Source organism: Belliella calami, from assembly GCF_022549695.1.
Taxonomy (GTDB): domain Bacteria; phylum Bacteroidota; class Bacteroidia; order Cytophagales; family Cyclobacteriaceae; genus Belliella; species Belliella calami.
The window spans coordinates 1-56225 of the sequence record NZ_JAKZGS010000021.1 but is presented as its reverse complement, the minus strand read 5'-3'; the positions used below and the strand labels follow the sequence as shown (position 1 = coordinate 56225).

At 37.4% G+C, this 56225-nt stretch carries 59 protein-coding genes; 24 read left to right on the top strand and 35 right to left on the bottom strand.

What is annotated here, in order from left to right:
• The 5 genes from MM236_RS17800 to MM236_RS17780 all read right to left on the bottom strand — a co-directional run.
• Positions 1–429 (bottom strand): hypothetical protein (locus tag MM236_RS17800; RefSeq protein ID WP_241276347.1); only part of this gene is annotated, 429 nt, incomplete at its 3' end.
• A 48-nt stretch (positions 430–477) separates the two neighbouring features.
• Positions 478–1701 (bottom strand): ABC transporter permease, encoded by a 1224-nt coding sequence (locus tag MM236_RS17795; protein WP_241276346.1) that lies wholly within the window; start codon positions 1699–1701, stop codon positions 478–480.
• Positions 1698–2330, bottom strand: a complete 633-nt coding sequence (locus MM236_RS17790) for an ABC transporter ATP-binding protein (protein ID WP_241276345.1) — start codon at positions 2328–2330, stop codon at positions 1698–1700. Before MM236_RS17790 ends, MM236_RS17795 begins: the two co-directional genes overlap by 4 nt.
• A 2-nt stretch (positions 2331–2332) precedes the next feature.
• Positions 2333–3511 carry a hybrid sensor histidine kinase/response regulator gene (locus tag MM236_RS17785; RefSeq protein WP_241276344.1) on the bottom strand — a complete coding sequence of 393 codons (1179 nt, stop codon included), beginning with the start codon at positions 3509–3511 and terminating at the stop codon, positions 2333–2335.
• 52 nt (positions 3512–3563) lie between these two features.
• Positions 3564–6998: an ATP-binding protein gene (locus tag MM236_RS17780; RefSeq protein ID WP_241276343.1), complete on the bottom strand. Its 3435-nt coding sequence runs from the start codon at positions 6996–6998 to the stop codon at positions 3564–3566.
• A gap of 130 nt (positions 6999–7128) precedes the next feature.
• Between MM236_RS17780 and sucD the strand changes: the two genes are divergently transcribed.
• The gene (sucD, locus tag MM236_RS17775; RefSeq protein WP_241276342.1) at positions 7129–8010 is read left to right on the top strand and encodes a succinate--CoA ligase subunit alpha; all 882 of its coding nucleotides are present in this window, start codon (positions 7129–7131) and stop codon (positions 8008–8010) included.
• A gap of 67 nt (positions 8011–8077) precedes the next feature.
• On the opposite strand, the gene MM236_RS17770 is transcribed toward sucD, so the two are convergent.
• Positions 8078–8347 carry a hypothetical protein gene (locus tag MM236_RS17770; protein ID WP_241276341.1) on the bottom strand — a complete coding sequence of 90 codons (270 nt, stop codon included), beginning with the start codon at positions 8345–8347 and terminating at the stop codon, positions 8078–8080.
• 589 nt (positions 8348–8936) lie between these two features.
• On the opposite strand from MM236_RS17770, the gene MM236_RS17765 reads away from it, so the two are divergent.
• Positions 8937–10571: an ABC-F family ATP-binding cassette domain-containing protein gene (locus tag MM236_RS17765; RefSeq protein ID WP_241276340.1), complete on the top strand. Its 1635-nt coding sequence runs from the start codon at positions 8937–8939 to the stop codon at positions 10569–10571.
• 130 nt (positions 10572–10701) lie between these two features.
• On the opposite strand, the gene MM236_RS17760 is transcribed toward MM236_RS17765, so the two are convergent.
• The 5 genes from MM236_RS17760 to MM236_RS17740 form a co-directional block, all read right to left on the bottom strand.
• Positions 10702–11982, bottom strand: a complete 1281-nt coding sequence (locus MM236_RS17760) for a M20/M25/M40 family metallo-hydrolase (RefSeq protein WP_241276339.1) — start codon at positions 11980–11982, stop codon at positions 10702–10704.
• 73 nt (positions 11983–12055) lie between these two features.
• Positions 12056–12835, bottom strand: coding sequence for a zinc-dependent peptidase (locus MM236_RS17755; protein WP_241276338.1), 780 nt, complete (start codon positions 12833–12835; stop codon positions 12056–12058).
• A gap of 321 nt (positions 12836–13156) precedes the next feature.
• The gene (locus MM236_RS17750; RefSeq protein ID WP_241276337.1) at positions 13157–13501 is read right to left on the bottom strand and encodes a hypothetical protein; all 345 of its coding nucleotides are present in this window, start codon (positions 13499–13501) and stop codon (positions 13157–13159) included.
• A gap of 187 nt (positions 13502–13688) precedes the next feature.
• Positions 13689–14018 carry a hypothetical protein gene (locus tag MM236_RS17745; protein WP_241276336.1) on the bottom strand — a complete coding sequence of 110 codons (330 nt, stop codon included), beginning with the start codon at positions 14016–14018 and terminating at the stop codon, positions 13689–13691.
• A 250-nt stretch (positions 14019–14268) separates the two neighbouring features.
• Complete coding sequence (locus MM236_RS17740; RefSeq protein ID WP_241276335.1) at positions 14269–14625, bottom strand: hypothetical protein; 357 nt, start codon at positions 14623–14625, stop codon at positions 14269–14271.
• Positions 14626–15031: 406 nt separating this feature from the next.
• Between MM236_RS17740 and MM236_RS17735 the strand changes: the two genes are divergently transcribed.
• Positions 15032–15253, top strand: a complete 222-nt coding sequence (locus tag MM236_RS17735; RefSeq protein WP_241276334.1) for a hypothetical protein — start codon at positions 15032–15034, stop codon at positions 15251–15253.
• Positions 15254–15309: 56 nt separating this feature from the next.
• Here MM236_RS17735 and rny read toward each other — a convergent pair whose 3' ends face one another.
• From rny to rpsT, 7 genes are all read right to left on the bottom strand, one after another.
• The gene (gene rny / locus MM236_RS17730) at positions 15310–16875 is read right to left on the bottom strand and encodes a ribonuclease Y (protein WP_241276333.1); all 1566 of its coding nucleotides are present in this window, start codon (positions 16873–16875) and stop codon (positions 15310–15312) included.
• 67 nt (positions 16876–16942) lie between these two features.
• A complete protein-coding gene (locus tag MM236_RS17725) occupies positions 16943–17227 on the bottom strand; it encodes a cell division protein ZapA (RefSeq protein WP_241276332.1) in 285 nt (94 codons plus the stop codon).
• A 1-nt stretch (position 17228) separates the two neighbouring features.
• Positions 17229–17513 carry a hypothetical protein gene (locus MM236_RS17720; RefSeq protein WP_241276331.1) on the bottom strand — a complete coding sequence of 95 codons (285 nt, stop codon included), beginning with the start codon at positions 17511–17513 and terminating at the stop codon, positions 17229–17231.
• Between the two features lie 3 nt (positions 17514–17516).
• The gene (pheT, locus tag MM236_RS17715) at positions 17517–19928 is read right to left on the bottom strand and encodes a phenylalanine--tRNA ligase subunit beta (RefSeq protein WP_241276330.1); all 2412 of its coding nucleotides are present in this window, start codon (positions 19926–19928) and stop codon (positions 17517–17519) included.
• 115 nt (positions 19929–20043) lie between these two features.
• Positions 20044–20670: a DUF1684 domain-containing protein gene (locus MM236_RS17710; RefSeq protein ID WP_241276329.1), complete on the bottom strand. Its 627-nt coding sequence runs from the start codon at positions 20668–20670 to the stop codon at positions 20044–20046.
• Between the two features lie 4 nt (positions 20671–20674).
• Positions 20675–21370, bottom strand: coding sequence for a RadC family protein (gene radC / locus MM236_RS17705; protein ID WP_241276328.1), 696 nt, complete (start codon positions 21368–21370; stop codon positions 20675–20677).
• A 242-nt stretch (positions 21371–21612) separates the two neighbouring features.
• Entirely contained in the window at positions 21613–21867 is a 255-nt protein-coding gene (gene rpsT / locus MM236_RS17700; protein ID WP_241276327.1) for a 30S ribosomal protein S20, read from the bottom strand.
• A 210-nt stretch (positions 21868–22077) separates the two neighbouring features.
• Between rpsT and MM236_RS17695 the strand changes: the two genes are divergently transcribed.
• A complete protein-coding gene (locus MM236_RS17695) occupies positions 22078–23097 on the top strand; it encodes a zinc dependent phospholipase C family protein (RefSeq protein ID WP_241276326.1) in 1020 nt (339 codons plus the stop codon).
• A gap of 113 nt (positions 23098–23210) precedes the next feature.
• Here MM236_RS17695 and MM236_RS17690 read toward each other — a convergent pair whose 3' ends face one another.
• The 3 genes from MM236_RS17690 to MM236_RS17680 all read right to left on the bottom strand — a co-directional run bounded on the left by MM236_RS17690 (position 23211) and on the right by MM236_RS17680 (position 25119).
• Positions 23211–23516, bottom strand: coding sequence for a type II toxin-antitoxin system RelE/ParE family toxin (locus tag MM236_RS17690; protein WP_241276325.1), 306 nt, complete (start codon positions 23514–23516; stop codon positions 23211–23213).
• The gene (locus MM236_RS17685) at positions 23513–23740 is read right to left on the bottom strand and encodes a hypothetical protein (RefSeq protein WP_241276324.1); all 228 of its coding nucleotides are present in this window, start codon (positions 23738–23740) and stop codon (positions 23513–23515) included. The genes MM236_RS17690 and MM236_RS17685 overlap by 4 nt, the downstream gene beginning before the upstream one ends.
• 74 nt (positions 23741–23814) lie before the next feature.
• Complete coding sequence (locus MM236_RS17680) at positions 23815–25119, bottom strand: pyridoxal phosphate-dependent aminotransferase (protein ID WP_241276323.1); 1305 nt, start codon at positions 25117–25119, stop codon at positions 23815–23817.
• A gap of 415 nt (positions 25120–25534) precedes the next feature.
• Between MM236_RS17680 and MM236_RS17675 the strand changes: the two genes are divergently transcribed.
• The 3 genes from MM236_RS17675 to MM236_RS17665 all read left to right on the top strand — a co-directional run bounded on the left by MM236_RS17675 (position 25535) and on the right by MM236_RS17665 (position 27443).
• Positions 25535–25768: an addiction module protein gene (locus tag MM236_RS17675; protein ID WP_241276322.1), complete on the top strand. Its 234-nt coding sequence runs from the start codon at positions 25535–25537 to the stop codon at positions 25766–25768.
• On the top strand, positions 25768–26064 hold the full coding sequence (locus MM236_RS17670) for a type II toxin-antitoxin system RelE/ParE family toxin (RefSeq protein WP_241276321.1): 297 nt from the start codon (positions 25768–25770) through the stop codon (positions 26062–26064). The genes MM236_RS17675 and MM236_RS17670 overlap by 1 nt, the downstream gene beginning before the upstream one ends.
• A gap of 146 nt (positions 26065–26210) precedes the next feature.
• On the top strand, positions 26211–27443 hold the full coding sequence (locus MM236_RS17665) for a Bcr/CflA family multidrug efflux MFS transporter (protein WP_241276320.1): 1233 nt from the start codon (positions 26211–26213) through the stop codon (positions 27441–27443).
• A 144-nt stretch (positions 27444–27587) separates the two neighbouring features.
• Here the strand turns inward: MM236_RS17665 and ettA are convergent, their stop codons facing one another.
• Positions 27588–29267 (bottom strand): energy-dependent translational throttle protein EttA, encoded by a 1680-nt coding sequence (ettA, locus tag MM236_RS17660; RefSeq protein ID WP_241276319.1) that lies wholly within the window; start codon positions 29265–29267, stop codon positions 27588–27590.
• Positions 29268–29399: 132 nt separating this feature from the next.
• On the opposite strand from ettA, the gene MM236_RS17655 reads away from it, so the two are divergent.
• Positions 29400–30647, top strand: a complete 1248-nt coding sequence (locus MM236_RS17655; protein WP_241276318.1) for a DUF349 domain-containing protein — start codon at positions 29400–29402, stop codon at positions 30645–30647.
• A gap of 78 nt (positions 30648–30725) precedes the next feature.
• Complete coding sequence (locus MM236_RS17650; RefSeq protein WP_008625540.1) at positions 30726–30947, top strand: DUF2795 domain-containing protein; 222 nt, start codon at positions 30726–30728, stop codon at positions 30945–30947.
• Positions 30948–30980: 33 nt separating this feature from the next.
• Here MM236_RS17650 and MM236_RS17645 read toward each other — a convergent pair whose 3' ends face one another.
• The 4 genes from MM236_RS17645 to MM236_RS17630 all read right to left on the bottom strand — a co-directional run bounded on the left by MM236_RS17645 (position 30981) and on the right by MM236_RS17630 (position 34379).
• Positions 30981–31715 carry a LytR/AlgR family response regulator transcription factor gene (locus tag MM236_RS17645; protein WP_241276317.1) on the bottom strand — a complete coding sequence of 245 codons (735 nt, stop codon included), beginning with the start codon at positions 31713–31715 and terminating at the stop codon, positions 30981–30983.
• Positions 31693–32751: a sensor histidine kinase gene (locus tag MM236_RS17640; protein ID WP_241276316.1), complete on the bottom strand. Its 1059-nt coding sequence runs from the start codon at positions 32749–32751 to the stop codon at positions 31693–31695. The genes MM236_RS17645 and MM236_RS17640 overlap by 23 nt, the downstream gene beginning before the upstream one ends.
• A gap of 14 nt (positions 32752–32765) precedes the next feature.
• The gene (locus MM236_RS17635; RefSeq protein WP_241276315.1) at positions 32766–33557 is read right to left on the bottom strand and encodes a LiaF transmembrane domain-containing protein; all 792 of its coding nucleotides are present in this window, start codon (positions 33555–33557) and stop codon (positions 32766–32768) included.
• Positions 33558–33899: 342 nt separating this feature from the next.
• On the bottom strand, positions 33900–34379 hold the full coding sequence (locus MM236_RS17630) for a DUF4293 domain-containing protein (protein WP_241276314.1): 480 nt from the start codon (positions 34377–34379) through the stop codon (positions 33900–33902).
• 75 nt (positions 34380–34454) lie between these two features.
• Between MM236_RS17630 and truA the strand changes: the two genes are divergently transcribed.
• The 9 genes from truA to MM236_RS17585 all read left to right on the top strand — a co-directional run bounded on the left by truA (position 34455) and on the right by MM236_RS17585 (position 41642).
• Positions 34455–35240: a tRNA pseudouridine(38-40) synthase TruA gene (gene truA, locus MM236_RS17625; RefSeq protein ID WP_241276313.1), complete on the top strand. Its 786-nt coding sequence runs from the start codon at positions 34455–34457 to the stop codon at positions 35238–35240.
• 11 nt (positions 35241–35251) lie between these two features.
• Positions 35252–37024: an ABC transporter ATP-binding protein gene (locus MM236_RS17620; protein ID WP_241276312.1), complete on the top strand. Its 1773-nt coding sequence runs from the start codon at positions 35252–35254 to the stop codon at positions 37022–37024.
• Between the two features lie 181 nt (positions 37025–37205).
• Complete coding sequence (locus tag MM236_RS17615; protein ID WP_241276311.1) at positions 37206–37784, top strand: hypothetical protein; 579 nt, start codon at positions 37206–37208, stop codon at positions 37782–37784.
• A 1-nt stretch (position 37785) separates the two neighbouring features.
• The gene (locus MM236_RS17610) at positions 37786–38295 is read left to right on the top strand and encodes a hypothetical protein (protein ID WP_241276310.1); all 510 of its coding nucleotides are present in this window, start codon (positions 37786–37788) and stop codon (positions 38293–38295) included.
• 121 nt (positions 38296–38416) lie between these two features.
• A complete protein-coding gene (locus tag MM236_RS17605; protein WP_241276309.1) occupies positions 38417–38959 on the top strand; it encodes a hypothetical protein in 543 nt (180 codons plus the stop codon).
• A gap of 376 nt (positions 38960–39335) precedes the next feature.
• Positions 39336–40364, top strand: coding sequence for a uroporphyrinogen decarboxylase (gene hemE / locus MM236_RS17600; protein WP_241276308.1), 1029 nt, complete (start codon positions 39336–39338; stop codon positions 40362–40364).
• A gap of 510 nt (positions 40365–40874) precedes the next feature.
• The gene (locus MM236_RS17595; RefSeq protein ID WP_241276307.1) at positions 40875–41102 is read left to right on the top strand and encodes a hypothetical protein; all 228 of its coding nucleotides are present in this window, start codon (positions 40875–40877) and stop codon (positions 41100–41102) included.
• On the top strand, positions 41103–41279 hold the full coding sequence (locus MM236_RS17590; RefSeq protein ID WP_241276306.1) for a type II toxin-antitoxin system HigB family toxin: 177 nt from the start codon (positions 41103–41105) through the stop codon (positions 41277–41279). It begins immediately after the preceding gene.
• 3 nt (positions 41280–41282) lie between these two features.
• Positions 41283–41642, top strand: coding sequence for a helix-turn-helix domain-containing protein (locus tag MM236_RS17585; protein WP_241276305.1), 360 nt, complete (start codon positions 41283–41285; stop codon positions 41640–41642).
• A gap of 183 nt (positions 41643–41825) precedes the next feature.
• On the opposite strand, the gene tsf is transcribed toward MM236_RS17585, so the two are convergent.
• The 5 genes from tsf to MM236_RS17560 form a co-directional block, all read right to left on the bottom strand.
• Entirely contained in the window at positions 41826–42656 is an 831-nt protein-coding gene (gene tsf, locus MM236_RS17580; RefSeq protein WP_241276304.1) for a translation elongation factor Ts, read from the bottom strand.
• A 214-nt stretch (positions 42657–42870) separates the two neighbouring features.
• Positions 42871–43632, bottom strand: a complete 762-nt coding sequence (rpsB, locus tag MM236_RS17575) for a 30S ribosomal protein S2 (protein WP_241276303.1) — start codon at positions 43630–43632, stop codon at positions 42871–42873.
• Positions 43633–43677: 45 nt separating this feature from the next.
• On the bottom strand, positions 43678–44064 hold the full coding sequence (gene rpsI, locus MM236_RS17570) for a 30S ribosomal protein S9 (protein WP_241276302.1): 387 nt from the start codon (positions 44062–44064) through the stop codon (positions 43678–43680).
• Positions 44065–44076: 12 nt separating this feature from the next.
• Positions 44077–44520, bottom strand: a complete 444-nt coding sequence (gene rplM / locus MM236_RS17565) for a 50S ribosomal protein L13 (protein ID WP_241276301.1) — start codon at positions 44518–44520, stop codon at positions 44077–44079.
• Between the two features lie 203 nt (positions 44521–44723).
• Entirely contained in the window at positions 44724–45434 is a 711-nt protein-coding gene (locus MM236_RS17560; protein ID WP_241276300.1) for an RluA family pseudouridine synthase, read from the bottom strand.
• 581 nt (positions 45435–46015) lie between these two features.
• Here MM236_RS17560 and MM236_RS17555 point away from each other — a divergent pair.
• Both MM236_RS17555 and MM236_RS17550 read left to right on the top strand, forming a co-directional pair.
• Positions 46016–46807, top strand: coding sequence for a HipA family kinase (locus MM236_RS17555; protein ID WP_241276299.1), 792 nt, complete (start codon positions 46016–46018; stop codon positions 46805–46807).
• The gene (locus tag MM236_RS17550) at positions 46797–47180 is read left to right on the top strand and encodes a DUF3037 domain-containing protein (protein ID WP_241276298.1); all 384 of its coding nucleotides are present in this window, start codon (positions 46797–46799) and stop codon (positions 47178–47180) included. The genes MM236_RS17555 and MM236_RS17550 overlap by 11 nt, the downstream gene beginning before the upstream one ends.
• 58 nt (positions 47181–47238) lie before the next feature.
• Here the strand turns inward: MM236_RS17550 and MM236_RS17545 are convergent, their stop codons facing one another.
• From MM236_RS17545 to MM236_RS17535, 3 genes are all read right to left on the bottom strand, one after another.
• Positions 47239–48297: a sensor histidine kinase gene (locus MM236_RS17545; RefSeq protein WP_241276297.1), complete on the bottom strand. Its 1059-nt coding sequence runs from the start codon at positions 48295–48297 to the stop codon at positions 47239–47241.
• A gap of 9 nt (positions 48298–48306) precedes the next feature.
• Entirely contained in the window at positions 48307–48996 is a 690-nt protein-coding gene (locus tag MM236_RS17540) for a response regulator transcription factor (RefSeq protein WP_241276296.1), read from the bottom strand.
• 149 nt (positions 48997–49145) lie between these two features.
• Positions 49146–49937 carry a DUF3108 domain-containing protein gene (locus tag MM236_RS17535; RefSeq protein ID WP_241276295.1) on the bottom strand — a complete coding sequence of 264 codons (792 nt, stop codon included), beginning with the start codon at positions 49935–49937 and terminating at the stop codon, positions 49146–49148.
• Between the two features lie 186 nt (positions 49938–50123).
• On the opposite strand from MM236_RS17535, the gene recA reads away from it, so the two are divergent.
• Complete coding sequence (recA, locus tag MM236_RS17530; RefSeq protein ID WP_241276294.1) at positions 50124–51155, top strand: recombinase RecA; 1032 nt, start codon at positions 50124–50126, stop codon at positions 51153–51155.
• A 94-nt stretch (positions 51156–51249) separates the two neighbouring features.
• Here the strand turns inward: recA and MM236_RS17525 are convergent, their stop codons facing one another.
• Complete coding sequence (locus MM236_RS17525) at positions 51250–52497, bottom strand: ABC transporter permease (RefSeq protein WP_241276293.1); 1248 nt, start codon at positions 52495–52497, stop codon at positions 51250–51252.
• 123 nt (positions 52498–52620) lie between these two features.
• Here MM236_RS17525 and queA point away from each other — a divergent pair, with 123 nt between their 5' ends.
• The 3 genes from queA (at position 52621) to MM236_RS17510 (ending at position 56075) form a co-directional block, all read left to right on the top strand.
• Positions 52621–53670, top strand: coding sequence for a tRNA preQ1(34) S-adenosylmethionine ribosyltransferase-isomerase QueA (queA, locus tag MM236_RS17520; protein ID WP_241276292.1), 1050 nt, complete (start codon positions 52621–52623; stop codon positions 53668–53670).
• Positions 53671–53758: 88 nt separating this feature from the next.
• The gene (locus MM236_RS17515) at positions 53759–54430 is read left to right on the top strand and encodes a 2-C-methyl-D-erythritol 4-phosphate cytidylyltransferase (protein WP_241276291.1); all 672 of its coding nucleotides are present in this window, start codon (positions 53759–53761) and stop codon (positions 54428–54430) included.
• Positions 54431–54977: 547 nt separating this feature from the next.
• Entirely contained in the window at positions 54978–56075 is a 1098-nt protein-coding gene (locus MM236_RS17510; RefSeq protein WP_241276290.1) for a trans-sulfuration enzyme family protein, read from the top strand.
• The last annotated feature ends 150 nt before the right edge of the window (positions 56076–56225 follow it).

The following is a 56225-nucleotide window of genomic DNA, read 5'->3' as shown; positions in this document are numbered from 1 at the left end:
TAGCTCCGCATCAACAAGGATGTACATTAATTTTTCTGGATCTTTGTCATTTAATGTCAGTTTACCTCTTACCTTCACTCTCTTTGAGGTGTATTTTATGGGGTTTTTCAGCATCACTTCCATTACAGTCTCAGGCCCGCCTGATCCACAGAAAAAGCATTCGGCCAAAGGCAAAGAAGATAGAATGATATGCTCTGGCTTGAACATCCCCTCAAAAGGAATGATGTAACCGTCTGCTTCCACTACTTTTCCTTCTATACCTTTGATCTTGGAACTGAATACTGGGATGTACAATTCCCCGAAATCATCTTCTCCAATCTTATATGTCACTTCTGACAAATCTCTCCACACATTGGGTGAAGATTGTGCCCATGCAATGGAAGTGCTGAACACCAATGCCAATATTATAAATGTCTGTTTTAATTTCATTGTATCTCTAGTTGTTCTCTTTGGGTTGACAAATTTACACTATTTTGTTTAAGACTTTGTAAGCTGTTTGGCTATATCGGTCTGATAAGCTGTCCAAGCAGGAATCAATGAAGCAACAAAGCCTACTATCACTGCAAAAGCAATTATCCACAATTCTTCTTGCAAGAATACTGCCGCACTCAATCCACTGATGGCACCTTGTTCATTCTGCATTACGAGTACAGCCAAAAAGCCATGGCCAATCACAATTCCGAGGATAGCTCCCAACAATGTCAGGATCACTCCTTCCAAGACGATATGTACAAACAATTGAATACTTGAAGCTCCTAAAGTCCTCATCACTGCAAGGTCATATTTTCTTTCCTTCAGGGAATTGAACAAGGCTATAAATATACCCAAGCCAGCAATAATGATAATCGCTACTGCCAAACCTTGAATCAATTTGACACCAACTCCGAGAAGCTCAAATAATCTCGAAATCTCAAATGATGGAGAAGCTGCTTGAAGAGCACTTTTGCTGTTGATAAATCTTGGCAACTGGACAGCAGCGATAGGATTTCTATACTGCAAAAGCAAGGAAGTAACTTCTCTGTCTTCTTCTGTATCCGGAAAGCCGGAGATGCTTACATCTGCTTCAAACTTATCATGATCATGACCTTCGTCATGCGAATACCATACGGACTCTATACTTGTCAAAATCAACTTATCCAAAACATTGTCTTTTTGGGAAAGAATACCTGTGACAATATAAGGATGTTCATCATGCTCATGGCTACTACTTCCTATGCCATGGGAACCGACAAAAGAATCTCCAACCTTTAGATTCAATTTTTTAGCAACTTCGAAGCCTAAAGCAACTTCAAAAGGCTTCATCCATTCTTTTCCAGTATCAAAACCTGCATCGTAAAGCTGCAAATAATCATGATTGGTACCTACAATCCTGTATCCTTGATAATTGTCTCCCATTCCCAGCGGGATAATTTTCTTTACAAGCCTATTTTTTTCAAGCGCTTTTGCGTCTTTCATATCAATATTTCCTGTAGGATAATCAATATGATAAACACTTGAAAGAATCAATTGGAGCGGACTCCCTTTTGCACCCACTACCAAGTCTATGCCTTCTGCATCTTTTGTCATCTTATTCTCAAACTGATCTTGGATCAAAATCAGAACAGTAATAATAGATAATCCAAGCGCCAACAAAAGTATATTCAAACCCGTGTTCAAAGGCTTAGCGATCAAATATTTCCAACTTAATTTCAACATATTCATGATAGACCTCCCATGATTAAATGGTTCGAAATATGATCTTTCACGCGCTGATCATGTGTGACAATGATCAGAGCAGCATTGTGTTTTTTTGCTTGCTCTTGCAGAAGTCTGATGACAGCTTGAGCATTTTCGTCATCAAGGCTCGCTGTAGGCTCATCTGCCAATATCAATTTTGGATGATTGGCAAGTGCCCTTGCAATGGACACCCGCTGGGCTTCCCCTTCGCTCAATGTATTTACCTTGGCTTTTCTTTTGTCAAAGATCCCGAGCTCTTTGAGCAAATTCAGGTTTTGATCACCTTTTTCACCTACAAAGAAATTAGCCAATTTGAGGTTTTCTTCTACAGTCAATGGGGCTAGGATATGTGGTTTTTGAAAAACAATACCAATATTTTTCCCTCTAAATTTATCCAATTCAGCCCCCTTAAGAAGATTAAGCTTTGTATTATTTAGTAGAATTTCCCCTGACTGAGGCTTTAGAAGGCCCCCAAGAATATTTAGTATGGTGGTCTTTCCGCTCCCTGATTTGCCCAAGATCAAAAGTTCATCTCCAGCAGACATAGAAATGTCTGGAACTTGAAACTTTAAATCTGGATTGTATTGGAATTGAATGTTTTTTACTGATAACATAGTTATTTTTTTACTGGAATAGTGACTATAAACTTTGTCCCCTTTCCCGGGTTACTTTCAAATTTGATTTCTCCTTTTAACACATCGATACATTTTTTTACAATAGAAAGACCGAGTCCCGAGCCTTCAATTATCCCTACGTTTTTAGCTCTAAAGAACCTATCAAACAATTGATCTTGCTCTTTGTGAGGAATTCCGATCCCGTAATCTTTAATTTCAGATTTGAGCATATCATCCTCTTCCCATATAGAAAAGTCCACTTCTTGTCCGTCTTTTGAATACTTTACGGCATTTGAAAGCAAATTCTCAAAAATCTGATAAAGTAGCTCAACATCCGAAGTGATGGTTTTGGGAATTTTTCCAATTTTCAAGTTAATCTTTACATCATTTTCAGAACCTGCTTTTACTACATCCACCACTTCATTGATGAATGCCGCCATAAACATTTTCTTCGGGTTAAAATCAATCTTGTTGGCATCCGCCTTTCCGAAGAACAAGACTGAGGTGAGGAGGTTATTCAAACTTCTAACGGAATTTTCAATTTTTTGGGCATGTTTACCGATTTTTTGCTTGAAGGGATGTTCTTTTTCCGCATACAATTGAAGTAATTGGGCAGAACTCAATATTGAAGTCAATGGGGTTTTGAAACCATGAGATACGTTTAACACTATTCTTGATTTAAGCTCACCAATTTCCCGTTCTTTCTCCAAAGCTCTTGTGAGCTCTTTATTTGCTTCATGAAGATCAGCCGTTCTTTGCCTGACCTTCTCTTCTAATTCATTATTGAGTTTCTGAAGTTCTTTCTCTTTCCTGTCTTTGAAAATCGCCAATTCGATGACCATATTCAACTCTCGGATATTGAAAGGCTTGATGACATAAGCACTTGGGTTGGTCCCTACTACTTTGGTAAGTGTTTCGGAATCCGAACTTGCACTCAGATAGACTACAGGTATATCATACTTTTCATTGATAATCTCTGTAGTTTTGATTCCATCGAGCTCTCCTGACAGATTGATATCCATCATCACGATATCTGCTTGATGCTCAGCTAAAATCTCCAAAGCTTTTTCACCAGAGTCAGAAATACCAATGATTTCATGATTGTTTTTCTCAAGTGCCTTTTTTAGAAGAAGTGCAGACACATGATCGTCTTCAGTAATTAATATCCTTAATGGAAACATAAGTGGCTTTTAAATCTGGATGCAAATTACAAGATTAAATCGTTTACTAAAATCAAATTTTACCTAAAGGCAATTCGACCTTTACATAAGTCCCCTTCCCTTTTGTACTTTCTATATGTATCGTACCGTTGAGAATGTCTACGAGGTTTTTTGTGATTGTAAGCCCAAGTCCTGTTCCTTCATATTTACGGTCATACCCTCCACTTTCCTGCTCAAAGGGCCTAAAAAGTTTTTTCATAAAATCTTCTGTCATTCCAATTCCATTATCAAAAACCTCAAAAACAAGACTTTCATTGAATTTCCTGACTTTTATAGAAATCAGTCCTTCATCTGTATATTTGATTGCATTGCCCACCAAGTTATTGATGATCATCCCCAAATATCGCTGGTCTATAATACCCACAAATGACTTTGTTTCAAACTTTGTAGAAAGCAATAAACCTTTTTTGATTGCAAGTGTCTTTAGTGGCAATAGAACTTTTCCTACAAAGTCATTGACATTCGCTTCTTTGTAAATGACTTCAAACTTATTAGCCTCTATCTTTGCCATGTCCAAAATACTATTAATAGTACTTAGCAGCCTCTCACCAGATTCATAAATTATCTCTAGCTGTGAGACTAATTCTGGATCGCCACCCCACTTATCCATTATATTTTCGGTACTTCCCAGTATGCCGTTCAGTGGTGTGCGTACTTCATGGCTCATGTTGGATAAGATATTGGACTTTAGCTTATTTGCTTCTTCAGCTTTTACTTTTGCCTGTTCCAACCCTTTTTCGTAGTTCTTCTTGTCTGTTACATCTCTAAATACTGACAGCATTATTTGTCTTTCTTCAAATTCTGTATTCAGGCGCGTTATGTAAATTTCAACATACCTTGTCCCATTTTTCAATGGCATTTCCATCTCAAAAGTAACTCCTTGATCTTGATTTCGGTCCAAAAACTCAATTATACTATCTTTTTGATTTTTGTAATAATCAGGGTCAGTATAAATATCTTTGACATACATCTCACTTAATTCTTCCATAGAAAACCCAACTAATTTCGCAAAACTTGGATTTACTGTGATTATTTTCCCTCCTTCTACCGAAAGCAACAAACCATCCGCTGAACTGTTCCATACATTCCTAAATTGATTCTCACTTACTACAACTTGCTTGGTTTTTTCATCGATGGTTTGCTTTAGGATACTCTGCTTTCTCCATTGCGTCATAAAAGCATTCAACAAAAAACCTATACCAAAAAACAACAAGAGTAAAGAAATAACAAACCAAATCTGAAGGTAGATCGGCTTTTGGATGGTAAATGGTTCACTTGATATATATCCATCATCAAACACTCCCCTTAAACTTGCCTGCAACTTAAACTGGTAATCACCTGGTGGCAGATTATTGAATACAAGCGTATTAGATCGTGGATTTATTATTTCTTGCCAATTTGCATGGTATCCTTCCAACTTGTATCTAACTGTCAAATTGGAGTTTTGAAGAAAGCTGACCGCTCTATATTTGATTTCTATGGAATTGTTTTCATATTGGATCTTGTTGGAATCTGGAAATGGTTTTTCTTTGTTCAAGAGATTTATCCCCAATATCTCTGTAATTGGTTTGATCACCCTCCGATCCTCTTCATCTTCGTAATAAATCGAAAGACCGCGTTGGGTTCCAATGAATATCTCTCCTTTGTCACCATCTACCAAAGCCCCTCTGTTAATCTCTGATCCAGCCAAACCGCTTTTTTCATCATAATTCACAATATTGTCTTCGCTTACCACAAACACACCTTGGTCTGTCCCCGCCCAGATATTTTGGTTTTTGTCAATATGCAATGCATAGACAGGCCTCAAAATTGACTGTCCATTCAATTCGAAAAGTTTCATTTCCCCATCTTCATAAATTTTCAGTCCAGTCTCAGTACCAAGGTATATCTTATTGTCAATCTCTAAATAATCAAAGCCGATGACATTTAAAAAGTTTGCTGTCTCCATAAATGCTGCCTGGACAAAGGTGTTTCCGCCCTGCATAAATATCAACCTACCATCTTTAAGTTTCCCTATTTTTCTAAGGAAAATCTCATCTTGATTGAACCCATCCAAAATTGAGTCTGTGATGTCATTTGAAAAATGACCTGAGTTGCTATTGCTAATATGAGAAAGGTAAACTTTATCTCTGCTTACCACGACCAAACTATCCTCAATTATACTTACTGCGGTAACAAATTTACCCAAAGGACTTTCTTCATACTTGAGTGAATTTGTTTTTGGATCAAATCTACCAACCCCCGCAAGGTTCGATGAAAACCAGATTATTCCATTTTTATCTTGAGCAAAATTTGTTATCCTGTTTCTTGGCTGTTGTGCAAAACCTTCATTTTGAAGCAGTGTTTTTAATGACCCATTATCAAAAAGTTGTATCCCGCTATTAAAACCTATCAAATACTTGTTATCATCTAATTTTTTGATCGCTGTAACTTCATCGTCCAAAAGGATTTTGGAATCATAATTCAGGAACTTTAGTGAATTGATATTTACGAGACCTCTATGCGTACCAATCCAGACAATCCCCTCCCTATCGACAAGTGCAGAATAAATACTGATTGATTTTATTGCATCCGCTGCACTTATTTCCTGAATTTGCTTAGAAATAGGAGAATATTTATGCAATTGGGAATTGAAAAAGTAATAAACCTTCCCTTCTCTTATTTGTAAGGAACTATAATCAACAGCACTGAAAATATCATTCAAAAACCCTTTATGAATGATTTCATCGACTTGCATAAACTCAGAACCTGAAGCCAGAAAATCCTTCCCCAAGTAATAATAAGACCTACTTTCTTCACAATAAGCAATATTTGTTATTTTTGAAGGTAGTTCTATCCCTTTAGGTTTGACATCCACCAAATCACCATCTTCCAACAAGAAGGTAGACAAATCAAAATACAAATAGACTTTGCCTTTATCCTCATACACCGATCTGAGCCAACCTTCTTTGAAAAAATCAATTTCCAACCGATCCCAGTTTTGGGAATTGAAATCGGAGTAAAAAGCTTCTTTGGAAAAAATCAGGAATAATTTCTTGCCACTACCCTTTCCCACTACTGCAAATTCGATGTATGGAACTCCATCTTTATTCCTGATTTTTTCAGGCAAAAGCTGTTCGTGCCATTTATCTCCATCAAAGAAAAACGCTTTTGCTTCTTTAATTTGATTTGCTATCCAAATGTACCCATCATCATCCTTGAGCAGCTTTACCTTATTGGTAAGTTGATTGGAAATTCCCTCAGGAATAGGGTAAGTAGCGATCCCATCTGAATAAAACACGCCATCATTAGTATTGAACCACACCATTCCTTTGTCATCCTGAATAATCCCATGAACGTTATCAGTTGTCAATTCGACACCTTTGATCTGTCTATTGAACTGAAATGATTGTGAAATAACAACACCGTAGGTGATAAAGCAGATAATAAACAGGGTGATTTTTTTCATAATAGCCTTTAAGCACCCTCTAAATTATAAAAAGTTATGCAGAGTGTAAATTAAATGGATATTGTTTCCATTTTCTTTTTAAGTAAGGGCATATTCCTTTATTTTTGTGGCAAACTTTAAATATCGCAACATGAGTGTATTAGTCAATAAGAATTCAAAAGTGATTGTGCAGGGTTTTACAGGATCTGAAGGATCTTTCCATGCACAGCAAATGATAGAATACGGAACAAACGTAGTGGGAGGAGTGACGCCAGGTAAAGGTGGCTCTAAGCACTTGGAGAAGCCTGTGTTCAATTCAGTTGAAGAAGCAGTTACCAAGACTGGTGCAGACACTTCAATCATTTTCGTTCCACCGGCATTCGCCGCTGATGCGATCATGGAAGCTGCCGACGCTGGCATCAAAGTAATCATTGCTATCACAGAAGGTATTCCTGTGGCTGATATGATGAAAGCAAAACCATATATTAAAGAACGAGGAGCTACTTTGATCGGCCCTAACTGTCCAGGTGTAATCACTCCTGGAGAAGCCAAAGTAGGTATCATGCCTGGTTTTGTATTCAAAAAAGGTAGAATCGGAATTGTTTCCAAATCTGGAACTTTGACTTACGAGGCTGCGGATCAAGTGGCTAAAGCAGGTTTGGGTGTTTCTACTGCCATCGGCATTGGTGGTGATCCGATAATTGGAACATCTACAAAAGATGCTGTTCAACTATTAATGGAAGACCCTGAAACTGACGCCATCGTAATGATTGGCGAGATCGGAGGAAATTATGAAGCGGATGCTGCAAGATGGATCAGAGAAACAGGTAATAAAAAACCAGTGGTAGGGTTTATCGCTGGACAGACTGCCCCTCCAGGACGAAGAATGGGACATGCTGGTGCTATCGTAGGTGGAGCTGATGATACAGCAGAAGCCAAAATGAGAATCATGAGAGAAAACGGAATCCATGTAGCTGAATCTCCAGCGGAAATAGGAGCTGTAATGGCCAAAGCACTTGGTGTTGAAGCTTAAGCCACCCAAAAACATAAAAAAGCCGTTTTGAACTCTCAAAACGGCTTTTTTTTTTAAAATCTCGTTGTTATTCTTCGATCTTGTCCAATCCGTGCTCTTGCTCAAACTGGTTTCTTTTGATTTCAAATCGTTCCAATTCGGTGTTTACCAAATCTAAGGAGTCATTGTATCTACTAAAAAGATCTCCCATGTTTTTTTCCATTTCTGAAAAATTGAATTCCATCGCATCCATTTGAAGCTTAGAAGACTTCTCAATCATGGCTACCTGGCTATTTTTCAAATCTTCCAACATCCTCAACGCCCTGTCCATTTTTTCTAATTTCTCTCTGTTGTTCATATTGAATTTTTTTTTTAGTTATGTAATTTATTGCAAATTCCATTCCAAAAAAATATTTAAAACCCCATCCTCATGATTCAATGTGTATATCCGATTTTACACCAGTAGCCAATAATAATGTTGTTTTAAGTTCATTTCAATCAAGTATGGTCAGATGAGTGTAAGCTGTTGCCGATATATTCGCATAATTTTGAGTGATATACTTACCATTTGGTGTCACTACGGAAAATCATATAATTCAATATGTCTTTTTAAGAGCGAAAACATAAGATAAAATCCTCTTGTCTTAATTTTGATTTTTGATAGATTTGAAAAAGTAAATTACACTGATGAATTGTGACTTGGAAGAAAGTAAAACATGGATCACACTAGCAGTACATGCTCTTACCAACAAACCGAAAATCAAAAAAACAATTTTTCTTGTTCAATCTATTTGTACTTTATAATTCCTTAGAAAATTCCGGAATTATGATTCAAAAATGTTTTTGAAACAACCAATACACCATCCTATTGAATCCCCTACGAATATCGAAAAAAGAAGTACATTTTGATTCAATTCCTTACATTTGCATCTTCAAATTCGAATTTCATGATTTCAGTAGATAATATAGCGGTATTACATGGCGGATCGGCATTGTTTAGCGATGTTTCTTTCTCCATCAACGAGAATGACAAAATAGCCCTGATGGGTAAAAATGGAGCCGGAAAATCCACCATGCTCAAGATCATAGCTGGAGCGACCAAACCTACTAAAGGTGGCGTTTCTGCCCCAAAAGACGCAGTGATTGCCTACCTTCCCCAGCATTTACTCACCTCAGATGATTGCACTGTGATGGAAGAAACCTCCAAAGCTTTTGCCTCATACCTGGATATGAAAACAGAAATTGACAGACTGAACGAGGAACTCACCGTTAGGACTGATTACGATTCGGAAGAATATTACAAGATCATCGAACAAGTCTCTGAATTGAGTGAAAAGTTTTATGCTATAGAAGAAGTCAATTATGAAGCTGAAGTAGAGAAAGTACTCTTGGGATTAGGGTTTGAAAGGGCTGATTTCACAAGATCAACCAAGGAATTCTCTGGCGGATGGAGAATGAGAATTGAACTTGCTAAGATCCTTTTGCAGAAACCAGACTTGATACTTTTGGATGAACCTACCAACCATTTGGATATCGAGTCCATTCAGTGGCTAGAGGATTTTCTGACGGAAAAAGCAAAAGCAGTGGTGGTAATTTCTCACGATAGGGCTTTTGTGGATAATATCACCAATAGAACCATCGAAGTGACGATGGGAAGAATCTATGACTACAAAGCCAAGTATTCCCATTATTTGGAGTTGAGAAAAGAGCGAAGAGAGCAACAGCAGAAGCAATTCGACGAGCAGCAGAAATTTATTGCTGAGACAACTCAATTCATAGAAAGATTTAAGGGCACTTACTCCAAGACTTTGCAAGTACAGTCTCGAGTGAAGATGTTGGAGAAGTTGGATATCGTAGAAGTGGATGAAGTTGATTCTTCTGCTTTGAAATTGCGTTTCCCTCCATCCCCGAGGTCTGGAAAATACCCAGTCATCGTAGAAGAGCTCACAAAAACCTATGGCGATCATGTAGTCTTCAAAGATGCAAGTATGACCATCGAACAAGGCCAGAAAGTTTCTTTCGTAGGAAAAAATGGTGAAGGAAAATCAACCATGATCAAAGCCATCATGGGAGAAATAGACTTTGAAGGAAAATGTGAATTGGGACACAATGCCATGATCGGCTATTTTGCCCAAAACCAAGCTTCGCTATTGGATGAAAGCCTGACGATTTTCGATACGATCGACCAAATCGCTGTAGGAGAAATCAGGGGAAAAATAAAGGATCTCTTGGGAGCATTTATGTTCAAAGGCGATGATATCAACAAAAAGGTAAAAGTGCTTTCCGGAGGAGAAAAAACCAGATTGGCAATGATCAAACTTTTGCTGGAACCTGTCAATCTCTTGATTCTCGATGAACCTACCAATCATTTGGATATGAAAACCAAAGACATCATCAAGGATGCGCTAAAAGCTTTTGATGGAACTTTGATCGTTGTTTCCCACGATAGGGATTTCTTGGATGGGTTGGTGACCAAAGTTTTCGAATTTGGCAACAAGCGGGTCAAAGAACACTTCGAGGATATCAATGGATTCCTGAGAAACAAAAAGCTGGAAAATTTGAGAGAGGTGGAGAGGAAGTGAAATTGAAGTTAGTGTAGCGAAATAAAGTAGAAATATACTTCGTGAAATAAATGGAAATAAAAAGTCTTTAAAAACAGAAATCCCAAGCTTGATTAAGCTTGGGATTTCTGTTTTTGAACATCATACTTTCTTAATATTCCCCTTGCATCAAAATCAATAATAAAGCATTCTGAAGACCGAGATAGCCATCTTTGTTGAGGAACCACTCATCTAGACTGTGCCCGCCTCCGGCCTGCCCTCCTCTTCCGATTGTCACTGCTGGAATTCCTAATGAAAAGGCCACATTACTATTCGTAGAGCTAGAACTTAATCTTGACTGCTTTCCTGTAAGGTAATTCGCAACTGCCATCGATTGTTGGACCAAAGAGTGTTCTGATTCAAGCAGTCCACTAGGTCTATCTCCTACATTTTCTATATCTACTGTCAAAGAATCCCCACTGCGAATAATGCTGTTTTCCTTTTCTAAACCTTCTTCAATTGATTCCAGAAATAAATTCTTGATTCCTTGTAGTCTTTCTTGGCTTTCCGACCTCATATCGACGAGCATCCAAGATTCATAAGGAATAGAATTCACAGAAGTCCCTCCTCCTAGGACTGACACGCTATAAGTTGTTCTGATTCCTTCTTTGGTAAACAGATCGGCCTTCGGAACAAAACTAGAAATCGCATTGGCTAAGGCATTGTGAGGATTCCCTATTCCAAAAGCGCCATAGGAATGTCCTCCTGAACCTTTGAAAGTAACTCTGTACCTAAGAGAGCCGATTCCTCCATTGACGATACCATCTATCCCTCCTCCATCAATAGCGATAAAAGCATCAATTGTATGGCCTCCTTCTCTAAAAAGGTGTTTCATCCCTTTCAAATCTCCAAGCCCTTCTTCTCCAACGGAACCTACAAACCATAAGTCATGTATTGTCTTGATATTCTGATGTACAAGCGTCTTCATCAAGGCAATAGACATGGCCAAAGAACGGTTGGCATCAGCTATTCCAGGCGCATATAATGTATCACCTCTTTGCTTCACCGTTACATCAGTCTCCATTGGAAAAACAGTATCCAAATGCGCATCGATCACAATCGTTTTATCCGACTTCTTACCTTTTCTCAATGCGATGACATTGCCCACCTCATCGATCCAAACGGAATCAGCTCCAGCATTCCGAAGCATTTCTGCGAAAACGAGACCTTTTGCTGCTTCCTCAAAAGATGGTGCAGGAATCTCTGTCAAAGTGATCATATCAGCTATCGTTTGCTCATCAATCTCAAGGATGTAAGCAAAAGCATCCTGAACTTCTTTTTTCTTTGCTAGTTTTTCTACAGCTGTTTTGTAAGATGGTTTGATTTCCTGAGCAGAAACTTGGACAAAAAGAAACGATAGAGCGAGTGATAGTAAGCTTTTGAATATTTTCATAAAAGAAGAATTTATAACACCAAAAGTCACAATAAATCAAAAAGATAACAATACCGCTTGTAAACAATTTGAGTTAAACCTCTCGGCCCAATACAATTGGATCCTGCCTCAGCAAGTAGACCAAAGATTGATAGAGTCTTTGATTGTAGCTTTTGAGTTCGACTGACCTTTCGAAAAATACTTCCAAGGCAACTGCAAAAAACTCGTGTTGATTGTTTGCTGCAGAGGAGCGAAAAATAGTCTCTTCTCCATTTAGGATCTTCTCTATTTCCAGAGCTGCATTTTCAGCGTATCGTCCCCAAAGTGTTGGATTGAAGAAATTACTCTCACTGTTATAATGAATTTGATTTTCGAGCTTCATAGCGTGCGCGATTTCATGAATCCCTAGATTTATCCCATCCTGTAGATCAATGAATCCTTTTACAAAATTCTCCCAAGACAATACAATGATTCCTAACTTTGGATTGACTTCTCCTTGATGAAATTGTTTATTAATCGTTGAATAATAGGAATCAGGATAAATCAGTATTTTTTTGAAATGTTTTAAAGTTACTCCTGGAAATCCAAAAGTAACCATCACCGCTGTGGCTGAGATCAATAGTTCCATCTCTTGCGTAACCATTCTCAACTCTCCTCGTGGTAAAAAATTTTTCTCAGCTATAAACCACTCTACCTTTTCTATAAACTCTTGTTTATGGCCTGCATCCAAATTCGCATAGTAGGGAAAGAGATTTTTTAAGATGTTTTTATCTTGTTCAGATAATTTTTTCTTGGCTAATCGAACCTTAAGGTTTTTGTAAGAAGAATAAAAAACCTCACCAATACTGAAGAATAAATGCGTAAGTACAAACATTAAAAAGAGCTGTTAGGTGGATTAGTAATTTTTACTAAAATAGAAAAAGTAAACTGACTAAAAAAATTGTTATTTGATTTTAAACATTTGCTGTGTCTCCAAAAGCCATTTAAATTACACATCTTTTTATCGACAAAAGTGTTCTGTGAGGACACAGAACATGTTGTTAAAAAAAAGAGAATGGTCTGTGGGGACACTGACCATGGTATTGGAATCTAAACTTGCAAAACAAGTTATTTGTTATTTGTAGATCAATAATGAAAAAGCCCCCAAAATGATTTTAGGGGCTTTTTTACATTACATTTAATCTAAGTTAAGGGACTAATAACCATTTCCTTTTATACGATGGGTTAAATTTAAATAGCTGTTTTTCTCCATTTTGGCTCTTAATTTCCCATCAACATAAATCTCAGCAGTAATCAAAACTTTAGGATCATCACATCTAGCTACTATTTGTCCATAATAACCCTTTGTGACAAACTTTTTCTCCCAGTAATCTTTAACAGTCAAACTATAATCTGTCAGGGAAATAAGTGCCCCTTCTGTATTACTATAAACTCTGTATTCTAGCAATTGCTCTTTCTCATCAAGATCTTCCTCTATACATGAACCCATGATTAAGAAAATCAATAGCAATGATAAAACTTTTATACCTTTGAATCTCATAATGTAATTTTTAAATTTTGATAATTTAGAAGTATATAATAAAATTACCCTATTAATTATTTAGCTATTATCCCTAGATTTCCATGACCTGCTGTATACTTATGTACAATAACAGAATTGCTTAAAGCCAATACGTCATGGACGAGAGAATTGTAGAAATTAAAATCTAATTCTTTTCCATTTATGATTACTCAATTCGTGTTCTAACTGTTGAAAAACCATTTCCATCCATTTTCGATTTCAATTTGCCATTTATATAAATTTCACAAGTAATTAACACATTCTGATCATCACATCTGGCTTCAATTTGCGCCGTCCCTCCTATAATTCCAATACTTTGGTATTCCCAATAATCCTTTATTATTATCACTTTAGGCGATGAGAGTCTTATAGGGATATCTTTTTTGTTACTGTAAACCTTATACTCTACCTTGTAATTATCAGAATCTTCTGTACACGAACTAAAATTCACACAAAATATCAGTAAGATAATATTTATTATACTTATTGGCTTCATATTTATAATTGTTAAAACATAATACCTAAAATTTCTATACTCAAAGAGACAATCATAGCATCTCATCTATTTAATTATTTACCTTATACTCCTTATATTTAACATAAAGTGTTCTGCGAGGACACAGACCATGGTATTGGAATCTAAACTTGCAAAACAAGTTATTGGTTATTTGTAGATCAATAATGAAAAAGCCCCCAAAATGATTTTAGGGGCTTTTTTACATTACATTTAATCTAAGTTCTAGGGACTAATAACCATTTCCTTTTATACGATGGGTTAAATTTAAATAGCTGTTTTTCTCCATTTTGGCTCTTAATTTCCCATCAACATAAATCTCAGCAGTAATCAAAACTTTAGGATCATCACATCTAGCTACTATTTGTCCATAATAACCCTTTGTGACAAACTTTTTCTCCCAGTAATCTTTAACAGTCAAACTATAATCTGTCAGGGAAATAAGTGCCCCTTCTGTATTACTATAAACTCTGTATTCTAGCAATTGCTCTTTCTCATCAAGATCTTCCTCTATACATGAACTGAGAAACAAACCCACAATTAGGCCAAAGGTTAGACAAACCTTTAGTGATAGTAATCTTGCTTTCATAGCGAATAAATTGATAGGTAAAATAAATTGATAGGTAAAATAAAATTTTTGTCCTATTTCATATTGAAAAAGCAATTCTTTTATTTTTGAAGGTGCAAAGGTAGGGATTTAAAAAAATATATCACATATATATCTTGAAAAATATTCTATATTTATTTTAAAAAACTAATCTTCAATCACATAAAACACAAGCGCAAGTAATAAACCAAAATTTATAAAAAAGGCTGGTGGTAAATGCTTTTAAAGTAATAATAATAACAAAAGTGAACTTTGAGATATAGAACATAGGATGGATTATGTTCTGTATCTCACAGACCTCGGGAAAATGTGCTCTTTGAAGAAACAAACCTCGGGACAGTGTGTTCTGTGAAGACACAGAACACGGGTTGAAAAAAATATTATACAAATGGTCTGTGAGGACACAGACCATGAATTGGAGTGGGGGGAAAAGATGGTTTGTGAGGACACTGACAATGGATCGAATGATATGAAAAATATGGCCTGTGAGGACACAGACCATGGAAAGGGTGTAATATGGTCTGTGAGGACACAGGCCATGGAAAGGGTGTTGAAATGTGAGAATGGTCTGTGGGGACACGGACCATGGGACAAAAAAAACAGCCTGTGAATACACAGGCCGTAGATTAATTTTATTACAGTTGACTATTGATGGTCGACCGTTGACTATTTAGCGTAACTCACAGATCTCATTTCCCTGATTACGGTGATTTTGATCTGTCCTGGATACTGCATCTCTTTTTCGATTTTTTGGGAAATATCAAAAGACAATTGACTTGCCGTTTGGTCACTCACATTGTCAGCATCTACCAATACGCGTAATTCTCGACCTGCTTGCATCGCAAAGCATTTGTTTACTCCATCAAAGCTCAATGCCAAATCTTCAAGATCTTTCAATCTCTTGATATAGCTGTCCATGATTTCCCTTCTTGCACCTGGTCTAGAACCAGAAATCGCATCTGAAGCCTGTACGATCGGTGAAATCATAGACGTCATTTCGATTTCATCATGGTGAGCTCCGATAGCATTACATACTTCTGGATGCTCCTTGTATTTCTTCGCCAGCTCCATACCCAAGATCGCATGTGGAAGTTCTGCTTCTTCTGGGTAGACTTTTCCGATATCATGTAGCAAACCTGCTCTTTTCGCCATTTTTGCGTTCAAACCCATCTCTGCTGCCATGGTAGCACATAGCTTGGCTACTTCTTTTGAATGTTGAAGCAAATTCTGTCCGTAAGATGAACGGAATCTCATCCTCCCTACCATTCTGATCAACTCCGGATGAAGGCCATGAATCCCTAACTCAATACAAGTTCTTTCACCAATCTCTACAATCTCTTCTTCTATATTTTTCTCGGTCTTGGCGACTACTTCTTCAATTCTAGCAGGGTGGATTCTTCCATCCTGTACCAATCTGTGAAGCGAAAGTCTCGCTACTTCCCTTCTTACTGGATCAAATCCAGATATGATGATTGCTTCTGGTGTGTCATCTACTACAATCTCTACTCCTGTAGCTGCTTCAAGGGCACGGATATTTCTACCTTCCCTACCGATGATCTTACCTTTGATATCATCACTTTCGATATTGAATACCGACACGCAATTTTCGATTGCATGCTCAGTAGCCGTTCTTTGGATCGTATCCAATACTATCTTCTTGGCTTGCTTGGTTGCAGAAAGTTTTGCTTGGTCAAGGATATCCTTGATATGTGATGAAGCTTTGGTGTTGGCTTCGTCCTTGAGCATTTCTACAAGCTGCTCTCTTGCTTCTTCTTTGGTCAAGTTGGCTATTTTTTCCAAATCAGCGATTCGTTGGCTAGTCACTCGGTCTAGCTCATCTTTTTTCACCTGAACTGAATGCATTTGGGCATTTAGATTTTCCTTCTTGCTTTCGAGTTCAGCTTCTTTGCGCTTCACTTGTTCCAACTCTTTAGAAAGCACCTGCTCTTTTTGTTTGAGCTTGTTTTCATTGGTGATGATGATGGCTTTCTTCTTATTAGCCTCTTCTTCAAACTCAGATTTTAGCTTGAGGTATTTTTCTTTGGCTTCGAGAATTCTGTCTTTTTTCAAAGACTCAGCATTCATTTCCGCTTCACGCAGAATGATTTTGGCTTTCTCTTTTGCGTCCTCTTCTATTTTTTTGTTGTTGCCTTTCATAAAAAAGCCTACAACCAAGGCGCCAATCCCAAGTCCTACCAGACCTGCAATGATAATGTATATTGATTCTCCCATAGGTGTATTAATCTATAAATACCTTATAGGAAAGCAAAAAGTACGCGGAGTGAGTGATAAGCAATAATTACAGAAGATTAGTTAGATCTTTATTTATTTTGGTTAAAGTTTCTTTGATCAATTCACTGTCATCAGAATTGATCTTGTCCTGCTCCATGGATTCCACCATACAATCAAAGGCTACCATCGCCAATAGATCTTGTTTGTCATCCAATCCAAATTCTTCTCTATATCTTTTTATTTTATCATTAATCAATTTTCCTGCGTGTCTGATTTTCGCCTCATCCTCTACTTTTACTTTCATTGGATACTCTCGATCTCCAATTTTGATTTTCACAGAAAGTGTTTCCATATCATTCAGACAAATAGGCAATTATATTATCGATTTCCTTTATATAATTATTAATCCTTTCTCTCAACTCGGCAGACTCAATGTTCTCCACTGGTATGCTGTTTACAAGTTTAGTAATTTTAATTTGATTTTTAAAATCCTCCAACGCTGCATCTCTTTCTTTGAGGCTTGACCTCAAGAAATCGACCTCATGCTTTAGCATCAGATTTTGCTCTTCTACCTGCTCAAGTTTTTTTCCAACTTGAGAGGTGAGCTTTTCTAATAGTTGGAGTTCTTCGTGAATCATTTTTTATTTTCGGATAAATGCTCCGACTTCATTCTCAAAGCCTTGTATCAAACGGCTCATTGTTTTATCAATAATTTTATCTGTCAGTGTATTCTCTGTATCTTGAAGATAAAAGCTCAATGCATAAGCCTTTTTACTAGCATCAATTTTATCTCCTTGGTAAACGTCAAACACACCAATTTTTTGCAATAACTTCCCTCCAGCCTTTAATGCAACTTTTTTGATTTCATCAAATGTAATCTTTTTATCAATCACAAGCGACAAATCCCTTCGTACTTCTGGGAATTTTGATATTTCCCCATACTTTTTTAATCCTTTAGACTTTTTAGCCAATAAGTCCCAGTTTAGCTCAGCAAATAGGACTGATTGCTTTACTTCAGCAAGTCTGGTGATACTTCCATCAAGCAAGCCAACAGTACCCAACACTTTTGCCCCCAAATTTATTTGCAAAGCATAATCGAAAGGTGATTCATGAACAATCTCAACCGAAGTATTATCTATGTTCAGCTTTTCCAAAATCAACTCTACAACTGCATACAAATCTGGAAACTGAACTTCCTTCGATGGTTCAAGCCAGCTTTCTGCTGTCTTTTCCCCTGTCAAGAAAATCGAAAGTCTCTTTTCTTCACGGTAACTTTCCCCTTCTTTGAAATAAACTGATCCAAACTCAAATAACTTTAAGTCCTTTTGTCTTCTGTTGATATTGTGAGACAAAACTTCCAAGCCAGTGAAAAGAAGACTCTGCCTCATCACGCCCAAGTCCTCGCTCAGTTTATTCAGAATCACGACATTGTTTTCTGATTGAAGGTGAGCAGATTTCTCTACGTAAATTGGTTTTGTGAGGGAATTTGTAATGATCTCAAAGTATCCAAGACCAGAGAGAACTTCACTAAGTCTATACTGTAGCTTGTTCAAATCTTTGCTTGGATGCTCGGCAAGAAAATCTGCATTCAGATTCTCTGACAATGCGACATTCTCAAATCCATAAATCCTCAACACCTCTTCAATCACATCCGCTTCCCTAGTCACATCCACTCGATAAGGCTTCACTATTGCTGTAAATCCCTCTTCGCTTTCATTGACCACTTGGATATCCAAGCCATTCAAAATCGACTTCACGGTTTCTTTTGGGATATGCTTGCCAATCAGCCTATCAATGTGCTTGTAGAGAACAGCAATCTCAAAATCAGCTATTGGATTAGGATAGAAGTCAATAATATCAGAAGAAATTTCTCCTCCTGCCAATTCTTTGATCAAGAGTGCTGCCCTTTTGAGTGCATAGATAGGCATATTTGGATCTGTGCCCCTTTCAAACCTAAAAGAAGCATCAGTTTTCAAACCATGAAATTGGCTCCCTTTTCTAATAATATCAGGTGAGAAATAGGCGCTCTCCAGGAAAATTTTGGTGGTTTGATCTGACACGCCAGATCCTTTTCCTCCGAAGACACCTGCTATGCACAAACCTTTTTCAGCATCACAGATCATCAGCTCTTCTCCAGACAATTTTCTTTCTTTGTCATCCAAAGTCACAAAAGGAGTTCCTTTATCTAGCTTCTTTACATTGATCTTACCTCCGCAAATATAGTCTGCATCAAATGCATGAAGAGGCTGCCCTAGGTCGTGTAGGATAAAATTAGTGATATCTACAATGTTGTTGATCGGCTCCAAATCCAAAGCTTTCAAATAATTTTGCAACCAAGCGGGTGAAGGACCTACCTTCAAATTGGAAATAGTAAGTCCTGCATATCTTGGGCAATCATTCGAATTTTCTATAGAAACAGGGATAGTTAAGCTTGTATTATCTACTTTGAAATCTTCTACTGATGGCAAGCAAACTTCTCTATTCAATAATGCTTTGAGGTCTCTTGCTACACCTAAATGAGAGGCCGCATCAGCTCTATTGGGAGTCAACCCAATCTCCAAAACATCTCCTTTTTCTACTTTGAAATATTCAGAAGCTGAAGTTCCGTTTGGTAAATCCGTTTCTAAAACCATGATCCCAGCATGACTTTCGCCCAAACCGATCTCATCCTCAGCACAGATCATTCCTTGGGAAACTTCCCCTCTGATTTTTGCTTTTTTGATTTGAAAAGGTTCACCAGTGCCAGGGTAAAGCGTACATCCTTCTGTGGCTACAACTACTTTTTGTCCTGCAGCGACATTTGGCGCGCCACATACTATAGGAACTATTTCTGAGCCTATATCAACAGTCGTAATACTTAATTTATCTGCATTAGGATGCCTTTCACATGTCAACACTTCTCCAATGACCACACCTTCCAGACCTCCTTTGATAGATTCGAAAAGCTCAACACCTTCGACCTCCAAGCCTGATCCAGTCAATAAGGATGCAATCTCCTCCGAGGATTGGTCTAGTACAATAAAATCTTTTAATCTATTTATGGAAATTTTCATGAATTCACTGTTGTTTCAGAATAAGGCACAAATTTAAGAGAAATGGAATAGGCAAGAAGGTAAAAGAGGCTATTTTTTTATTTTTCTTAAGAAAAGTCAAAAATGCTCTGAAAAATCAATCTTTCTTTACAGAATAATCTTTTTCTCCTGCCTCAATAGCTATTTCCATCAAGTTCTCTTTCGGAGGAAGTGGGCACGCAAAATCAGGATTATAGGCACAGTAAGGATTATAAGCTAGATTAAAATCTATGGAAATACTGTTTTTGCCATCTTGACGTAAGTTAAGATATCTTCCTCCACCGTAGGTATCTACACTGCTAGTGGCATCAGCGAACGCCAAAAAGAAATTTCGCTTATCAACTTCTTTTAGTGACTGGAGAAGTAATAATTTTTGCGGTGATCCTTTTAGGTCAAACTCTAGGTAAGAGTGTTTTATATATTTTTCTACAGTACCATCGGTCATCGGCAATTCCATAACTTTGCGGTCCTCTACCGCAACCATCTTTGCTCGAACCTTGTAGGCAGGATCAATTTCATAAAAGCTCAAATTTCCCAACTCAGTTTTCTGTTCTTTACTTAGTGGGGAATCTTCATTGTATTTCAAAAACTTAAACTGTTTATCTCTTTCACTCTCCACCCTTTCTAAATAAGCTTCTGGATCATCCGAACTCGTCAAAGTGTATGCTACTGCTACCATGACAACTAACGCTACAATTGTCAATAAAATATTCTTAATACTCATGTTTTCAAATTATTCCTTCATCTGCGAAGCTAAAATAGCCACAATCTGCGAATATAACATGATCGATTACGGTTACATCAAGATTTTCTCCCGCTTTCACTAATTTTTCTGTCAATCTTTTGTCTTGCTCAGAAGGTTTGAGATTGCCAGAAGGATGATTATGCACCAAAATAATCGAATTGGCCATTACTTCCAATGCATATTTGAATATCACTTTTGGGTCAACAACAGTGGAATTGGATCCTCCACGACTAACAAGTTGTTTTTTGAGAAGGTTATTGTTTCGATCCAATAAAATAATGTAGAAAGACTCAACTGTCTCATCCATAAGATCCGGTTTCATCAAATCATAGGCATCAGCAGAGGAAGTGATTCGAAGTCGTTTTTGGGGATCTCTATTTTTTCTTCTTCTACCAAGCTCCAAAGCACTGACAATGGAAATTGCCTTTGCCTCTCCGATCCCTTTGAAGCGTTGCAAGTCTTTGACTGACATTTTTGCCAAGGCACTCAAGTCATAATTCACAGACGCCAAGATATATCTGGAAAGATCTACGGCACTTAAAGATTTGGTACCAGAACCTATCAAGATTGCTATCAGCTCGGCGTCTGACAAAGCTGACCTGCCTTTTAAAAGCAATTTTTCACGTGGTCTATCCTCCTCTGCCAATGCAGAGATCTTGATTGATTGGTAATCTTCCATAAAAGTAAAAATTTTAAAAATCGATAACTTGTAATAAATAAAATCTGACAGTTCGAGATTCATCCAAAGGTGATAGAAAAGATTTTGGTTGCTTACAAGAAATTTTTAGTCAAAAAGCAAAAAATCTCAACTTCCTACTGGAAGGAAAAGGATTTAGTCAGGAATAAAAATAGCATTTTAAATGAAACAAAAAAAGCCTTAATCTTTCGATTAAGGCTTTGATATATTTTTTCAGCTTATTCTTAAGCTAAAGAATTGACTAATCTAGTCAATTTTGATTTTTTGTTCGAAGCGTTGTTCTTATGAATGATATTTTTCTTAGCCAATTTATCAATCATAGATGTAACTTTCTTCAAAAGCTCCTGAGCTTCTACTTTATCAGTAGTCAATTTCAATCTTTTGATAAAAGTCCTTGTTGTCTTGGCCTGATATCTGTTTCTCAAACGTTTGGCTTCGTTTGCACGAATTCTTTTAATTGCCGATTTGTGATTTGCCATATCTTAGTTTACTTAATTTCTTTAACAATCCCCTTAGTCCTAAACGGAGTGCAAAGTTAATGGATTAATTTTTAAACGCAAAAGGATTTCTTCACTAAACCTAGTAAAGTTGAGAAATCAGGTGAATTTTATTTCTAATACCGCCTTAGAGCTACAAATGTAGCATTAATTTTTGTTATCTGAATTCTGAATTTTTTATTATTTTTGAATATGCGCAAATTTTTAGCTTTCATCTTTATACTTTTCTTCTTGAGCACTGACATCATTGCCTGGGGATTTTTTGCCCACAAGCGTATCAATAGGCTCGCTGTCTTTTCGTTGCCTCCAGAAATGGTTGGCTTCTTCAAATCAAACATTCAATTCATCACTGAAAATGCTGTAAATCCTGACAGAAGACGCTATGCAGTCAAAGGTGAAGCAGAGAAGCATTTCTTGGATGCAGACGTTTATGGAGACAGTGCTGTTTACACTTTGCCAAGATACTGGAATCAAGCCGTAGAGAAATTTGGAGAAGAGGAATTGCGAAAACATGGAATCGGACCATGGAACGCTTACAATACCAAAAACCAATTGACGGAAGCTTTCAAAAGAAAAGATCAAAAAGCAATCCTCAGACTCGCAGCTGATTTGGGCCATTACATTGGTGACATCAATGTCCCATTGCATACTACGAGGAATTACAATGGGCAACTAACAAATCAATATGGAATTCATGGTTTTTGGGAAAGTAGGGTACCTGAGTTGCTTTCTGATGACTTTGATTTTTTTGTTGGACAAGCTGAATACATTCCCAATACGCAACTTGAAGCTTGGGATGCAATTATTGGAGCACATTTAGCCTTGGATTCTGTTTTGAATTTTGAAAAAATCCTGACACAAAGATTTCCGGAGGACAAAAAATACAGTTTCGAAGAAAGAGGCGGTATCAACACCAAAGTGTATTCCAAGGAATTCACAAAAGCATACAACGACATGCTTTCTGGTCAAGTAGAAAGACAGATGAAGAAATCAATAAAGATGATCGCTGACTTCTGGTATAGTGCATGGATTGACGCTGGACAGCCTGACCTAAACGCACTTCTTAAAAATCCTGTAGAGGATTTGGAGGAAAAATTCGCTCCTCCTTCCTCAACAATCGAAGTAAGAGAGCATGAAGGTATTTCATATAATGAATCTCCAGAAGATCTTCGGAAATCATTTTACCGTGCGATGTGGAGAACGGGGAATTAGGGAAAAACAGAAAATAAAAGGATGAAAGCATGGTATTGATCACATCCTTAACATCCAATTGTTTAATCTACTCTCCAATAAAATATACCATGGGACTTTAAACGAAAAACAATTTATCCCTTCATTTTTTCAGGTGCTTGTCTAGTATCAAAAAAATCTGTTATGTACACTTTTTCAGACTCAATACGGTAAATTATTTTGAAATTCCCCTCCACTAATCTTCTATGTCCTTTTCCCAAATGTTCCAAATATTCTTCAAACTGGCCTTTTTCCGGATTATCAATCAAACTATCAGCCTTATCTAACAACTCCACCCCTATTTCTTGAGCTTTTCCCAACGGAATCTTTTGGGATTTCATCAAAAACTGAATGATTTCTTTTAAACTTTGAAAAGACTGTTCAGTATAAATAATTTTCATATACCTAAGCTGTTCTCAAGCTTTTTCTCTAATTCTTCCCTTGTATAAATCTCACCTTCTCTAATATTTTTTTCAGCATTTAATGCTCTTGAAGTTAACTTTTCTTTCAGAATAGGTTCTAAACTTGACTTGGTCAACAAATTTTTTATTAGCTCTAAAACATGATGGTCATTTTCTTTCTCGATCAGAGATCTTATTTCTTCTTTTATATTTATTGCTCCCATAACAGTTTAAAGTTAATGATTTTTCGTTAAAGCATCCATTTTCAGGCTCAATGACATCATTATTTTTCCAACTTTTAAGACCCCAAATAAGACTTTATAGCCTCACCTAATTTATTGAATGTGTCTCTAAAAGCATCTTCGTTCTCTTCAAGCAAAGTCACTCTAAACCCTCTCAAATCCGAACAAAATGAACTGATCGGCACAACACAAATCCCCGTTGATGCTAAAAGAAAATAGACAAATCGCTTATCCAAAGGCATATTTTCTTCCCCAAGCCATGTTTCCAATAAGGTTTTTATTTCTGTGTTTTCCACCTCCAGCTTTTGCGAAGCATTCAAATAGCTTTCATCAAATACGATCGTATTGTAGAATGCACCTTTGGTCGGGTTGAACTTGATTCCGTCGATTCCAGAGAGAATTTCCTCCATAATCTGACTTCTCTTGCCTATCTTCAAATTAGCTTCATGCCTATAGCTTTTGTATTCAGGATGACTCATTATTTTAGGAATGGACAATTGAGGTAGAATCGTAGAGCACACCTCTATCATCTTCGCATTCTCCAAAGTCAGTACAAACTTACTGAACTCCTTTGAAGCGTCACGATTATAAAACTCCATCCAACCACATCGAGATCCCGGCCACGGGAATTCCTTGGAAATCCCTTTTAAGGAAATGGCAGGCAAATCCCCAATCACTTCCGAAAGCGCTACAGCATTGACTCCATTATAAGTGATATTTTGGTAGATTTCATCTGCAATCAGCAACAACTTGAATTCCCTTGCGATCTTCACAAATCCCTCCAGAACCTCTTTTGGATAAACCATGCCTGTGGGGTTATCCGGATTGATAATCAAGATGCCGACGATAGTTGGGTTGTACTTTACTTTATTGTAAAGATCATCCATATCAGGCAACCATTGGTTATCTGGATCAAGCTTGTAGGTAATCGGAGCTGTATTTGCATGTGCTGCTTCCGCAGAGCTATGTGTACTATAAGCAGGTGATGGGCCAATTATCCTTGCTGTAGGAATCAAAAATTGATACAACTTGGCAATAGCATCCCCCAAACCATTGAAAAACAGGATATCATCAGCCGAAATCTGACTCCCTCCTTTCTCATTGTTCAAATCTGCCAAGTATTTTCGCGTTTCCAGTACTCCCTTGGAATCAGCATAGCCATAAGATCTATCTTGACTAACCAAATCAGAGACAATCTCCTTCATCCAAGCTGGGACAATGTTGTTTTTTTGGATTGGATCACCGATATTTTCCCATGTAATAGTCTGACCAAGCGACTCTATTAGTCTGGCTTTTTTGACAATCCCCCTGATTTCATAATTCAACTCTTCGGCTCCAGGCCTAAGCAACAAAGTTCTCATAATACTGGTTTTTGAAAATCGACAGCAAAGAAACAAAAATATGCTCTAAGACTAATTGATATTTCAAAAAAGATGGAGGAGACTAGTCAAAAAAAAGAAAATAGATAATGGTTTAAATTGTAAAACACAATTAGATAATATGAGTATCCGCAATGTTGCACCTTGGTTAAAAAGTAACTTTGTAAGTTGCGGATACTCGTCGGCAGACAACAGTTTACTGTCAACAGAACCACAAATCGTTCATCCGCCATCCTATTGTTTGGCTACGTGCAGGAAAGCGGATACACATATAAGATAATTCGAATATCAGCAAATGACAATTGACCGCTTAAAAATTGGCTATAGAAAACCTTTATTTTGTATATTTACGTAATTAATTGGCAAATCTACAAACGCTTTTCATTACAAATTCAATATGATAAACTTACAGTACATTTCTGATAGCAATGGGAAAACAACAGGAGTTTTTATCCCTATTGATGAGTGGATAGACCTGAAAAAAAAATACCAAGGAATTGATCAGGAAGAAACAGAAGTCCCACAATGGCAAAAGGAAATTGTGACACAACGTCTTGAAGCTTTTCGTAGCAACCCAAGCTCCGCTTTGGATTTTGAAGATGCCATTGATGATATCGAAAAAGAACTTTAGTGTATAAAGCTACCATCCTACCACTTGCTAAAAAAGATATCCAAGAAGCGGCTCTTTGGTACAATAGTCGAAGCAATGGACTTGGGAAAAGGTTTACAGATGAAGTTAGAGAAAAAGTAAAGTTAATCAAGAAAAATCCTTATGCTACAAACGTTCGTTACCACAAAGTAAGAACAGCGGTTTTAAACTTTTTCCCTTTTATCATTCATTATTCTATCGATGAAGCGAACAAAAATATTGTTATTTCTGCGGTTTTTCACACTAGTCGTAATCCGGAATTATGGAAAAACAGATAGAAACACCATTCTTAAGTTTGTTTTTTATATTTTAAAAAATCCCCATCCCAAAAGAACTCAAATTTAAAAATGCCTGTTGTTTTTTTATGCCCAAAATATCCTCTCTGAAAGAGTTTTGATTTTTCAGATTCAGCAAAGGATAAACAATGAAGAAAAGAGAACATTTTGTAATTATATTGATTTTGGGGGCTTTGAGTACCATCAGCCCATTTTCAATAGACATGTACTTGCCAGGATTCCCTGCAATGGCCAAAGACCTTGGTGTAAGTATTTCGAAGATCCAACTTTCCCTTACAAGTTACTTGGTGGGTATTGCCGTTGGACAGTTGTTTTACGGACCCTTATTGGATAAGTATGGAAGAAAAAAACCATTGGTTCTGGGAATGCTGATCTATATCATCGCATCTATTCTTTGTGCATATGCAGCTTCTGTAGAAAACCTGATTTTCATGAGATTTCTCCAAGCGATCGGGGGATGTGTGGGCATGGTAGCTGCACAAGCACTGGTAAGGGATATTTTCCCAATCAACAAGACTGCTCAGGTATTGGCATTACTTACCTTAGTGATCGCTGTATCGCCAATGATAGCACCTACTGTTGGTGGATATATGACTGCTCATTTTCATTGGCATTCTGTATTCTTGGTGTTGGCAGCAATCACAGCTATCATCTTACTAGCGGCAGTTTTTTACCTGCCCGAAGGTGCCGCTCCAGAGAAAAATCTATCCCTAAACCCGGTAAAGGTTTTTGTCAATTATAAATCTGTGCTAAAACAAAGGCAATTTCTCACCTATATGCTTGCAGGAGGAATTGCTGGTGCTGCACCTTTTGCATATATCGCTGGATCTGCGAATGTTTTCATGAACATTTATCAAGTTTCCGAACAAGAGTACGGTTTGATTTTTGGATTTCTGGCATTTGCGATGATTGGCTCAACACAGCTGAATCATTATTTATTGAAAAAATTCTCAAGTAGAGAGGTTATCCAATTCTCATTGATTTACCAGACGATAACTGGCGCATTCCTAATCCTCGGTCTCTGGCTTAACATATTCAATGTACAAGGTTTGGTCATCACAATGTTTGTATTTCTCACAGCACATGGTCTCAACCAGCCTAATGCAGCAGCGCTATCACTAGCACCATTTGCTAAAAGTGCAGGAAGCGCTTCTGCTCTCTTAGGAAGCATGAGGATGGCAATGGGCGGGATTGTCTCTGCCACAGTCAGCTTCATTCACAATGGCACTGCAATGCCAATGGTCATCATGATGGCACTTTGTGCATTGGGGGGATTGATCATCATTTTTCTTGACAAAAAAATACCGAATAAAAAACAATCGGAACCTTACGATAACAAGGAAATGGCTATGTCGGTATAATTAAGATTGTAATAAATCAAAAACAATGTAACATTCATTAAGAGACGGAGAAATTGTACATTCCCTCAAATATCAGAATGAAAAAAACCACCAAAACAGAATCAGATCTTATTTGGTGGTTTTTGCTTTTTCTATCAAATATCTTTACCTCAAAGGCTTATACTTAATCCTTTTAGGAGTCAGATCGCCAAGACGTTTTTTCTTATTCTCTTCATAATCTGAGAAGTTGCCTTCAAACCAATACACCTGAGAATCTCCCTCAAACGCCAATATATGCGTACAAATCCTATCCAAGAACCATCTATCGTGGGAAATGATCACTGCACAACCTCCAAAATTCTCCAATGCTTCTTCTAAAGCTCTCAGCGTATTTACATCCAAATCATTGGTAGGCTCATCGAGTAAAAGTAAGTTACCACCCTCTTTCAAAGTCATCGCCAGATGCACTCGGTTTCTTTCCCCTCCAGAGAGCACACCAACTTTTTTCTCCTGATCAGAACCTGTGAAATTGAATTTCCCTACGTAAGCACGGGAATTCATCTCTTTGTTGCCTAGCTTCATGATTTCATTTCCACCAGAAATAGATTCATAGACAGACTTATTTGGATCCAAACTATCATGCTCTTGATCTACATAAGCGAGCTTCACTGTATCCCCCACTTCGAAATTCCCCGCATCAGCTTTTTCTCTTCCAGTGATAAGTTTGAACAAAGTAGATTTACCAGCACCATTTGGCCCGATGATCCCTACAATTCCACCTTGGGGTAAATTGAATGACAAATCTTCAAAAAGCAATTTGTCTCCAAATGCTTTTGACACGCTATTCACTTCAATGACTTTTGCTCCCAATCTTGGCCCAGGCGGAATATAAAGCTCCAACTTGGCTTCTCTTTCCTTGCCTTCTTCACTTACCAATTTATCATAAGCACTCAATCTCGCTTTCCCTTTAGCTTGACGTGCTTTCGGGGTCATTCGTATCCATTCCAACTCTCTTTCAAGAGTTTTCTGTCTTTTGGATTCGGTTTTCTCTTCTTGCTTCAATCTGTTTTGCTTTTGGTCAAGCCAAGAAGAATAGTTCCCTTTCCAAGGAATCCCCTCTCCCCTATCCAGTTCCAAGATCCATCCTGCTACATTGTCAAGGAAATATCTATCATGGGTTACTGCGATTACAGTTCCTTTGTATTGCTTCAAATGCTGCTCAAGCCAAAGAACAGACTCCGCATCAAGGTGGTTGGTAGGTTCATCAAGCAAAAGCACATCCGGCTCTTGGAGCAAAAGTCTACAAAGTGCCACCCTTCTTTTTTCCCCACCAGATAAATTCCCCACTATCGCATCACTTGGAGGCAGCCTCAAGGCATCCATAGCTTTTTCCAACATCGTCTCCAACTCCCAAGCATTGGCAGCGTCAAGCTTTTGCTGCACATCTCCTTGCTTTTCGATCAGCTTATCCATAGCATCAGGATCCTCCATCAGGGCCGGATCCATAAATTGCTCATTGATTGCCTCAAATTCCTTCAGTAAACCGACTGTATCAGAAACAGCTTCTTCTACAATATCCTTTACAGTTTTGGCTGGATCAAGCTGTGGCTCTTGCTCCAACATTCCTACAGAGTAGCCTGGCGACCAAACTACTTCACCCAAAAACTCCTTGTCGATTCCAGCAATAATCTTCAAAAGTGAACTTTTCCCTGATCCATTGAGACCCAAAACGCCAATTTTTGCCCCGTAAAAAAATGACAAATAGATATCTTTCAGAACTTTTTTCTGTGGAGGATAAACTTTCGACACCCCCGCCATTGAAAATATGATCTTTTCTCCGCTCATTGGTTTGTTTTTTTATTAATATAAATTAACTGAAAGACAAAGATGCAAAAAAAGGGCTTTCTTAGGATAAATGCGATTGAATTAATTAATTTGCAGAAAGTAACCAAAACCAATACAACCTATTAAATCAAAATGGAGCATCCATACGGATACATTAAGGACAATAAGGTATTTCTAAAGGGATTTCTGAACCAACCCGATCGCATTATCGGTGAAGTAAAAGAAGACGAGGCGTCAACCCTTAAGTACTTTGAAGATCGATTTGCTACTGTCAAAGAGAAAGTAGAGAATCTTAAAAAAGACATTGAAGAGAATCAAAACAAAGGTTCTTTCCTCATGAAGCTTATTCATTTGAGGGATTCCCTTATGCAATTTGATGCATTGGGAGATTTTGTACCATTGATAGAAGATCTCAATAAACTGGAAATTTATCTTGAAGAAATCATCAAGATAAACCGAGAACGAAATCTTGAAATCAAAAGAGGACTGATCTTGGAAGCTGAAGCAATAAAAGAAAGCACGGACTGGAAAGAAACAACGGAGGAATTGAAAAACATCAAACTTCGATGGATCAAGACAGGTCCCGTGGAAAAAGAGTTTGAAGATGAAATCGAAATTTCTTTCAATTCTGCTATTGACACATTCTTTGAAAACAGGAAGGATTTTTTTGAAAGTCTTGCATTGCAAGCTGAAGAAAATATAAAAATCTATCAATCACTCGTAATTCAAGCGCAAGAAGCATACAATAATCCAGACGCCAAAAAAGCCTTTGAGATTAGCAAAAGAATCCAGAAAGAATGGAAAGCTTCAGGGAAAGTGCCTGCAGAAAAAAGACAGCCACTTTGGGACGAGTTTTCGAAGCTAAACAACAGGATTTTCAGCCGCTTCAAAAGGGAAATGCAATCTGGCCCAAGATTAAACCCAAGGGAGATTTTGGCAAAAATGGAAGCATTGGCCGATGATATGAAACGATTAGCCCATCAAGAGACATCCCCTATGACAGTCTCTCAGGGGAGAAAGCTTCAAAACGAATGGAAACCACTTAGTCAGACTAGACCAAGGGATGCTAATTTGATCTCAAGAAACTTTATTTTTTACTCAGAAATCGTATTTGAAAAGTCATTTCTCAACAGGTTGGCACTTTCAAAACATTCAGATTTTAGAGACAAGCCAGAAGCAGAACAGACCAAGATCAAAATCGCAATTATCAGAGACTTGATCAGCAGGGATGAAAGCGAGTTGAAAACCGTAAAAGAGAATTCCGCTAACTTCAAAAGCTCAGAACCTGATTTTGAAATAATGCTTAGAAGAAAAATCAGTGCATTCCGAAGAAAAATCGATGTGAAAAATTTCATATTAAAGGAACTTTCAAACAAATAATGAGTTTAAGATTGATAATTTAAAACAATTTCTATTTTTGCACTCCGTTAAGGCGGTAAACATTAAAACATTGACACTATGTACTGGACATTAGAACTTGCATCATATCTAGAAGATGCCCCTTGGCCTGCAACCAAAGACGAATTGATTGACTATGCAATCAGATCAGGGGCTCCTCTAGAAGTTGTAGAAAATCTACAAGAATTAGAAGATGACGGTGAGCCTTACGAGAATATCGAAGAGATTTGGCCGGATTATCCTACTAAAGATGATTTCTTCTTCAACGAGGACGAATATTAGATAAAGAGCCTTAGTGGCTCTTTATCTTTTTCTTCACACTCCCAACACAGATTTGAGCTTGGGATATCCTGATTTGCTGATTGGAATTGTAGCACCAGACTTTAATTTCAATATATAGCTGTCTTTTTCGTAAGTTTCGATCTTGGTGATTTCTGTGATTTTCACAATGTAAGACCTATGTACTCTTACAAACATTTTTGTATCCAAAACATTCTCAAAAAACTTCATAGTTTTGTTTTTCAAAAACTTACCTTCCATCGTGTAGATATTTACATAATCGTCATTTGCTTCTAAGAATTGGATCTCTGAGAATGGAATTATCTTAATATCATGTTTATCCTTCAAGACAATCCGTTCAGATGGCCCATTGAGTTCCAATTTCGAAATATTTTGATCAAATTCCACAATTTGTCTTTCACCGTTTTTGAGGAATTTTTCCATTGCCTTTTCAAATCTACTTTGCGAAAAAGGTTTTAGCAGATAATCAATTGCATGTGTATCGAATGCTTTCATTGCATATTCATCATATGCCGTAGTAAAGATTACAGCAGGTGGATTCTCCAATAGTTCCAGCATTTCAAATCCAGTTATTTTAGGCATTTGCACATCTAGAAAAATCAAGTCTGGTTCATATTCCTTGATAGCCTTCAAACCTGCAAAACCATCATGACAAACAGCCAAAATATGAACTTGATCAAATACAGCTAAATACTCGATGACTATTTCAGTTGCCAATGGTTCGTCATCAATGATAATAACTTTGATCATAATTTTGTGGGATTTTTAATTCTACTTTAAATTCTTCTTTGTGACTTTGGGTTTTGAATAAGTCATTTCTTCCAAACAAAAGAAATAACCTCCTCCTGATAGCCTGCTGACCAAAACTTTCTCCAGAAGCCTGACCTGCCATAGAGTCAAATGGATTCGAAATACTTATAAATAGATACTCATCTTGGCATTCAAAACGCACTTTGATCAGCACATCACCCAAGACTCCATAAAGTCCATGCTTCACCGCATTTTCCATAAGGGGTTGCACGAGGAGTTGAGGCAATCGAAGTGATTTACATTCCTCAGCTATCTGATATTCGACCTCCAATCTATGACCAAACCTCACTTTTTCAATACCAATAAATAGCTGTAGATATTCAATTTCTTCAAGAACGGAAATCCATTTTTGATTTTCCTTTCTGATAGTTTTCCTAAGAAACTCCGAAAGTTGCAAGACCATTTCCCGTGCTTCATCTGGCTTTCTTTTGACAAGGGAACTGATGGAGTTTAGGCTATTGAACAAAAAATGGGGCTGAAGCTGCTGTCTCAATTGAAACAATTCTGCCTCCTTCACCAATCTATCAATCTGCTCTGCCCTTTCCCTTATTTTGAGTTGAGTTTCCAGTTTTGAATGAAAAAGCAACAACAAAGCATACCCCAAAACCATCAAGAAGATCACAAACAAGCGAACAAATTGAATCTCTTTTACAAATTCCAGATATGATTGTTGATGTAAGAAAATTAGCTCAATTGAATATTTCCCTAAATAAAAAATCATGATCGAGACAACCAATGGGAATGACAAAAAGATCAAGAACTGCCTATCCTGTGGTGTATAGTATCGAAATATATTTTCCAAGAAAAAATAAGCCAAAATCAAAAGAAACGTATGCAATGCGACATCCAAAGCAGCAGTTCCCAAACCAGGTCCAAAAGTATGAACAAGATAAGCCACTCCCATTACCCAAGTTAAGATAATAAGAATGGCCTTTAGCCAGTTGGCTTTGTTGAATTTTAAAATTGCGCTAATCACCTTTACAATTTGGATCAGAAAGATTTAATCTCCAAACCTCCCAAGATGACGGAGCCATATATTTTTAAAATTTTCTTGGGATCCGGTGTTACTTGTGGATAAAGTCTTTTATCTTCCACTCCTGCCAACACATTGGACACATTCACTTGCACATTCCAGTGAGGAGGTACTATCAATTTCACACCTCCCATGGCAACCTCGATATTGAGCATTGCCGGCTCTATCATGTCAGCTTGGGATAGGTCTATTTCAGCTCCTCCGAGTATTGCTGATATTTTGCCACCTCTGAAATTTTTCGACAAAATCCTTTTTTGGTCTCCAGAAAGAAATGCTTGTGAAGTAATTACTTCTGGCTGATCAAAAGTGCTTTCCGAATAGCTTTTCGTAGAATCAGAACTCTCTTCTCCTACCACTTCTGCATCCTCAGCCTTGTAGCCAAAAGGAGGCGTTTGAAATGCTTGATTGAAGTTTGGAGACTTGATGCTTTTTTGATTGAGAATAAAATACAGTCCTACAGCAATCAACCCACCTGCCAAGAAATACCCTTCAAATCCATTAGGAAGATCTACATGCTTCTTCAACATAAAAAATGACCCGAACAGCAAGAAGAAGAATCCTGCACCACTTTTGAACTGCTGATTGATCAAGAGAACCAAACCAACTGCAATGAATACCATCGGCCAGCTGAAAATCCAAACTGGAAGAAAAATACCGATTTTTTTCAATAAAATTATCGAACCTACTACGATTAATATAATTCCTAGGGTGTAGTTATTACTTTGATTGGTGAACTTTTGATTTGCCATGATTTCTATATGTTTGATTATTAACAATACCCAAATCTCACTCAAATCATAAAATTATCTAATCATAAATAGGTCAATCAAAGCAAATATTCGGTAAACGATAGGATCTTGTCGGTGAAAAAAGAAATGCTTGAAAGATGATGTGAAAAAACAAGAATCGGAAATACTTTATTGGTTGAAAAGGTGGTTGAGCGTTTAGTACGAAGATGGGAAATCTAAAAAATTTAGATTTCCCATCAAGAATTTACAAACTCTTTAATCAAGCTGGTAGGCTTTAAGTAGTATTGATATTCTATTGCGACACTCAAAAAAACTTTAAAATATCTGAACCTCCTATTTGTATTACCTAATTCGGTCAACTGACCTTACGAGCATTTCATCTTTTCTGATAAATCTATTGGAAAGCAAATTCATGATCATTCCTCCAAAAATCGCCCAGAAACCCAACACAAAAGCGCCATTGGCCTCCGGTCTGAAATCTGCATTTGCTTGATGGCTAGTCCATATTATCAATGCCAGGGTAACGACCATTACCAAGGAATTGATCATGTTCAAAAACATCTGTCTAGTCCTGTTTTTGTATTGGCTAAGGCTGAAAAGAGCTAGACCAGCAGCAATGATTGCCAGTATTCCGATAAAAAATTTCCCTTCTGATTCAATTACTTGTTGGGTTTGGATGTCGATTTTCTCCAGGTTCCAAGCAGTAAGGGTGAGCATCATCGTTTGATCAGGATTGACTTGTTGCCAAATAGGGAAAAGGACTACCAAGATCATGGCTACAGCTACTAGGAATAGAAATACGGTTTGGATTCTTTGTATCATTTTTTATATAAATTTTCACAAAGATAAAGATGTAATTTAATGAATCGCAAGGATTAGTTATTTTGGTGTTTAATTTTGAATGGGTTTAGTATCTTTGCGGGCGTGACTATAAATGCGAAAAGATACTTTATTGAGATAGCCTATAAAGGCACAAATTACCACGGATGGCAGTTTCAGAATAATGCAGTTTCTGTTCAAGAGACAATTGACAAAGCAATTTCGATTTTGCTAAGAACTCCTATCACGATTGTGGGGTCAGGTAGAACAGACACAGGTGTTCATGCTTCCCAACAGTTTGCTCATTTTGATTTTGAAGGTGATTTGGATGAATTTGATTTTCTCAAGAAAATAAACTCGCTACTTCCACGTGATATAGCTATATTTTCATTGAGAAATGTAACACCAGAAGCACATAGCAGATTTGATGCCCAATGGAGAAGTTATGTATATAAAATCACACAACGAAAAACTCCATTTGAAGATGAGTTGTCTTGGCATTACTTTAGGCCTTTAGATTTCAAAAAAATGAACGAAGCAGCTGCAATGTTGGTACCCCATCAGGATTTTGAGTGTTTCAGTAAAGTAAAGACAGATGTGAGTCACTTTGGCTGTAAAATAAAAGAAGCCTTTTGGGAACAAAATGATCAGGAATTGTTATTTCATATAACTGCCAACAGGTTTTTGAGGGGAATGGTGAGGGCAATTGTTGGGACATTGACTGATGTAGGAGAGAATAAGCTTTCAAAAGTAGATTTTCAGAACATTTTAAATAGTAAAGACAGAAACCAAGCGGGCTCTTCTGCCCCGGCAAAAGGCTTGTATTTATGCAAGGTGACTTATCCTGAGCGTATTTTCATTTAAATAATTTCAACTTGAGTTTAGAACAGGAAAATGTAAAAAGTGGTGAAATCCTCGACACCAAAGTCTTGAAGAAGCTCTATGAGTTTATTCAACCTTATCGGGGCAAGTTTTATTTTTTGATTTTTTTGACTTTAGCTTTAGCAGTGTTAGCGCCAACTAGACCATACTTTATACAGATCGCAATAGATGATTATGTCGCCCTGGGTGACAAAGGAGGCTTGGTTCAGATCATATATCTCTTGGTTGGGTTGATGGTCCTTCAAGCGTTTGTACAATTTGTGCATACATATATTTCTGGATGGATAGGCCAGGTGATCATTCGGGACATTAGAATCAAGCTTTACCGACATTTGTTAAAAATGAGGCTTAAGTTTTTTGACAATACGCCGATAGGAAGGTTAGTTACAAGGAATGTTTCCGATATCGAGACTTTGGCGGATGTATTTAGTGAAGGATTGGCTGCTATTGTAGGCGATTTACTTCAGTTGGTGACAATTTTGGGTGTGATGTTTTACATTGACTGGAAGTTGACACTGGTCAGTTTATGTACTTTGCCATTCTTGATTATTTCAACTTATGTTTTCAAAGAAAAAATCAAAGTAGCCTTCAATGATGTCAGGAATGCTGTCTCAAACCTCAATTCATTTCTACAGGAGCATATCACAGGGATGAACATCGTGCAGATTTTCAACAGGGAAAAAAGAGAATACGATAAATTCAAGGCAATCAATAAAGATCATAAAAAAGCACATGTAAGATCTGTATTATATTATTCAATCTATTTTCCTGTGGCAGAAATTATTCAAGCCTTTGGAATAGGTCTGGTAGTATGGTATGGAGCTACTGGGGTTTTTGATCTGGATATTCAAGTAGGTGTTTTGATTTCATTTATCATGTATCTTCAGTTGTTTTTCAGGCCTATCAGGATGATTGCAGATAGATTTAATACCCTTCAGATGGGTGTAGTAAGTTCGTCTAGAATTTTCAAGTTATTGGACAGTGATGAAAATATTGCAAATGAAGGATCTTTCAAACCAGAGAAAATAAAAGGAATAATTAAGCTTAAGGATGTTTGGTTTGCATACAATGATGAAGAATATGTATTGAAAAATATCAACTTTGAAGTAAAACATGGAGAAACAGTTGCCTTGGTCGGTGCTACTGGCGCTGGAAAATCTTCCATTATTAATCTGATCAGTAGATTTTACGAAATCAACAAAGGCTCAATCCAAATTGACGGGACAGATATCAAAGAATTTGAAATTGGTACTTTGAGAAAGCATATAGGTGTGGTATTGCAAGATGTGTTTTTGTTTTCAGATACGATTTATTACAATATCACTTTGGGCAACCCGGATATCAGTAGGGAAGAAGTCATGCATGCAGCGAAGCTTGTAGGTGCGAAAAAATTCATCGAAAGACTTCCAGGTGGTTTGGATTATAATGTAATGGAAAGAGGAGCTACTTTGTCTGTAGGACAAAGACAGCTAATCTCATTTGTCCGAGCAATGGTCTATAATCCAGAGATCATTATCTTGGATGAAGCCACCTCTTCAGTGGATACAGAAACGGAATTGTTGATTCAAAAAGCAATAGATAAGATGATGACTGGAAGGACATCTATCGTCATAGCACACAGGCTATCAACTATTCAGAGAGCAGATAAAATCATCGTTTTGCACCAAGGTGAAATCAAAGAAGTGGGAACTCATGAATCTTTACTCGAACAGGAAGGGTATTATGCTAATTTGCACAAAATGCAGATGAAGTCCTTGGCGATTTAAAAGGGATTGAAAGATTCAAAAATTGAAAAATTGGCTTACGCAGGAGGGGCTTTTGATTACTGTGCCTTAGCGATGGATTGTAAATGTACTTGGTACAATTTTAAAAATCAAAGTCGAAAGCAACAGCATATTGCTTGTTTCCGTTAGAAGTTCAATTACTAAACCAAATAAATATAAAAACGTGAAAAAGTTACTGATTTTAGCCATGTTGATGGTGCCTTTTTTTGTGAATGCGCAGGAAGATGGAGTTGGGTTGAGGCTTGGAGAACCATTGTCAATTACTTTCAAGAAATTTATCGATGATAATATTGCATTCGAGGCCATGTTTGGTCGAGCTGGAGTAAATAGCAATCAATATTATCAAAGAGCATTCGATAGAAATAGACCTAGTTCAAATGCGTTTTACGCTGGGCACAGTACAGGGGCATCTTATTCCTTTAATGTAAGAGGAGCTTATCATGAGGATATCACAGATGATTTAAATATTGATGTTGGGTATTTTTTGGCATATGCAGGTGCAGGTGTACAATTGAGATCCACAAGGGTTGATTATTCTTATACGGATGGTGCTGGATCTGTTTTATTGAGAGACAGTAGAAGAAATGTCGACTTTGGTCCCGAGATATTTGGTGGAGGGGAATACTATTTTGACGATTTACCTATTAGTGTGTTTGCAGAAGTTGGGTTGTTTGTTGAATTGCTCGACAGATTTGGACATTTAAAACTGCAAGGTGCCATAGGGATAAGGTATTTGTTCTAAGATGAAAAAGTGGATAATTGGAGTTGTTATTTTACTTCTTGTTTCGGCTGGATTTCTTTTGTTTAGTCATTTGGGTGGCTTTAATGAAGTAGAAATGGAATTGATTCATCCTTTGGATTTGGAGATTCATGGAGTATATTATAGAGGAACTCCTCAAGATGAACAGCTTAGCCAAGCATTTGAAAAAGTCAGTAGGGTTGCCAAAGCATCAGGCATTCCACTTTATACTATTTATTACATTGAACCGGCAGGGAAGTTAGATACAATGGAAGTTTTTGTTGGTGTAGAAAGTGAAGCTGTCTATCCAGAGTTTGAGTCTAGGAAGTTTGAGGCAAATGGGGCCGTTTTGGCAAAAATTTCAGGTCACAGGTTTGTGATGCCTGGGCCTAATAAAGTGAAAAAAAAGATTGTTGATTTTGCGAAGCAATCGGGGAAAAATTCACCTACAGTCTTTATTGATAAGATCATTTCTTCTGATGAAGTGCAAGTGATTGCTGTCATTGAGGATTGAGTTTGCGATACTAAAAAAAATGGTACAATTTTAGTGTATTGGCAGAATAAGCTGGAAATGGAACAACCAAATCCAATATGAATACGTCTTTGAATTAATATTTACTAAAAATCATAACTATATGAAGAATCTGATTAAAGGAGTTTTGATGATGGGCTTGTTTGCCTTTTTTGCATGTGAAGGACCTCCAGGTCCTCCAGGTTTTGATGGACGAGATGGGTTAGATGGAATAAATATTGTTGGTGAAGTGTTGGAGATTGGTGGTGTGGATTTTACTTCAGCTAATAATTTTTCATCTGATTTTTATACGATAAATCCGCCAATAGAGACAGGTGATAAAATCTTGGTATTCTTGCTTTGGGCTGAGATAGATGGCGAAGATTTGTGGAGAGCACTACCGCAAACGAATTACGAATTTTCTGAAGGAATTTTTACTTACAATTATGAGTTTACTCGATCATTGGTAAGGTTTTTTGTTGATGGTACGTTTAATCTAGGTTTACTTACCAATGAATTCACAAGAAATCAAGTCTTTAGAGTAGTTATTTTTCCAGCTGATTTGGTGTCTGAAAATGCTAGGGTAGATTTGACAAATTATGATGCTGTTATGGAGTTGATGGGTAAAACAGAAACTGATGTTGTAAAACTCAATCAAAGAGATTAGGTTTTAAAATTAGGATTGTTGAAGAAACAATAATTAATTGATTAATAACAGTCTTAAATAAAATTACTAGAATTAGGGTCTATTTCAAAAAAGGAGAAGCTAGCTTCTCCTTTTTTGTTCACTGATTAAATTTTATGCTATTTAAAAATTATGCGCTTCTTTGATAGCTATGAAGTTATCAAACCATATCCATATACGTTTAGAATCAATTGATGTACTGATAGCTAATCGACTTATAACTTTTAACGCTTACCCGCATAATAAATAAGAAAATCCATATACAAGTGTCGTCTCTGAAAATCATATTTCTTAGAGTCCATTTTGAATTTATCCTCGTATATCACGAAATAAAACTTCCTACTCTTATCTTTGCATCATGCAATTGAAAAACGACTTACTAATAAGAGCCGCAAAAGGCGAAACTGTAGAAAGAACTCCCGTGTGGCTAATGAGACAAGCGGGTAGAATTCTTCCTGAATATAGAGCTGTCAGAAATAGTGTCAGCGGATTTATTGAGTTAGCGCAAACTCCTGAGCTGGCTGCAGAAGTTACGATTCAGCCTGTTGATCTTCTTGGCGTGGATGCGGCAATTATTTTTTCAGACATTTTGGTAATTCCTGAAGCAATGGGTTTGCCTTATGAGATGGTAGAAAAAAGGGGGCCTTGGTTTCCAAATGTAGTTAGTTCCGCAGCAGATTTGTTAAAACTAAGGATTGCAGATGGGGTTGATGATTTGAGCTATGTCATTGAAGCTATCAAGATTACCAAGAAAGCATTGAATGGAAGAGTTCCATTGATAGGCTTTGCAGGTGCTCCATGGACAATATTCGCATACATGATCGAAGGTTCAGGAAGTAAGACTTTTTCAAAAGCAAGGGCTATGCTTTATACCGAGCCTGAATTATCCCATCAATTGCTTCAAATGATCACAGACAGTACGATCAATTACCTCAAAGCCCAAATTGCTGCTGGTGTCAATCTGATTCAGTTGTTTGATAGCTGGGCAGGTATCCTACCTCCTAATCATTATGACGAGTTTTCGCTGAAATATATTTCACAGATTTGCGATGCAATAGATGAAGTTCCAAAGACGGTCTTCGCCAAAGGAGCATTCTTTGCCAGAGAGCAGATGGGGAAATTGAACTGTGAGACCATTGGATTGGATTGGAATATGGGGATTGCAGAATCAAGAAGGATGATAGGAGAGCATAAAACACTGCAAGGAAATCTTGATCCAGCAGCATTGTATGGTACTCCAAAGGAAGTCGAAGCAGCCACGATCTTGATGCTAGATCAGTTCAAAGATAGCAGACACATTGCCAATTTGGGGCACGGCGTGTATCCTGATATCAATCCCGAAATGGTAAAAGTCTTTATCGAGACAGTAAAAAACTATAACAATTAAGGCATTGGTTATATTAGAAGAGCGAAAAGTTGAAGTGTGAAAAAAGGCACAATCATCGAGATTCAAATAACCAGTTATCTACAAATTTGTCCTGAAATTTTTGTTCCCATAATCCAGAGGGAACTCACCTTACTATAGGGTTATATCCTATAGTAAGGTGAAAATAGAAGCATTTTTTTTTTGAATTAACAGTCTGATAATTCAGGTAGGGAATTAATAACTATTGGAAATAAAGTAAAACAGCGGAAAGGTTTCGTGTAATCTAGCTACTCAATAATGCAATGATCCAATAGTCAAGATAGTAAGTCTAAGGATTTTTTAATTTTTTTCAAACGTATGAAATATTGTGTTTTTTAGGTATTTAGATCTTACTGATTGGAAATATCAACTTTATATAGGATTCAAATAATACAAATCACAAAAATGTTATTTCATATTTTATTATGAACTAGTTTTTATATTTCATATTGGTGTTAAAATATTTTATAAACTAATAGATACTTATATAAGATGAGGTACATATTTTCGATTTCGATTTTGTTTATGCTTAGTTTTGGTGCGGAGGCGCAAGAGGAAAGAAAAAAAGAACTAATCTATAGAGTTGGAGCAGGGCCTAGGATTGAAGGGATTGCTGGTTTGTGGACGATAAACTTGATGAATGAATTGAGTTATTATGCCACACCTAGGTTTTCAATCCATCTTTTACTTTTATGGCATCAGTTGAAGATTTTGACCTAAGTGGAAAATGATTTCAATTCAGTTGATTATGTCGGAAATCATCGTTTTGTTTTCAACACTAAAGGGAACTCGTACCGGTTGATTGCCATAATTCCATTCAATGCCAAAAAGGTTTACATTCGATTCATAGGCACCCATGCTGATTATGATAAAATACAGGATATCCAAAATATTTGAGATATGATTAAGTCTGAAAAAGAGTATAATGCTATTATAGTAAGGATTGAAGAATTGCTTTCTAATCCTGATAATATAGAAAACACAGATTCCAAAAATTATATAGAATTGAACTTACTCTCTGATATGGTGGCTGAAGATGAAGAGAAGTACATTCCTATACAGACACCTACATTATCAGAGGCAATTAGACTTCGCATGCAGGAACGGGGATTAACCCAAAAATCCCTGTCAGAATATCTTGGTGTAAGCACCTCTAGAATCAGTGAGTATTTGAATGGGAAAAGTGAGCCTACACTTAAAATCGCCAGAGAAATCAGCAGAAAATTCGATATCGAAGCTTCTGTTGTATTGGGAGTATAAGTTTTTTAGTTTCACGCAGAGACTTTAAGCAAAGTTTGTGAGATTCATTTTTAATGTAAAATTTTGATCACTTTGAATACCAAGCGAGGAAATGGTATAATGAAAAAAAGCCGACTCCTCTCGAAGTCAGCTTTTTTAGTATTTCTAAATTTTAAATCTAAGATCTTAAATCTAAAATATCATTTACCCAATAGACACTCTCTTGAATGCCGCTACCGTCATTCCTTTGCTTACACTATCAAGGTACTGAGAGATAGTTTGGCTGCTGTCTTTCACAAACTGCTGGCTCAACAAAGTATTTTCTTTGTAGAACTTGTTCAATTTACCCAAAGCGATTTTCTCAAGCATTTCTTCAGGCTTACCTTCTTGTCTTGCTTGGTCTTTACCTACTTCGATTTCTCTTTCTACTGTAGTAGAATCTACGCCGTCTTTGTCAACAGCCACTGGATTCATCGCTGCGATTTGCATTGCTACGTCTTTTCCTGCTTCCTCTACATCTGCACCGCTAGTATTGGTCAAAGCAACCAATACACCCAATTTACCATTGGAGTGGATGTAAGGAACTACAGCTTCACCAGTAACGATTTCATAATGAGAAATTTCGATTTTCTCACCAATTTTACCAGTCATCTCGATGATTTTTTCAGCAGTAGTGATGCTTTCGTATGGCAATGCCAAGATTTGATCTACTGAAGTTGCGTTGTTTTTGGTAGCAAGGTCAAGAAGCGTGTTTGCAAAAGCAGAAAACTCTTCATTCTTAGCTACGAAATCAGTTTCACAAGTCAATGAAAGTAAAGTTCCGGTAGTTCCATCAGCACTTACGTGTGTTACGATAGTACCTTCTTTAGTTTCTCTATCAGCTCTGGAAGCAGATACTTTTTGACCTTTTTTTCTAAGGATATCAATTGCTTTTTCAAAATCTCCTTCAGCTTCGGTAAGGGCTTTCTTACAGTCCATCATACCAGCTCCGGTCATTTGTCTCAATTTATTTACTTCTTGTGCAGTAATAGCCATTTTTTAGTCAATTTATTAGATTAAACTTTATTCTATTTCAGGAAAACAAGAATGGTTTTGACACTTTGGTCAGAAACCTTCGAGGTTTTATGTGAGTTTGTTTTTTGCCAAATTTATTGGAGGTAAAAACCTCAAAGGTTAGGCAAAAACAAAAAATTGAACATAGGGGTAAACCTGATGTTCAATTTTTTAAGTTATATTTCAAAGTAGTGGATTACTCTTTAGTCTCAGCGTCCACAGCTTTTTTTGCTTCCTCCTCTTCAGTGAGTTTAGCATCTTCCTTATCTTTCTTTCTTTCAGAAAGTCCTTCTTCGATAGCTGCGCCAAACGCTTTTACGAGCAAAGAGATTGATTTGAATGCATCATCATTGGATGGGATAGGGAAATCTACCTCGTTCGGGTTAGAGTTCGTATCTACCAATGCGAAAACAGGGATACCAAGCTTCTGTGCTTCGGCTATAGCGATGTGCTCTCTTTTGATGTCCACAATAAACAAAGCTGCAGGAAGTCTAGTAAGGTCAGCGATACCGCCTAATACACTTTCCAACTTTTCTCTTTGTCTTGTGATCATCAGACGTTCTTTCTTCGCCAGATTCTTGTAAGCTTCTTCTTTCATCAACTTGTCGATGGAAGACATCTTCTTCAAAGATTTTCTGATTGTCGCGAAGTTAGTCAACATACCACCTAACCATCTTTCGGTTACGTAAGGCATGTTTAGTCTTCTAGCCTCATCAGCTACTAAGTCTTTCGCTTGCTTTTTGGTAGCTACGAACATGACTTTTTTGCCTGAGCGTACGATCTGCTTGATTGCGTTGGATGCTTCGTCTAGGCAAACAAGCGTTTTGTTAAGGTCGATGATATGGATTCCGTTCTTCTCCATGAAGATATACGGAGCCATTCTCGGATCCCACTTTCTAGTTAAGTGTCCAAAATGAACACCAGCATCCAGTAAGTCTTTATATTCTATTTGTGCCATTAATAAATAATATAGTTTCGATATAAAATGTAAAGAATCTTCCGATTAACGTTTCGAGAACTGGAATTTTCTTCTTGCTTTTCTACGTCCCGGCTTCTTACGTTCAACCATTCTGGAATCACGTGTCAAGAAACCTTCTTTTTTCAATGCGCCTCTGTGCTCTTCATTGATTTCGCATAATGCTCTGGCGATAGCCATTCTTGCTGCTTCTGCTTGACCTTTGATTCCACCACCGTCAACATTGATTTTGATGTCGTAAGTGCTATCTTCCCCTACTAAGGCAAGAGGCTGCTTCACTACGATCTGATGCAAATCAAATGGAAAGTAAGTTTCGATCGTTCTGTTGTTTACAGAGATCTCGCCTTTTCCTGGTTTCATGTAGATTCTAGCAACAGATGTCTTTCTTCTACCGATTGTGTTGATAATTTCCATAGACTGCTTTGATTAGAATTTGTGTTCTTTTGGTTGTTGTGCAGCATGAGGATGTTCTGGTCCTTCATACACGAATAAGTTTCTGTACAACTGTCTTCCAAGTCTGTTTTTAGGAAGCATACCTCTTACTGCTTTCTCTACCAAGATTGGTGCAGACTTCTGCATCAACAACTTTGGCGTAGAGATACGCTGACCTCCAGGGTATCCAGTGTGACGAACATATACTTTATCGTTCCACTTTTTACCAGTTAACCTAACCTTGTCTGCGTTGATGACAATTACGTTGTCTCCGCAATCTACGTGAGGGGTATAAGAAGGCTTATGCTTACCTCTCAAGATTTTCGCTACCTCACTTGCGAATCTACCTAATACTGCAGCCTGGGCATCCACTACGATCCAGTTCTTTTCTACAGTTGCGGCATTCGCTGATATGGTTTTATAGCTTAATGTATCCACTGTGTAAATGTTTAATTATTAGCTTGTTAAATATATTTCACCCTCAAAAAGGGACACAAAGATAGAAGTAATTTCTTTTTAATGCAAAAGAAAAAACATTATTACCCACATTTTCATGGCTTTACCCCTATTTTGTCAAAAGTCTATTGCCTTTTTCCAAAACATTGGCGTCAGCTTGCGATATCCAACTTCATCAATTCGCCTTACCTGTTTTTCTCCAATTGCTTGACAAGCACTTCAAAATCTTTAGGATAAGGAGCTACTACTTCAATGCTTTCACCTTTTACTCCAATGAAATTCAAAGCATAAGCATGAAGTGAAACCCGCTGCATGATGGGCAGTTCTTCTGTGTTTTTTTTGAGGTTGAATCGTCTTTTTAGTTCAGAAAGGTAAAGTGGCTTTCCTCCGTAAGTTTCATCTCCGCAGATTGGAGACTTCAAATAAGCCAAGTGAACCCTGATTTGATGAAGTCTTCCTGTGACCGGCCTGCATTCTATTAACGAATGCTTGTAATAGGTCTTTGCGGTGTTGACATAAGTTTGAGCCGGCTTACCTTCTTTGCTGACTTTGGCGATTCCTTTATTATTGGCGAGTAGATTCTTATCCACCAATACGTCTTTGTATTCGTGGATCCCTTCTACTACTGCATGGTAGATTTTATCTACTTTTCTGTCTTCAAACTGGATGGCGATATTTCGGTAGGCTGCAGGATGCTTGGCGATAGCTAAACAACCCGAAGTCTCCTTGTCCAGACGATGACACACCTGGGCATCAGGGGTGTATCCTTTGGCCAAGTCCAGAATGTTCTGGGCCTCATGTCGGTCATCCAATGTCGATAAATATGGAAGCTTATTGATCACGAGGTAATCCTCATTTTCGAACAGAATAAGATCTTTAAAATCAATTTTCTTCATGCAGCTTCTTTTCCCAATAAGGGCGCAAAAGTATGGAAATAAATCAAGTAGAGGAAATTTTTATAGAAGAATATTTTGGAGGAGCTTAAAAAAACTCCGTAGGAGTGACCGACATTTTGACCATGGGTTTAAACCCATGGTAAAAGATGGTAGCTGATGAGTTGAGTGCCGTAGGTACGACCGATCTTATAGATTTATCGACTATCGTCCATCCCTACGGGACTTTTATGGTAGATTGTTGTTTTTTTCTGTAGGCTAAAGCCTACGGTTAATATCTCGTCCGTGCCGATGGCACTTTAGGTTTTGGTGAACTTATTCTATCTGGACTAGAAGCTATAATGCAAAAGATTAAGTCTATTCATCAAGGAGTAAAACTCCGTAGGAGTGACCGATATCCTAACCATGGGTTTCAACCCATGGTAGAAGATGACAGCGCAGGTGTTGAGTGCTGTAGGCACGACCGATATCTATTTTAGCTAGAAACTCACAAACCACCCTTTTATGATTTTAAAGGGTTTGTTGATTTTGAATGGATAACATTTCCTCTTTTGTTTTACCTTTGAGATTAGAATATTACAAAAATGAATAAGCATTCAATCAATAAAACACTTCGCACTGTCAATGTCATGCGCTATGTCATGCCTCTTCGAGAAGGTGGTTCATTGCCTGCTTTGGCGGATGCAGATGATGGGTTTAGTTATGTCTTAAAGTTCAAAGGTGCTGGACAACGAGAAAAAGCGCTGATTGCAGAACTACTGGGAGGTGAAATTGCCAGACTCCTTGGTCTTAAAGTTCCTGAATTGGTGTTTGCTAACTTGGATGAAGCATTTGGCAGATCGGAAGGTGATGAAGAAATCCAAGATTTGCTTAAGGGAAGTCAGGGCTTGAATCTAGCGTTGCATTTTTTATCCAAAGCTTTGACTTTTGACCCGGGAGCAACACAAGTAGATCCTCTTTTGGCATCTAAGATTGTTTGGTTGGATGCTTATATTACAAATGTGGATCGTACCTTCAGAAATACAAATATGCTAATTTGGAACAGAGAACTGTGGTTGATTGATCATGGAGCTTCTTTTTTGTTCCATCATTCTTGGGACAACTGGCAAAAACATGCAGAAAGCCCATTTTCTTCTATCAAAACACATGTTTTGTTGCCGCAAGCGAAAATGCTACGCGAAGTGGATACTGACTTTAAAAAAATACTGACACGAGAATCCATTAGGACTATTGTAGATTTAATACCTGCTGAATGGATATTGGCTTCTAGGGATGTAGAAGATGCTGAGGATGGAAAAGCTATTTATGAACAGTTTTTGTTAAGGCGATTGGAGTTTTCTGGGACATTTATAAAGGAAGCAGAAGATGCAAGGTAAATACTTATATGAATATGCCGTCCTTAGAATTGTACCAAGGGTAGAACGGGAGGAATTTATCAATGTGGGAGTATTGGTATCCTGCAAAAAGGAAGGGTTTTTGAAAGCTAAGATTTCTATGGATGTCAACAAAGTGAAAGCACTAGACCCTGATGCTGATATAGCACTTTTTGACAAATATTTAGAGTCATTGAATCAAATCTGTATTGGGAATGATAATGGAAGTCCAATTGCTTTGCAAGACGCCACTTCTAGATTTAGATGGCTTACTGCCAACAGAAGTTCTATGATCCAGACTTCCCAACCACATGGAGGTTTCTCCGAAGATTTGGAGGCGACTTTGGAAGAATTGTTCTGTTTGTTTGTATCATAATTGACTTTCTTCTTGAGGAAATCCCATTAAATAAGGCACAGAGTTTTAAAAAAAGAATTTATTCTTCTTCTTTTTTCTTCTCTTTTTCTGCTGGCAATGAAAAACTAAAAATAGACCCTTTGCCTACAGTACTGCTCACAGAGATCTTACTTTTATGAGCTTCAAGTATGTGTTTGACGATTGCCAGTCCTAGTCCGGTCCCGCCTTTTTCCCGTGACCTGCTTTTTTCTACCCTGTAGAATCTTTCAAAAATCCGCTTCAAGTCTTCTGGCGGAATTCCTTTGCCATTGTCTTTGACTTCTACTACCTGTTGGTTTTTATTAGAAGTTAGTCTGACTTCTACCTCTCCACCATCGTGGTTGTACTTGATAGCATTGGATATAAGATTTTGACTAACACGGAATATTTTATCTCTATCGGCAGTAGTAAAAAATGTTTTATCCTTGTCATAGTAGAACCTGATCAATACATCTCTCTTTTCTGCTTTTTGTTCTAATTCGTCGATCACCTCTAGCAATACGTCTTTCAGATCAAACTTTTCAAAATGGAATTTGATGACGCCACTTTCCATTTGATTGAGCGTGAGAAGGTCTTGGACAAGCTTGTCTAGGGAATTCAGACTTTTTGCTGCTCTTTTGAGAAATTTGTAGCGAACCTCTTCATCATCCACTGCCCCATCAAGTAATGTATGCACAAACCCTTGCGCCGCAAAAATCGGGGTTTTCAACTCATGCGAAATATCTGCAATAAATTCCCTTCTGAATTCTGCATTTTTTTGCAAGGTTTCTATTTCCTTGTTTTTGGCAAGTGCATAAGAATTGATCGTTTTGTTGATTTTTCGCAATGGTGAGATGGATGTTTTATGTGATTTTTCAGAGATATTTAGAACGTCCTTTTTTTGGATTTTCTCAAGCATCGCATAGATGTTACTGATTTCCTTGAAAATCAGAAATTCCAAAGTCACATTCATCAAAATATAAGAGACTGAAAATGAAATACCACCTGCCACCAACAAGAGGGTAGGTGTCGCATCATCCATCAAAAATAAAAAAGCCACAGTCAAGGCCGAAATGGCAATAGCCAAAATTATTGAAATCCCCCTTGATGTGGTAAACATGCGATAATTTTAATTCAGTTCGAATTTATACCCTACTCCTTTTACAGTAGTGATGTAATCGTCACCGATTTTTTCCCTTACTTTTCTGATATGCACATCCACTGTCCTCGCAAGAACAAAGACATCCACTCCCCAGATATTTTGTAAGAGCTCGTCTCTACTAAATACCATATTAGGGTTTTTCGCTAGGAAATACAATAATTCAAACTCTTTTTTGGGAAGAATAATCGTTTTTCCGCTTTTATCAATAGTATAACTTGTTCTGTCTATTGTAAGATCCTTTATTTTTATTTGCGTAAGCTCTTGTTCTTTTTTGGATTCTCTTCTGAATAGGGCTGCAATCCTACTCATCAAAGCTCTTGGCTTGATAGGTTTGGTGATATAATCATCGGCACCTACATCAAAAGCTGCGACTTCAGAATATTCTTCAGACCTTGCAGTCAAAAAAATGATAAAAGTGTTTTTCAATTCTGGAATTTCCCTGATCTGCCGACATGTCTCTACTCCATCTTGGTGAGGCATCATGATGTCGAGTAGAATAACATCCGGCTGGAATTTGGCTGCTATTTTGACACCTTTCACCCCGTCTTCGGCTGTAGCCACTTCATAGCCTTCTTTTTGGAGATTGTAAGAAAGGATTTCAATGATGTCTGGCTCGTCATCTACTACTAGAACTCGTACTTTCTGTTTTTCACTCATGGGTAACAGCAGGTTTATTAATCTATTTTCGATACGAATTTATAAAAAGACATAAGATAAATTCGCTTTTTATATTTCAGTCAACCAAAAAACAACACAAAGTTTTTTTTAACCTCTTGTTTGTTAAGTTTACGTTAACATAAGATAAATTAATTATTACGTAATCCCTCTGCTTTTACTATGTCCATATTGAGTGCTCCGACCATCAGTTTAGCTTTGATTTTGACTGGTATTTTGTTCTGATCGTCAGATACCCATACTGTAACAGGACGTTTACCCCTAAAAAGTTTATTTGAAGGCATTATTGGTGTGAGTTTGAAGGTTTCGTGTTCTCCAACTTCAGTTGAAATCTTTTCTTTTCCTTCGTATATTAATTTTAGGTTATATATTTCTTTATCAAAGAATCCTGAGATCGAAATCACATCTCCCTTTTTGTATTTTTTCAAATCCATAGTCCTCAATAGATAAAACCCACTGACTATATCTTGTACATTGCTGGGAATGTTATAGTCTTTGGTATTTACAATTTTATCATCTTCTCTATCATATAGATGAACTAAGGCTTTCCCTTTTTTATGATCAAAAGTCACACGTTCATTCTTTCTATAATTTCCTTCTTCTATAAATCGGTATGATTGAAGAGGGATGATCTTGGCGGTATCCAAATAACTGCCCCAAGTGTCATTGACCTTGAAAAGTTTGAACAAACCCAAGGTACTTCCTGTTACATCAATCTTGTAAACAGGCCTTTCATTGATCTTGGTGATATAGGGGTTGATTTTCATCTTCGCTTCAGCTGCATCAAAAAAACCATAGGTAACCTTAAACGTTAGCTCTTCACCGCCTTTGAAAGCACTGTTCTTCTGTTGCGCATATCCAGTATGGATAGAAGCAAAGCAAAAAATTGCGACAATTACTGACTTTAGTAGCTGATTTTTCATTAACTTATGGTTTCGGAACACATCTTTTCAAATCTTATTCCAATATTTACGGAATGAATAAAATAAGTAGATCTTAGACACATTGGTTTCATACGAATACAACGTTGTAGTGTTTAGATATTTGATTCTCCAAGTATCAATCATTAATTTCACAAAATCAAATTAGGAAATAGTTAATATAAAAATATGAGCGCAAATACAGAAAAACTCAAAGCCCTTCAACTGACCATTGACAAGTTGGAAAAGACCTACGGTAAAGGTACCGTCATGAAACTTAGTGATAATAAGGTGCAGGATATTCCTGCAATCTCCACTGGTTCATTAGGTCTTGACATGGCATTGGGAATAGGTGGAATACCAAGAGGTAGAGTCACAGAGATATATGGACCAGAATCTTCGGGTAAGACGACTTTGACGATGCACTGCATTGCGGAAGCACAAAAAGCTGGTGGTTTGGCTGCTTTTATTGATGCTGAGCATGCTTTTGACAAAGCTTATGCAGAAAAATTGGGTATTGACACCGAAAATTTACTAATCTCCCAGCCTGATAATGGCGAGCAGGCACTAGAAATAGCTGAGCATTTGATCCGATCAGGGGCGATAGATATCATTGTGATTGACTCAGTAGCAGCTTTGGTTCCAAAGGGGGAGCTTGAAGGCGATATGGGTGATAGTAAAATGGGGCTTCAAGCAAGATTGATGTCTCAGGCACTTAGAAAACTTACAGGAGCGATCAATAAGACTGGTTGTGCTTGCGTATTTATCAATCAGCTAAGAGATAAGATAGGAGTGATGTTTGGTAGCCCAGAGACTACTACAGGTGGAAATGCGTTGAAGTTTTATGCGTCTGTGCGATTGGATATCAGAAGAATTGGTCAGATCAAGGAAAGTGCAGACAATATCCTTGGAAACAGGACCAAGGTAAAGGTTGTCAAAAATAAAGTGGCGCCACCTTTCAAAGTAGTGGAATTCGATATCATGTATGGTCAAGGGATTTCCAAAGTCGGAGAAATCATCGATTTGGGAGTGGAATTCGAAATTATCAAAAAGGCAGGATCTTGGTTCTCTTATGATGGCAACAAACTCGGTCAAGGAAGAGATTCGGTAAAATCATTGCTTTTGGACAATCCTGAACTGATGGAAGAGCTTGAGAAAAAGATCAAAGACAAAGCAGGCCTCAATGGCGAAGCTTTGAAAATCGAAGTAACTGAAGAATAGCATCGAGGAAATTCAGGATGCGATAGAAACAAAAAAACCCGAAGGAAGTCAATTGACTTCCTTCGGGTTTTTTATTGATTTAAATAAATTTCGATTATGTAGATCTAATGGCTTCCACTGGATCAAGTCTAGCAGCTAGAACTGCAGGAACAATCCCTGAAACAATCCCTATCAAGGAAGATACACCGAGACCGAGAATGATATTTTTAAATGAGAGTGTCAAGACCAGAGACCCGAGTGGGATAAACGTGATTAGATAAACTAAAATAATACCCGTCACTCCCCCAATCAAACTCAAAAACATAGCTTCGAAAAGGAATTGGTATAGAATGAAATAATTTTTTGCACCAAGGGATTTTTGGATACCGATGATGTTGGTCCTTTCTTTGACAGAAACAAACATGATATTTGCGATTCCAAATCCACCAACTAGAATCGAAAAACCTCCTATAACCCAACCTGCACCACTAATAACATCAAATATAGATCCGATGGTATTCATGATAAATTCAGATTTATTAAGTGAAAAGTTGTCTTCTTGGGTGGGCTTCAATCCTCTTCTGGCTCTCAAAAGACCCGTAACTTCATTTTCAAGCGCAATCAAACCAGTATCATCATCTTTACCTTTCATGGCGATACTTGGCCCCATGCCATACCTTCCGACATTATATATTTTGGAAAAAGCTCCATATGGGATCATACATGCTTCATCCTTGGATGGGATGTCAAACAACCCTTCACCTTCTTCTTCAAAAATACCGATTACAAAGAATTTTTGACCTCGAATCTTCATTTCTTTACCTACTGGTTCTTGATTAGGAAAAAGTGTATTCGCTATTTTCGCACCGATAATTGCCACGTTTCTAGCACCTGTAATTTCCAATTCTGTAAAAAATCTACCCGAACCAAGAGGTACATCATATACATCTTTATATGTTGAAACTACACCTTTTAAATTTGTCCCACTAAAACTATTGCTCCCGAACTGAACAGTTGTATTTGCATCAGCGAAAATTGTAGTAGCGTCAGCATTTCTCAAATTGTCTCTTAGGAAAGTATATTCAATGAAGGAATTGTTCGGTCTTCTGAAGTATTTCCACCAGGGATAATCCTCGCCACCACCAGAAAAACTGAATTTATCAATTGACATCACATTGTTTCCCAAGAAGCTTAGGCTTGACTTGATGTTTTTTTCCAAAGAGTCTACCAAAGTGAAAACAGCTATGATGGAAAAAATCCCCACCGTTACTCCAAGAAGGGACAAAATGGTACGAGTGAGATTTGATCGAAGAGCCTGGGAAGCGAATCTCAAGCTCTCCCAAATAAGTTTGATTACTTTCACTGTTTTTTCTTGCAGGTTAAAACTATTTGACAATATAGGTAGATTTCGTGATTTTTCTTATTATCTTTGCACTTTTTACAAAGTATCGTAAAATTAACCTAAAGCATACTACATTCATTCCATATGAAGTTATCCGATTTTAAATTTGAAGTTCCAAAAAAGCTCATTTCCTTATATCCAGCCGATAATAGAGACGAATCTCGTCTGATGGTTGTCCACAGAAAAACAGGTGAAATAGAACACAGACTGTTCAAAGACATCACTGAGTATTTTGGCGAAGGAGATGTATTTGTGATGAATAATACGAAAGTATTTCCCGCAAGACTGTACGGAAATAAAGAAAAAACAGGAGCTAAAATTGAAGTTTTCCTTCTCAGGGAATTGAACCAAGAATTGCGTCTTTGGGATGTACTGGTAGATCCGGCAAGAAAAATTCGTGTAGGGAATAAGCTTTATTTTGGAGATAGCGATTTGGTAGCCGAAGTGATCGATAATACTACTTCTAGAGGTAGGACCATCAGATTCCTTTTTGATGGAACAGACGAAGAATTCTATAAGACTATAGATACTTTGGGTGAAACTCCGATTTTGAAAGAGTTTATTGATAGAAAAGTAGAGCCGGAAGATAGAGAAAGATATCAGACGATATTTGCCGAGCATGTAGGCGCTGTAGCTGCTCCGACCGCAGGTTTGCATTTCACTCCTCATTTGTTGAGAAGATTGGAGCTTAAGGGCGTTGAAGTATCTCCGATTACGCTACACGTAGGTCTTGGGACATTCCGTCAAGTGGATGTCGAAGATTTGACCAAACATAAAATGGATTCCGAGAATTATGACATTCCTCAGAAAACAGTTGATCTGGTAAATGATTCATTGGATAATAAAAGAAAGGTAGTAGCTGTTGGAACGACCACCTTGAAGACTATTGAGTCATCAGTGACTGCTAACAACAGACTGAAAGTAAGCAGTGGATGGACTGATAAGTTCATCATTCCTCCCTATGATTTCAAGATAGCCAATGCTTTGATTACAAATTTCCATTTACCGGAATCTACATTGTTAATGACTGCTTCGGCATTTGGAGGATATGATTTGATCATGAAGGCTTACAAAGAAGCCATAAAAGAAAAATATCGCTTCTTCTCTTATGGAGATGCAATGTTAATCTTATAATAACAGAAAGGCTCCTTGTGAGCCTTTTTTTATTTTTATTTATTCCCCACCTTTGGGCATTCGTAATTTATGTCTAAGAAATCAACCAATGAAAAAGTTTGCCATCATTGTAGCTGGAGGTAGTGGAACAAGAATGGGAGCACCCATGCCCAAACAATATTTAGAGATTGGTGGAAAGCCGATATTGATGCATACATTAGAGCGGTTCTTTTTAGCTGATCCGGACTCAGAGTTGATTCTAGTTATTCCGAAAAATGATTTTTTGCTTTGGGAACAACTTTGCCAAAGACATGATTTTCAGATTGACCATAGGCTTGTAGGAGGAGGAAACAGTAGATTTCAGTCCGTTAAAAATGGTTTGGGTTCAATCAAGGAAGAAGATGGGCTAGTCGCAATTCATGATGGCGTCAGGCCTTTTGTCGAGGTGGATGTGATTCTCAATAGCTATGAAGAAGCTGCAAGAAGAGGAAGTGCTGTAGCCGTTGTAGCTTTGAAAGATTCAATCAGGAAATTAACTGACGATGGCAAATCTGTCTATCAGGAAAGGCAATATTTCAGATTGGTACAAACCCCTCAGACTTTTCAACTGAAAAAAATCATGAAAGCATTTGATGTCTCAGAACTTCATACTTTTACTGATGATGCGACTGTCTATGAGCATCAAGGTTGGCAGGTGACTTTGATTGCAGGGAATCTTGAAAACATCAAAATCACCACTCCCGAGGATATGAGGTATGCTGAGTATTTGCTGAACAAGTAATTTGAGAGATTTATGATCACATTATTTCCTTTTTGGTAAAAAGTATCACTTTACGGGATTAGTTAAAAATTTTATCTATTTATTCACCTGTAATCTTGATCAACTAGTCAAATGCCATCAAATAAGAATTCGAAACAAACTCTTCAGGACATGACACTTTTCTCTCGTTCCATATTTGCTTCGCCTTACTCTTTTGTGTTATATCACACGCCTCATGTCTTGTTTCGTCCCGAAAATACTTGACACTTTTTTTATTGATTTCTCTTTATTTCCGCTAGCCATTCAATTGCCTCCTGATAAGGATGCGGAACAGGCTTTTCAGGTCAAACATATAATTGAATTCTTTTTAGATATCGGGTCATGACCCGATGCTTGCATCATAAGCCCTTTCAAGGCATGTCTCGGTTCTTGCCTCTCGTTTCACCCTCTTGTTCAAATCTTGTGTCTTCTTCTCCCCTCTCACTTCTTGAATCTTTATTGTCCCCTGCTACATTTTCTTTATCTTTATTTTTAATTGACAGTTACAGATCATCCACAATTCCTTTTTATGAAATTTGAAACAATCGCAATCCACGCAGGGACTAAAATCACAGACACACACAGACCTGCTGTGCAACCAATCACACTAGCTACTACATTTGAGCATCATGAAGATTCTGTAATCTATTCAAGAGCATCCAACCCAAACAGGAATGCGCTTGAAAACGTGTTGGCAAAATTGGAACACGGAGAAGTAGCTGCTGCATTCTCATCAGGAAATGCAGCGGGAATGTCTGTTTTTCAAGCATTGGCACCTGGTTCTCACATAGTTGCTCCTGACGACATGTATCATGGTTTGAGACAACAATTACTTGGGATCTTCGGAGGGATATTGAAGGTGGATTTTGTTGACATGACTAATCCTGAGAATGTAAAAAATGCAATCCAAGAGAAAACGAAACTTGTCTGGATAGAAACGCCCTCTAACCCACTCTTAAAAATCTCGGATATCAAATCTATTTGCAAAATAGCCAAGGCAAAAAACATCACAGTTGTTTGTGACAACACATTTGCAACCCCTGCTTTTCAAAACCCAATTTTACTGGGAGCGGACATCGTCATGCACAGCACTACAAAGTACCTTGGAGGTCACAGTGATATCATGGGTGGAGCACTAATTGGAAAAACACAAAATGAATTTTGGGATAAAATCAGGAATGTTCAGATTTCAGGTGGTGCTATCCCCTCCCCTTTTGACTGCTATATGCTAACAAGAAGTATCAAAACACTTCCTTACAGAATGAAAGGACACGCAGAACATGCAGGGATTATTGCCAGTTATCTTCAAAACCATCCTAGTATCGAAAAAGTATATTACCCTGGATTGAAAGGACATGAAGGGCATGATATTGCAGCAAACCAAATGTCTGGATTTGGAGGGATGCTATCATTTTTGGTGAAGGGTGGAGCACAGAAAGCAGATGAGGTAATTTCAAAACTTCGCTATTTCACCAATGCTACAAGCCTGGGAGGAGTAGAAAGTCTGATCGAAAGAAGAGCTGCATCAGAAGGCCCAGATACTAAAACTCCCCAAAACCTTATTCGTGTTTCCGTTGGACTAGAGCATTTGGATGACTTGTTGGATGATCTGAACCAAGCATTGTAAATACAAAAAGGCTGTCTTGAAAGTATAATCGACAAAACAAAACGTCCACAACTTCAAATCCAAACGTCCTTTGAAATTTATCACATAAAAATAATTTAAAGGTGATTTAAAACAGCATTAAACTGCCATTTGGGTTACTCAAATCATAAT

Bases quoted from the DNA above. Each gene is read 5' to 3' on its own strand.
- MM236_RS17695 (WP_241276326.1), top strand. From the start codon at position 22,078: ATGCGCAAATTTTTAGCTTTCATCTTTATACTTTTCTTCTTGAGCACT.
- MM236_RS17510 (WP_241276290.1), top strand. From the start codon at position 54,978: ATGAAATTTGAAACAATCGCAATCCACGCAGGGACTAAAATCACAGAC.
- rpsI (WP_241276302.1), bottom strand. From the start codon at position 44,064: ATGGAAATTATCAACACAATCGGTAGAAGAAAGACATCTGTTGCTAGA.
- MM236_RS17560 (WP_241276300.1), bottom strand. From the start codon at position 45,434: ATGAAGAAAATTGATTTTAAAGATCTTATTCTGTTCGAAAATGAGGAT.
- MM236_RS17605 (WP_241276309.1), top strand. From the start codon at position 38,417: ATGAAGAATCTGATTAAAGGAGTTTTGATGATGGGCTTGTTTGCCTTT.
- radC (WP_241276328.1), bottom strand. From the start codon at position 21,370: ATGGAAGATTACCAATCAATCAAGATCTCTGCATTGGCAGAGGAGGAT.
- MM236_RS17540 (WP_241276296.1), bottom strand. From the start codon at position 48,996: ATGAGTGAAAAACAGAAAGTACGAGTTCTAGTAGTAGATGACGAGCCA.
- MM236_RS17585 (WP_241276305.1), top strand. From the start codon at position 41,283: ATGATTAAGTCTGAAAAAGAGTATAATGCTATTATAGTAAGGATTGAA.
- MM236_RS17770 (WP_241276341.1), bottom strand. From the start codon at position 8,347: ATGAACAACAGAGAGAAATTAGAAAAAATGGACAGGGCGTTGAGGATG.
- MM236_RS17595 (WP_241276307.1), top strand. From the start codon at position 40,875: ATGAGGTACATATTTTCGATTTCGATTTTGTTTATGCTTAGTTTTGGT.
- MM236_RS17720 (WP_241276331.1), bottom strand. From the start codon at position 17,513: ATGATTCACGAAGAACTCCAACTATTAGAAAAGCTCACCTCTCAAGTT.
- MM236_RS17680 (WP_241276323.1), bottom strand. From the start codon at position 25,119: ATGAGAACTTTGTTGCTTAGGCCTGGAGCCGAAGAGTTGAATTATGAA.
- MM236_RS17655 (WP_241276318.1), top strand. From the start codon at position 29,400: ATGGAGCATCCATACGGATACATTAAGGACAATAAGGTATTTCTAAAG.
- MM236_RS17745 (WP_241276336.1), bottom strand. From the start codon at position 14,018: ATGAAGCCAATAAGTATAATAAATATTATCTTACTGATATTTTGTGTG.
- MM236_RS17545 (WP_241276297.1), bottom strand. From the start codon at position 48,297: ATGTTTACCACATCAAGGGGGATTTCAATAATTTTGGCTATTGCCATT.
- recA (WP_241276294.1), top strand. From the start codon at position 50,124: ATGAGCGCAAATACAGAAAAACTCAAAGCCCTTCAACTGACCATTGAC.
- pheT (WP_241276330.1), bottom strand. From the start codon at position 19,928: ATGAAAATTTCCATAAATAGATTAAAAGATTTTATTGTACTAGACCAA.
- MM236_RS17610 (WP_241276310.1), top strand. From the start codon at position 37,786: ATGAAAAAGTGGATAATTGGAGTTGTTATTTTACTTCTTGTTTCGGCT.
- sucD (WP_241276342.1), top strand. From the start codon at position 7,129: ATGAGTGTATTAGTCAATAAGAATTCAAAAGTGATTGTGCAGGGTTTT.
- hemE (WP_241276308.1), top strand. From the start codon at position 39,336: ATGCAATTGAAAAACGACTTACTAATAAGAGCCGCAAAAGGCGAAACT.
- MM236_RS17535 (WP_241276295.1), bottom strand. From the start codon at position 49,937: ATGAAAAATCAGCTACTAAAGTCAGTAATTGTCGCAATTTTTTGCTTT.
- MM236_RS17550 (WP_241276298.1), top strand. From the start codon at position 46,797: ATGCAAGGTAAATACTTATATGAATATGCCGTCCTTAGAATTGTACCA.
- MM236_RS17795 (WP_241276346.1), bottom strand. From the start codon at position 1,701: ATGAATATGTTGAAATTAAGTTGGAAATATTTGATCGCTAAGCCTTTG.
- MM236_RS17755 (WP_241276338.1), bottom strand. From the start codon at position 12,835: ATGTTTGTACTTACGCATTTATTCTTCAGTATTGGTGAGGTTTTTTAT.
- tsf (WP_241276304.1), bottom strand. From the start codon at position 42,656: ATGGCTATTACTGCACAAGAAGTAAATAAATTGAGACAAATGACCGGA.
- MM236_RS17645 (WP_241276317.1), bottom strand. From the start codon at position 31,715: ATGATCAAAGTTATTATCATTGATGACGAACCATTGGCAACTGAAATA.
- MM236_RS17785 (WP_241276344.1), bottom strand. From the start codon at position 3,511: ATGTTTCCATTAAGGATATTAATTACTGAAGACGATCATGTGTCTGCA.
- MM236_RS17780 (WP_241276343.1), bottom strand. From the start codon at position 6,998: ATGAAAAAAATCACCCTGTTTATTATCTGCTTTATCACCTACGGTGTT.
- ettA (WP_241276319.1), bottom strand. From the start codon at position 29,267: ATGAGCGGAGAAAAGATCATATTTTCAATGGCGGGGGTGTCGAAAGTT.
- MM236_RS17725 (WP_241276332.1), bottom strand. From the start codon at position 17,227: ATGGAAACACTTTCTGTGAAAATCAAAATTGGAGATCGAGAGTATCCA.
- MM236_RS17650 (WP_008625540.1), top strand. From the start codon at position 30,726: ATGTACTGGACATTAGAACTTGCATCATATCTAGAAGATGCCCCTTGG.
- MM236_RS17635 (WP_241276315.1), bottom strand. From the start codon at position 33,557: ATGGCAAATCAAAAGTTCACCAATCAAAGTAATAACTACACCCTAGGA.
- MM236_RS17750 (WP_241276337.1), bottom strand. From the start codon at position 13,501: ATGAGATTCAAAGGTATAAAAGTTTTATCATTGCTATTGATTTTCTTA.
- MM236_RS17790 (WP_241276345.1), bottom strand. From the start codon at position 2,330: ATGTTATCAGTAAAAAACATTCAATTCCAATACAATCCAGATTTAAAG.
- MM236_RS17630 (WP_241276314.1), bottom strand. From the start codon at position 34,379: ATGATACAAAGAATCCAAACCGTATTTCTATTCCTAGTAGCTGTAGCC.
- MM236_RS17740 (WP_241276335.1), bottom strand. From the start codon at position 14,625: ATGAAAGCAAGATTACTATCACTAAAGGTTTGTCTAACCTTTGGCCTA.
- MM236_RS17675 (WP_241276322.1), top strand. From the start codon at position 25,535: ATGATAAACTTACAGTACATTTCTGATAGCAATGGGAAAACAACAGGA.
- MM236_RS17515 (WP_241276291.1), top strand. From the start codon at position 53,759: ATGAAAAAGTTTGCCATCATTGTAGCTGGAGGTAGTGGAACAAGAATG.
- MM236_RS17735 (WP_241276334.1), top strand. From the start codon at position 15,032: ATGGTCTGTGAGGACACAGACCATGAATTGGAGTGGGGGGAAAAGATG.
- queA (WP_241276292.1), top strand. From the start codon at position 52,621: ATGAAGTTATCCGATTTTAAATTTGAAGTTCCAAAAAAGCTCATTTCC.
- MM236_RS17710 (WP_241276329.1), bottom strand. From the start codon at position 20,670: ATGAGTATTAAGAATATTTTATTGACAATTGTAGCGTTAGTTGTCATG.
- rpsT (WP_241276327.1), bottom strand. From the start codon at position 21,867: ATGGCAAATCACAAATCGGCAATTAAAAGAATTCGTGCAAACGAAGCC.
- rny (WP_241276333.1), bottom strand. From the start codon at position 16,875: ATGGGAGAATCAATATACATTATCATTGCAGGTCTGGTAGGACTTGGG.
- rpsB (WP_241276303.1), bottom strand. From the start codon at position 43,632: ATGGCACAAATAGAATATAAAGACTTACTGGATGCTGGTGTTCATTTT.
- MM236_RS17665 (WP_241276320.1), top strand. From the start codon at position 26,211: ATGAAGAAAAGAGAACATTTTGTAATTATATTGATTTTGGGGGCTTTG.
- MM236_RS17685 (WP_241276324.1), bottom strand. From the start codon at position 23,740: ATGGGAGCAATAAATATAAAAGAAGAAATAAGATCTCTGATCGAGAAA.
- MM236_RS17555 (WP_241276299.1), top strand. From the start codon at position 46,016: ATGAATAAGCATTCAATCAATAAAACACTTCGCACTGTCAATGTCATG.
- MM236_RS17765 (WP_241276340.1), top strand. From the start codon at position 8,937: ATGATTTCAGTAGATAATATAGCGGTATTACATGGCGGATCGGCATTG.
- MM236_RS17690 (WP_241276325.1), bottom strand. From the start codon at position 23,516: ATGAAAATTATTTATACTGAACAGTCTTTTCAAAGTTTAAAAGAAATC.
- MM236_RS17760 (WP_241276339.1), bottom strand. From the start codon at position 11,982: ATGAAAATATTCAAAAGCTTACTATCACTCGCTCTATCGTTTCTTTTT.